The sequence below is a fragment of the Nonomuraea antimicrobica genome (genome assembly GCF_039536965.1).
Lineage (GTDB): Bacteria > Actinomycetota > Actinomycetes > Streptosporangiales > Streptosporangiaceae > Nonomuraea > Nonomuraea antimicrobica.
Window position 1 is genome coordinate 46701 of the sequence record NZ_BAAAZP010000008.1, and the last position, 56049, is coordinate 102749.

The window sequence follows — 56049 nt, forward strand, 5'->3', positions numbered from 1 at the left end:
GGCCCAGCTCTGAGAAGCAGTTGCCGAGGTTGGTCAGGGAGGCTGCGAGGTCGGGGCGGTAGCGCTCGGGGGAGGCGATGGCCAGTTCCCGGTAGGTGGTCACGGCTTCTTGGGTCGCCGGGAGGGCTTTGTCCGGGCGGCCCAGCGCCGCGAAGTGGATGCCGAGGTTGGTCAGGGAGCCTGCGAGGTCGGGGCGGTAGCGCTCGGGGGAGGCGATGGCCAGCTCCCGGTAGGTGGTCACGGCTTCTTCGGTCGCCGGGAGGGCCTTGTCCGGGCGGCCCAGCACCGCGAAGTGGACGCCGAGGTTGGTCAGGGAGGTGGCGAGGTCGGGGCGGTAGCGCTCGGGGGAGACGGCGGTCAGCTCCCGGCGGATGGTCACGGCTTCTTGGGTCGCCGGGAGGGCTTTGTCCGGGCGGCCCAGCTCTGAGAAGCAGTTGCCGAGGTTGGTCAGGGAGGCTGCGAGGACGGGGCGGTAGCGGTCGGGGGAGACGGCGGTCAGCTCCCGGTAGATGGTCACGGCTTCTTGGGTCACTGGGAGGGCTTTGTCCGGGCGGCCCAGCGCCGCGAAGTGGATGCCGAGGTTGGTCAGGGAGGTGGCGAGGTCGGGGCGGTAGCGCTCGGGGGAGGCGGCGGTCAGTTCCCGGCGGATGGTCACGGCTTCTTCGGTCGCCGGCAGGGCCTCGGCCGGGCGGCCCAGCTCCGCGAGGCGGTTGCCGAGGTTGGTCAGGGAGGCTGCGAGGTCGGGGCGGTAGCGCTCGGGGGAGGCGGCGGTCAGTTCCCGGCGGATGGTCACGGCTTCTTGGGTCACTGGGAGGGCTTTGTCCGGGCGGCCCAGCTCTGAGAAGCAGTTGCCGAGGTTGGTCAGGGAGGCTGCAAGATCGGGGCGGTAGCGATCGGGGGAGGCGGCGGTCAGCTCCCGGCAGATGGCGACGGCTTCTTGGATCAGCGGCAGGGCCTCGGCCGGACGCCCGAGGTCAGTGAGATGCAGGCTGAGATTGGCCAGCCAGCGTGCGCGCTCCCGGGCCTCGGCGTCGGCCGGGGTGCTGTCCAGGATGCGCCGGGCCAGGAGGGCATGTCCCTCGGCCAGCATCACCGAGGGATAGGGCAGCGCCTCATACAACGCCACCAGGGTCTCCCGGGAAGCCGGAACTGCCCCCACCTGGCCAGCCACGACCGGAAGCAACCGCTGCAACATCGCACCGGCCGCATCCAGCTCCTGCGCCGCCCGCGCCAGCAACACCAGAGCCCGCCGCGCCTGCCGCTCATTCAAATCCGCCAGACACGCCTCCAGCAACTCATCACAGCCGCTCAGCTGCCGAGTGACGTGCAGCTCGGCCAGCCGATCCGGTCGCAACCGCCCCAGCCACTCCCGCCCCTCCTCACCATCCTCAGGCGGATACAACTCCCGCAACCAATCCGCCACCTTCACCGACGGCACCCCATCAGGAACCCGCCCCACCACCTCAGCCGCCTGCGCACGATTCCGCGCCCCCAGCAACGTGCCCACCGCCACCGTCTGCTCAACAGCCGCCACACTTAGCTCGTAGGCCCCTTGCAAGAAGCCGCGCGCCCGCGCGGTCTGCACCCAGTAGCGGCGCTCATGCTCCAGTAGCTCCTCCAGCACATCCACCACCCCCACCGTGATTGGCCCGCCACCGGATCGCGCCGACCGCAACACCGCCACCAACGCCGCCGCGTGCAAATCCAATATCCGTTGACGCCCCTCGCCCAGCTCCACCTCCACCCGCTCCGGTACCGGCACCCCCAACTCCGCGGCGAAGAACGGCACCGCCGCCAGCACCAGATCCCGATCCGACCTCCCCACAGCCACCTGATCGGCCAACGCCATCCCCTCAGCCCCGGCAGCGGCCACCATCTGCCGCACCCGTGCCGACTCACCCCCCAGCTGCCGCCACCACTCCCCGGCACTGCGCGCCAGCAGCAACACCGCCACCCGCCGCCCCTCATCGGCAGCGACCTCGTTCAACAAAGCCGACAGCCCGGTCCGTGTCTCGGCGTAATCCACCACCACCAGCACCTGCCGCTGCTCCACCGCCCGCCACCGCGACAACGCATCGGCCTCGGCATCATCGCGAACCCCCAACACCCCCCAACCAGGGCCGAGCCGGTCGGCCAGTTCCTCCGCTAGCCGCGACTTGCCCACCCCGCCCGGTCCCGTCAGCAACCGCAACCGCCCCGCCTGTGGATCACGGCTCCAGGCCAGAAGCTCGTCCAGTTCCCGCTCCCGCCCCTCAAAAGGAACCACCCTGCGCGACGGATGCAGCAGCATCGCCGGACCCTGCCCATCAGGCAGCAACTCAGCCGCCGCCTCAAGCGCCTCCCGCGCCGCTGCCCTCTCCCTCCAGCGATCAAGAACGGAGGGGGCAAAAGCCGACACCATAGCGCCAACCACGGCCCCCAGCACGGTGGGCAGCGGCTTGCCATCCGTGACCGCCGCCACCGCGGCCGCCACCGCCACTGTCACCGCACCCGCCACCATCGCGCCGAACACCCGCAGCCGCCCGTTCACACCCTCTTGTGTAGAACGCGCCAAAGATCCACACGGTCCCCGTTACGCAATCGTTCAGTCCCGTCGTGACGATCGCCCACTTCGGTGCTCGCCGTACGGGCGGGGGCGATCGGCTGCCGCGGACCGGCTTCGCCGGCCCTTGCCACTGACCATGAGGGCTGAGGCCTCGGCGCTTGCTAACGGGCGTGCTAACAACACTCCTGGACGATCATGGACGCTGGTGGACACAGCCCCACCCCTGAGGTGGCCTTGAGCAGGGATGTCGCCTCGCCTGGACCGTCCTGGACGATCGTGTTCTCACTTGTAAACAGAAGGTCAGGGGTTCGATTCCCCTCGTCGGCTCGCTGCTAGAAGGCCCCTTCCGCGACTTGGAAGGGGCCTTTGATCTCCGTACGGCACCCGTGCTGCCCATCCTCGCCCAAGTCGTCGTCGGGAAGCCACGGTGGCAGAGGAACGCAGTCATGAGCATTGATCCAGACGTCGGCTTGTCCAGGAGAGGTTCAGAGCCCTCGGCGGTCCGGAACACGGAGCCCGACTCCTGCTGGTTCGGTCCGAAGCTCCCGCTTGTCGGACGAATTTCGGTGCGGTTCGCGACGTGGTTGCGCGAGGCATTCACCGTTTACGCAGCGCCGGAGGGATCTCGCGTCGTGGCTGCTCTCTTCATAAGGGCGTACCGAAGAAGCTGATATGCGCGCAAGTGGGGTGAGGGTTTCAGCCGTAACATGCATGTGAGCTGTACGTGGTAGTAGGGGTTGGGTAGTGTCCGGGGCGTGCGCCCAGATATTCGTCGGCTGACTGCCGCCGCGACGCTCGTCTCCCTGATAGCTGTGATGGGTTGCACAGCGGGCCTCAACAGGCCCACCTTGGAAGAGGCCACGAAACAGCTCATCGCGGACGGTGACAAACTCATTGCCTCTCGCGAAGTGGCCGCCTCTGGAAAACTGGCAGTGACAGAACGCGCGGAAAAGGATACGGAATCAGGTTGTATACCTGGTCAGGTGCAGCGATTCTTTCGAGCTCAGGGAGACCTCTCCGGGGCACCCGACGTGCACATGCCGTATAACTCTGCCGGTTTGATGCAGAGCGTGCTGGAGTTCGTTGGCTACGACTCAGTGGTGAATGATCGGGATCTTCGTGATGAGAATCTAGGTTTGTCCGTTGTGCGCAACTCAAAGACGGGGCTGACCTTTACGCTGACCGTTCGCAACGGCCAGACGCCTAATATCATGATCGTCGGAAAGACCGATTGCTACGCTCGCGGTGGCTGAGGTGTCGTGCTCGGTCAAGTCAACTGGGCAGCCTCCTTGCGTAGAAGAACCGCCTGGTTGCGTAGGCGGTCGGCGGTGGAGGTGCAACTCTCCTGGAGCAACTCGATCTCGCGTCGCAACTGCGCGGCCTGGATATTGAACCGACCCGCGGCAGGCCCCTTCCAGAACGTCTCAACTGCCTGAGGATTCGCCAGAGAGCCGGTGAAAACCTCCTCCAGGGCCTTGGCGTATCGAATGAGGGTTGCCGCGAGCATTTCTTTGTCGGTGGCCTGCCTGAGCAACTGACCCGGTTCGGGGATGGACGTGCTCATCCTCCCCGCCTCTCCAGCGCGTCGACCAGTGCGTTGTAGAGCCTTCCTCGGAATGCTTTGTCGATCATGTCTTGGTCCGTGTCCGTCAGCGGTTCTTGCTTGTGCCGCGCCAATGATTCGGTTACCCAGCGCACCTGCCTGTCCACGATCTTGTCGGCGACAGTCTGTGCAGTGTCGGGAGTTTTCCCGTCAAAGTAGTTCGTGATCATCTCCTTCAGGCCGTCTTTGGTGGCATCCTGGCCCTGGTCGCGGGCTGTGGCGGTGGTGGGGTGGTCGATGGGCCAGTATTTGTTGGAGAGCCAGTCGACGGGTATGAGCAGGGTGCCGGCGATCCAGTCGGCGTACTCGTCGTCGCTCCACTCCGCGTGCGCGGAACCGTCCAGGAGCAGGTTCGCGGCCCCGCTCGACAGGGCGCTGTGAGTCACGAATCCGGCGCGCATCTTTTCGTCGCTGTCGAATGGATGGAATCGACCTATGTCCATACTCGTGGTGTATTCCTGCCAGGCCTTCAGCAGCGAGTCGGCGGCTGTTTTGTCCTGCATCATGGCGCCGAAGAAGCGGGATGCCACGTCGGGGTCGAGGTTGTCCCAGGGGGGTGGTGGATACAGCGAGGTGAGTTTCGGTGATGACTCCTTTGCCTGCACGCGCGCAAGCTCGCCGAGGTACGGCGCCACATTCCTGGCCAGGACCTGGGCGACGGGTGAGCCCTTGAATTCGGGAAGGATCAAGGCGTTTTGCAGCCATTGGCCGCCGAGCCAGGGAGTGCCGTCGGCGCCTACGCCGCTGATGAGGTTGAACCAGGCCCGCTCGCGTACGTGATCAATGCCCGCACCTGGTCTCAGGGCCCTGTCCAGTACGTCGGCCAACCGCTGCTCGAAGTCGGGGAGTCTGGTTTGTCGGAATCGGCCGGGGTGCAGAAGAGAGCCGGCGGCGTCCGGGTGCTCGGCCAGTAGGGTTTGGAGCGCCTGGGGGTCGGCGTTGTAGGCGTTCACCAGTACGTCGAGGTTCCAGTTCGGGCTCGTCGGCGCGTCTGCGCTCAGCGGACGGCGCAGGACGCGGCGCGCCACCTGGTTGAGCAGCGTGCTCGACGGCTTGGACATCGCGACCAGTGCTGTCAGTACGCCGGGATCGGTCGCGTCCATGAACTTTGCGCGCCATTCCTCCCCGAGTCGTCCGGCACGCTCGGCGTTCGCGTACGCCTCGGCCAGCGGGCCCAGACTTTCCCGACCCTGCTGGAGGACTGCGGGCGGAAGACCCATGTCCATGGCCGCCGGGCCCTTGTCCTTCATCCAGTGCATGAACAGCGCGCGGAACCTGTCCGGCCCGAGTGCGGCCAGCAGGGCGGCCGCGTAGGCCGGATCGCTCAGCTTCCCCTTCGTCGCCGACACGGCGGCCGTCACGTCGCGCCAGCTCTTCACCGAGTTCTCGACGTCATGCCGCTTGAGAGCCGCGGCGATCGGCGCCGCATCGGCCTTTCCCCGCCGGGCGGCTTCCGCTTCGCTGTCGAATGTGAGGAACCCGCTCAACAGACCGTTTCCCGAGGCCGGGACCGTTTGCTGGAGCGTGTCCATCCGCCACTTGAGGTCCCGCTGTGTGTCATCGAAGAACGCCCATGACCGGTGCATGGCGGCCACTCCCAGCTGACCGGTCCATGACGCGCCCGCCTCGGCGAGCGCCGCCTCCAGCCCCGGCCGGGCCTGGGCGAGGATGTTCTTGCCGCTGGTCAGTTGGTGCATGAGTTGGCCTGCCCCGCCGGGGTCGATCCCGACGAACTCCCCCATGGACCCTCCCAGAGGGCTCGGCTACAGCGCAGGAGTTAAGCACATCATCCGATCCGGGTAAACGTCTCGCGCGCCTCTATAGGCAACAGGAATTGCGCTTGCTCGGTGACGGATGGCCATAAAGCGGCATTGCGATCAGGCGAACGTCGCACTTCGCGGTGGTTCGGGATGTCGCGCGCTTCCTGTCGCTGCCATTTCGAAGGATACGCACGGGCGCGCGAACGGGTGGCCGGGTCGGTCGATGGTCGGGTGCGGGGTCGTTCTGAGCTTCTGGCGGGAGGTCGGAGGTGAAGGGGGTGGTGAGTGTGGGGTTCGGGCAGTGGCGGCCATATCTGGCGGAACCTGACCGCGGACTGCACTCACGGTGCCTCACACGTTGGGCTGGAGGTAGTGGTGCTGCGCTGATTGCGGTGGTGTTTATGTCCGTTGACGACACTTTCGCGGGGATTGCTTAGTGTTTGTGGCGCTGATGGGTCAGGTGGCGGCGCTCCGGGTGGGTGGACATGGTGTGCGGCTTTTGCGGCGGCGCCTAGGGCCAAGCGGGGATGAATTCTTCCATCACGATTTGTGTGCCAAAAGTGGGTGGGAGTTTGGTGGGTCGGATGCCTATAGATTGACGGGGGATTAGGTGCTCTTGGGGTGGGGTGGCGCTTATTCCCGTATGTACGTTTTGGGGGGTGCGGGGGTGGGGTGCGGCGCTTTGTGGGTGGGTGTGTGAGTGTCCCGGGCAAGGGGCTTTCTGGGCCCCTGGTTGGGGTTCTGCTTCTGGGTGCCGTGGCGTCTCGGTTGGAGGTGGGCCGGGAGCTTGGCCGGGACGTCGAGTGGCGGCTGGGCCTGGGGTGATGTGGTCTGCGAGGGGTGCGTTGGCGGGGTGGATGGGGATGATGGGTGGTGGTGGTCGAGGCGGTGTCGTCCGGGCTGGCGGGTGCTCTGTTATTGATGGGATCTGTGGGCTTTGACGGGTTGTTTGGGTTTAAGGAGGTAACTGAGAATATCTGCATGGGTACGTCTGCTTCCGTCTAGGTGCCCGCTAGAAGAGTGGGTGCCGGATTCTGGCCGATTAATCCATGAACGGAAACGAGAGACCGTGAACACAAAGATTCGGCAGTCGCGGGCGCCCCGCCATGGGCGGCTCGCAGCTGTAGCGCTGGCCGGCGCGGTCGCCGGCACCATGCTCCTTCCGCTGGACCTGGGGGTGGCCTCCGCGAGCACGGGCTTCCCCGCCGTCGAGGCCGGGGGCCCGCCGTCCAAGCCGGCGCCCACCCGCCACGTCACGAAGACGAGGTACGTCCCGAGGGAGAAGCCGATCCTGCACGTTCCGCACCGCTGGCGTCCCCCGAGGCTCGACGTGATCGTCGACAACGACAACCGCTCGCACAACCGCCACCACCGCTTCCACCGGCACCACGACTGGTTCAGGCACGAGCGGCTCAGGCACGAGCCGTTCAGGCACGAGCACAGGCACGACCCGGTGAAGGAGGAGCCGGTCAAGGAAGAGCCGATGAAGGAAGAGCCGATCAGGGAAGAGCCGATCAGGAACGACGACCGCAAGTGGTGGTGGCCCGAGGAGCTCAGCTAATCTTCGTGAGGAGCGCTTGAGCGCCCTCAACGTGTGGGATGAGGGCCGACGGCCGCTGGTTTCGTACGTGTGCGAGGCCGGATCGCGGTCATACGGCTTCCGGGAGGCGTCATGCTGACGGGGTGGGCGAGGGTGATCTTCGTCCGGCCTGACGGCGAGGTGTCGAGCGGCATCCCCCATGTGAAGATCGTGCAGAAGGTCTGCGTCGAAGGTTCGTCACGATCGGGGACGGCCTCTGTAGTCCGCAGGAGGCGGTCGAAGGACGGCGCTGTTGAGCGGCAGCGTGGCCCGTCGACCGCACTCCTCCGTTTCACCCGTCGTCGAGTGAGGGAGATGGCGGCCCGTCCTGTGGTCTTTGGCGGAGTTCGTCGTCTCAGCCGGTTCTGTGTGAGGTGGCTGCCGAATTCGAAGTCTGCCGGCGTGCGTTGGCCGGTGGCTTCTCCTGGGTGCTTCGTTCGGGGCCGTCGACGGGTCCGTGTCACTGGGTCTTGTGGAGAGATGGGCGGGGCGCCGCTCTTCTCGATGGGGTTGGTCGTGCTGGTGTGACTGGTGCGGGGCGGATCTATCGGTACGTGGGGCCGGCCGAGGTGAAGGCGGCGGTTCGGCCGGAGGGCGAAGGTCGTGCCATTCGTTCGATGGCCGACTTCGAGGGGTGGGTGGTGGCGAGGTCGGCGGTGGAGCTGGCTGAGCCGTTCACGTTCGTGGTCGACCTGGAGGGTGTGCTGCGGCTGGCGCCACGCCGCAGCGAGCATGCCGCGTGTGCCGGCAGTGGGCCGGTGCTGGGTGCTGGTGAGATCGGGTTCCAGCGTGCGGACGGCGGGTGGGTGGTCGGGGAGATCAGCAACCACTCGACCGGATACTGCCCGGACACCAGCTCATGGACGGCGGTCGCTCGGGCTCTGGCCCGGGTCGGGCTGAGGTGTCCGTCCGGTTTCACCTACGAGGTGGTGTTCCGGCGCTGCCTCGCCTGCCAGGAGGTCAGCATCGTGCGAGAGGACGACTTCGTCTGCGTCTTCTGCGGGAACGACCTGCCTGCGAGATGGAACGTGGATCCGGTCGACCTGCCCGGTGACTCCCGTCAGCGGTAGCCGGTCGCGTCGGCGGGTTTGCCGGGGTCCTGGATCTCTACCAGGTAGCGAAAGGCGTCCGGTTGCGAGCCGTCCACGTCGGTGAAGCCGTACTCGCGGGCCAGTTGGCCACTCGACAACGACTGGCCTGTCCAGCGCATGACGTCCGGGTCCGTGGCCAGGGCGGTGACGGCGCGGCCGACGTAGCGGGGGCTCTCTGAGATGACGAAGTGCGGTTCGCGGGTGGTCGCGTCGCGCCAGTTCTCCTCCTTGACCTCGAAGAGGTCGAGCATCATCTCCGATCTGAGCCAGCCGGGCGTCAGCGTCACCGCCGCGCACCCGTACGGGCGCAGCTCGTGGGCCTGCGCGAAGCCGAGTCTGATCACGGCGCTCTTGGCCTGGTCGTAGAAGAAGGAGACGCGGTAGTTGTGGTCGTTGTAGTCCTTGGTGCCGTCGGTCATCTCCACCACCAGGCCGCCCGGCCGGGCGATGACGAGGGGGAGGGCGTAGTGGCTGGTGATGATGTGGGTGTCGATGGCCAGCCTGAGCAGGCGTAGCCCGGCGTCGAGGTCGTGCTCCCAGAGCGGGGTGTCCCATTTCGCCAGGAGTTCGCCGCCCCAGATGTCGTTGACGAGTACGTCCAGGTGGCCGTGGTCGCGTGCGATGCGGTCGACGAGGGACTTGACCTGATCGGGTGCCAGGTGGTCGACCTGGACGGGGATGCCCACGCCGCCGGCCTGGTTCACCAGGTCCGCGGTCTCCTCGATGGTCTCCGGCCTGTTGTACTCGGAGCGGTTCTGGCGGGTGGTGCGGCCGGTCACGTAGACCGTGGCGCCGGCCGCGCCGAGTTCGACCGCGATGCCGCGGCCGGCGCCACGGGTCGCTCCGGCCACCAACGCGACCTTGCCCTGCAAAGTGGTGCTCATGGTCCGAAGCTAGCCGTAATACCCGACAACGGCTGTCATCTTTTCGGATGATCTCCCTGCGGAGGAAGAACCGTCCCCATCGGACGGTGAACTGGCCGAAAGTACCGCTGCGAACCCTGCCTTCGGCTCATGTCAGGGCCGGAGCGGGTCACCACGATGGGGCCATGTCTCATCACCCTCATCGTGAAACGGACGCGAGCCCGCCCCGTCCCGCCGCCCGGCCTCGGATCGCCGCGCTCGACGTGCTGCGCGGGTTCGCCTTGTGCGGGATCCTGCTCGCCAACATCAAGCCGATCGCGAACGTGAACGCCGACGCGGTGCTCGCCACGGGCGGGGAGGACGGGCTGGCCTGGCTGGGGTTGTTCGTCGACCAGCGGTTCTTTCCGATCTTCTCGCTGCTGTTCGGGCTCGGGTTCTCGTTGTTGTTGGAAAAGGAGGAGGAGCGGGCGGCGCGGCCGAGGGTGGTGTTGGCGCGCCGCCTGCTGGTGCTGCTGGCCATCGGGCTCGTGCACATGTTCGTGTTCTGGCGGGGCGACATTCTGACGATCTACGCCGTCGTCGGGCTGGTGGTGCTGCTGCCGTCCACCTGGTTGCCGCGGTGGGCGGTGGCGGGGCTGGCCGGGGTGCTGCTGGCCGTGCCGCTGGTGCTGGGGAGCAACGGTGTCGTGCTGGTGCCCGGGTTGTTCCTGCTGGGGTCGGCGTTGACCCGGTACGGGGTGACCGCGCGGATGGAACGGGCGACGTGGGGGCCCGCGGTGCTGGGAACGGGGTTCGCGGCGCTGGCCGTCCCCGCGGTGTGGCTCCAGGTCAGGCTGGGCGAGGAAGCCGGCGGGGCGGTGTTCAGCACCGTGTTCGCCGTGGCGGGGCTGCTCGTCGCCGGCGCGTACGTGTGCGGGGTGCTCCTCCTGCTCAGGACGCCCCTCCGGCCGGTGCTGCAGACGGTCTTCGCGCCGCTCGGCCGGATGGCGCTGACCAACTACCTGGGCGCCACCGTGATCGTCCTGGTGATCAGCCGGATTCCGGGATGGCAGCCCGAGTCGTGGTCGTCGGTGACCGTGGTGCTGGTCGCGGCCGGGGTGCTGGGCGCGCAGCGGGTGGTGTCGGGGTGGTGGTTGCGGCGGTACCGGTTCGGGCCGATGGAGTGGCTCTGGCGGTGGGCCACCTGGTTGCGACGGCCTCCCCTCGCGCGCGGACGCGACTCTCTGGCCTCATAAGAGGCGTGGGTCGCAGCCTCCGAGCCCGCCGACGGCCGGTGATGCCGGTTCTCCTCGGTACGCGCGTCATTCCGCGTAAGTGGGGCGGGCCGGGAGGCGCCAGCCCTGGTCGTCGACACTGGGGCGGACGGTGTCTTTTATGTCTTTTCTGCCGATTCGAGTGGCGACGGTGAGCTTATCCTCTATGTCGTACGAGTTGCGTATTGTGGAGATCGACACCCCGGCCGCATCGGCGAGGGCCCGCAGCCGGTACGGCTCCGGCCGTACGAATTCGCGCGCATAAGTCGCGATAAGTCGTATTTGTCGCTGTATTTCGCTCCGCTGTGCCTTCAACTCCGCGAGCCGCGCCAGCACCGGATCCTCGGTGGGCGACGCCTCGGCGGCCATCGTCAGCTCCCCGACCGCGGCCTTACGCGCCTTCCGTGCGGCCTCCGCCCGGCCCGTGTACTCCTTGTCGCTCTCGTCGTCGTGCCTCACCGGCTCGGGGACGAGCACTCTCGCCAACTCCTCGATGATTTCCCTCATGTGGTGAATCGTGCGCAGAGGAGTGCGGAAAATGCAAAGAAGTGCGGGATCGACGGTATCGCTGGAGTGCGACGACGTGATACAGGCCGCTGTCCGCGTATAAGGAATCTCCACCCGAGAGGGACACGGCATTTTCCGCGAAGAAATCTTGTGCGATCCTCGATCGTCGTGAACCCGCGAATGCGAGCGGCCCTTCCGCAGCCCGACAGCCCGGAAAGGCCGCTCTCGCGGTGCTCTTCGAAATGCCGCGAAAGGAGACCGCTGGACATGAGATTACCCAGGCAGCGTCAGCAACCGGAAGAGCCGAGGGCCGCCTCCGACCAGGAGCCCGAACGTATCCCGCAGCGATGGGTGGTCATCCTGATCGCCGCGCTCGTGGGCGGGCTGGTGGTCGGGTCGCCGCTCGCGTCGGTGCCCGTCGGGGTCGCCACCGCCCTGGGCCTGGTCGGCCTGCTGGACAGGATCATGAGGTAGCGCCCTTCATCCCCGTACGGCGCACAGCAGACGGTTGTTTCCCCGCTGCCACAACGTCCCGATCTCCGAGAACCCGGCCTCGCGCAGCGCGCCGGCGTGCTGTGACAGGAGGCGTGACTCCGAGCCGTGGTGGTCTGCCCCGGCCGTGGTGCGTGCCGCGTCGAGCTCGGCGAAGGCCGGGTCCGCCGCGATCGCGTCCCACCAGGCCCGCCACTCTTCCGGCCGGTTCGCGCCGAATGTCCGCTCTGCCTGACGCTCGTGCACCGCGTGCTCCAGCCGCGAGAGGGTGGGTGTGGCGTCCTCGGTGTCCAGGTGGTCACCGTTCAGCAGCAGGCCGCCGGGCCGCAGAACGGTTGCCAGCTCCGCGTACATGCCCTTCAGGTCGGGCTCGGAGATCCAGTGCAGCGCGGTGGTGCTCACCGCCGCGTCGGCCGGTCGGTCGAGGCCGAGCAGGTGCGTCCACCCGCTCGTCCGCAGGTCCGCCGAGACGAACGTGAGCTGCGGGTACGCGGCCCGCCCCAGCCCGATCAGCAGCGGATCGGCGTCCACGGAGATCACCTCGGCCTGGGGCAGCCGCGCCAGCAGCCGGGCGGACAGCGAGCCGGGGCCGCAGCCCAGGTCGATCACCAGGGGGTCGGGCCGCCCCAGCGCCTCCACGGCGTCGATCAAGGCGGTGAAGCGCTCCTCCCGGTCGGGCAGGTAGCCCTCCTGCTGGCGGTCCCAGCGCGCGATCCAGTCGAGTGCGGCATCGTGGGCAAGCATGAACGTCTCTCCGTAACTGTCATTTATGATTTGGATAGTTACAACATAGGATACGAAGGTGTAACCGGTCAATTGGACTACAACAGTCACACCGATGCGGTGATCAGGGTCGCGGTGGCGCTCGTCAACGCGCTGACCCCGGGCGAACGGCGCGGGCGGGCCTTCCCCATGCCGCGAGCGCTCGGCGCCGCCGCCGTCGAGGGCCTGCGCGCCGTCTACTCGTCCCATGGTGAGATCACCGAGGCGGAGGGGGCGGAGCTGGCCGCGGTCGCCGGTCGGCTGCGTGCCGTCTTCGCCGCGGTCGCCGCCGCCGACCTCGACACCGCTGCCACGGAGGTCAACGCGCTGCTGCGGGAGACCGACGCCAGGCCCAGGCTCGAACGGCACGACGGCGAGCCCTGGCACCTGCACTTCCACGGCACCGGCGGCACCATGGCCGGCGACTGGGCGGCGAGCTGCGCGACGGGGCTGGCGATCGTGCTGGGCAGCGAATTCAACGACCGCCTCGGCGTCTGTACGGCCCCGCACTGCGACCGCGTCTACGTGGACGTCTCCCGCAACGGCACCCGCCGCTTCTGCTCCACGGCCTGCCAGAACCGGGTGAAGACGGCGGCCTTCAGGGCCAGGAGCCGACCGGAAACGGAGTCGGGGTGACGAACGGCGCCCAGGTCAGGAGGCGGATCGGCCTCCCGGCCAGGGCTCAGGTCAGGAGGCGGATCGGTGCCCCGGCGAGGAAGGCGTCGATGTCCTCGACCGCCTCACGGAAGTACGTCCCGTAGTTCTGCTCCGTCACGTAGCCCAGGTGCGGCGTGGCCAGCACGTTCGGCAGCGTACGGAACTCGTGCCCGCCGGGCAGCGGCTCCGCCTCGAACACGTCGAGCCCGGCCCCCGCGATGTTCCCCTCGCGCAGGGCCGACGCCAGCGCGTCCTGGTCGACGATGGCCGCCCGCGCCGTGTTGACGAGGTAGGCGGTGGGCTTCATCAGCGACAGCTCGCGTGTCCCGATGAGTCCCCGCGTCCGGTCGCCGAGCACGAGGTGGACGGACACGACGTCGGAGCAGGACAGCAGCGCGTCGAGATCGGGCGCCAGCCGCGCGCCGGCCGCCGCGGCACGCTCCTCGGTCAGGTTCTGGCTCCAGGCCGTCACGTCCATGTCGAACGCCCGCCCGACGGCCGCCACCCGCGCCCCGATCTTGCCGAGGCCGACCAGCCCGAGCGTACGCCCGTACAGGCCGGCGCCGACCGTGTGCTGCCACGGGCCGCCCGCGCGCATGGCGGTCGCCTCCGGCACCAGGTGGCGGGCCAGGCCGAGGATCAGGGCCCAGGTCAGCTCGACCGCCGGGGCCGGGCTGCTCGCCGTGCCGCAGACCGTGACGCCCTGCTCGCGTGCGGCGGTCAGGTCGATGGAGGCATTACGTGGGCCGGTGGTGATCAGCAGGCGCAGGTTGGGCAGCCGGGCGAACAGGTCGGCGGTGAACGGCGTGCGCTCCCGCATGACGACCACGATCTCGCAGTCGTGGATCGCCGCCACGAGGTCGTCGTGCCCGGTGAAGTGCTCGCGGTAGCTCCTGGCCCGCACCCGTGACCAGTCGGCGAGTCCGAGTGCCACGTCCTGGTAGTCGTCGAGTACGGCGCAGCGCAGCATGATCGGCAATCCTACGCCGCCCTCACGGAAACACCCCGGTCAGGCGGTCCCCCTGCTCCAGCTCCCCGGGAGGTGCCGGGGAGCTGGAGCCCGTTCATTCGGCGGCCAGTCGTTCCGCCTCTTCGTGCAGCGCCTGGATCAGGACCAGTTCCAGGTGGAGCCGGTCGAGCTCGGGCGCCGCGAGACCGTCCAGGACGCGCATGTCGGGCCTCCCTGACCGTAGGACGTCCCAGACGCCACAACGGTTCACTCGAAGCCGCGAATCGCGCTCCAGGACGGCTCAGGTCTCGCTCCTGAAACGTTCCCACGCGGACTGCCGGGTCATGCCGAGCGAGGCGCCGATGCGTTCCCAGCTCACGTCCCGGGTACGCAGGTGCGCCACCCAGTCGCGCAGGTTGTCGTCCACCTGCGCCTGTACGGCGGCGATCTTCGGGAGGTGGTCGAGTATCTGCTCTTCTGACATGCTCTCCCACATCGGCAGGCGTGGTTCGGTCGAGGCGGCGAGCCGTTCCCCTTCCAGGATTTCGTTGCACAGATTGATGCACTCGTCGCAGATGTGCACCCCTGGTCCGGCGATCACCTTGCTCACGTCCGAGCTCTTCTTGTGGCAGAACGAGCAGCGGACCTTGTCCTTCCAGTCAGGCATGGCCTGACGGTAGCTCGTCAGGCGACCCCTGACAAGCCTCGCGACCGGCCTGGTTCCATGTGCGCCCGCAGGATGTCCTGCCGCTCCTCCTCGATCTTGCGGCTGATCAGCAGGTACGCGTTCAGCACCTGGCGATACTTCTCGTCCGCCTGGTCGAGCTGGCCGCGCAGGGCGAAGGCGCGCTCGGCGTCGCCCTGCAACTCGACCTCGGCCACGAGGGCGCGAGCATCGTTCACGATCTCTTCCGCCCGTATCCGCGTACGGCGAAGCAGGACCGCACACTCGTACAGTTCCGTCAGCCGCGCCGACGAGACGATGAACTCGGCGGCATCCACGGCCGATCCGACGGCCGTCCCGCTGTGGAGCTCCGATCCCATTTCCCGCCACCTCCCGGTCAAGGTTGCCTAACTGTAGACGCGCGGGGCGCGCAGGGGGATCACTCGACGCGGACGGTGGTGCCGGAATGCACCCGGCGGACATGATTCTTCTCCCAGGTAGGAAATCAGCCTCACTGAAACGCGTTCGGTGCGGGCCGAATGGGCTATTTGGCGGCGCTGCCATGGCCTATTGGGGGAATGCCGCGTTCTCCCGTTCTTGGCAAAAGCAGCGGATGAAGACGCGCGATAGACCCGCACGGCGCCCCGCGCTCGTCACATACTGAGACGGACTGACGGCGTAACGTGACTCTGGAGTGGTGGCGATGCGGGGGACAGGCAACGATGACGACGCGGTCGACGTCAGCGTCGTCATCCCCGTGCACAACTGCCGGTCATACCTCGACCGGTGCCTCACGTCGGCGCTCGTCCAGCGGGTGAAGAAGGAGCTGGTCGTGGTCGACGACGGCTCCACCGACGGCAGCGGCGAGCTGCTCGACCTCTACGCCGCCTACCACCCCGGCAGCGTCAAGGTCGTGCACCTCGACGGCGGCAGGGGCGCGGGCCGTCCCCGCAACGTCGGCATCGAGCACGCCACCGGCCGGTACGTGTTCTTCTGCGACGCCGACGACCACCTCGGCCCCGAGGCGCTCGAACGCATGCTGGCAGTGGCCGACCGCAACGACTCCGACATCGTCCTCGGCAAGATCGTGGGGCACGGCAGGCGGGCCCCGGTGTCGATGTTCCAGCACAGCGCCGACCGGGTCGGCCTCGGTGACAGCACCGTCTACAACAGCCTGAGCTGCTTCAAGCTGTTCAGGCGAGAGCTGCTCGAACGCCACCGCATCAGGTTCGGCGAGGGCATGCTCGTGGGGGAGGACATCCTCTTCACCGTCCACGCCTACTGCCACGCCGGGCCGATCTCCGTGGTGGCCGACTACGACTGCTACCACCTCGTCGACAGGCCCGACGGCAGCAGCATCATGCAGCAGGCCGGCAGCCGCGACCCGCTGGCCTGGCTGGCCATGATCCGCGGGCCGATCGAGCTGATGGCCCGGCACGTCGAGCCCGGCCCGCTCCGCGACCACCTGCTGCGCAGGCACTTCAGGCTCGATGTGTTCGCCCAGCTCGGGACCGTGTTCCTGGAGAGCGACGACATCCGCCGCAAGGACATCGCGCGGGAGGTCGCGGCGCTGTGCGAGCGGTGGTACACCCCCGGCGTGCACGAGCGGCTCAACACCATCGATCGGCAGCGGGCGAGCGCGCTCGACGACATCGACCGCCTCGTGCGCCTGGCCCGCATCGAGAGCGCCACCATGCGGCGCAGGCTGACCGGGGTGCGCTGGGAGGGCGACCGGCTCGTGGTGACCGGCGCGGCCCGGCTCGACGGCATCACCCGGGACGACGGCCTGGCCGTGGTGCTGCGCGCGCGGCACGATCCCGCCAGGGAGCTGGTCGTGCCGGCCGAGCGCAAGGGCGGGGAGTTCACCGTACGGGTGGACGTGGCCGCGCTCGACCCCGGCGTCTGGGACCTGAGGGTGGCGGTCGAGATCGAGGGCGTGATCCGGCTCGGGCGGCTCGGGGCCGAACGCGACAGCGGCATCGCCCGCCCGCGGCCCCGGCTGGTCGGCGGCGTCGTGGTCCTGCCCTACTTCACCAGGGACAACAGCAACCTGAGCATCGACATGGGCGGTCACGTGGTGGCCGTGCCCGGCACCGCGCGGCTGGTGAGGACCCGGTGGGCGATGGGGCACCGGCTGCTCATCGACGGAGAGGTGACCGTGGTCGGCACCACCCCGGCGACCTCGGCCATCAGGCGGATCGTGTGGCGCGAGCGGCGCAGCGGCTGCGAACGCGGCGACCGGGTGGTCGCGCTGCCCGGGGGCGGCTTCGCGGCCAGGCCCGCGGTGGGCCGGCTGACGCCGGGCACCTGGGACGCCTACCTGGAGCTGGATCTGGGCGGGCCGCCCGCGCTGTTCAGGATCGAGGCCGACGCGACGGCCGTGGCGGCGCCGCGCAGGTGGTGGGGCACCGCCCTGTTCAGAACGGTCCGGCCGTACGCTACCTCGGGCAAGGGGCGGCTGAGCGCGGTCGTACGGCGGCTGACAGCCGAATCTGTGGTTAAGAGAATCTTGCGGTAATTGCCATCTATATGCAGGTGCAAGACGATGTCCTAAAGTAGGACCGTTTGTCCGTCCTTGCTGGCTGGAGGCATGCCGTGCACGTACCCGATGGCTTCTTCAACGCGGTGACTTCGATCTCGGCCGGAGTCGTGGCGGCCGCCGGAGTCGCGGTCTGCCTGCGCGGGGCGCGGCGCGAGCTCGACGACCGGACCGCGCCCATGGCCGGGCTCGTCGCGGCGTTCATCTTCGCCGTGCAGATGCTCAACTTCCCCGTCGCGGCGGGCACCAGCGGCCACCTGCTGGGAGGGGCGCTGGCCGCGATACTCGTGGGGCCGTACACAGGGGTGTTGTGCATGGCCGTGGTCCTGCTGGTGCAGGGCGTGTTCTTCGCCGACGGAGGGCTGACCGCGCTCGGCGTCAACGTCACGATCATGGGCATCGTCACCGTGCTGGTCGGCTGGGGGGTCTTCCGGTTGGTCACCAGGCTGGCCGGGGGGAAGGTCGCGGTGGCGGCGTTCCTGGCGGCGCTGATCTCGGTGCCGGCCTCCGCGCTCGCCTTCACCCTGCTGTTCTGGATCGGCGGGACCGCGCCGATCGAGGTCGGCGCGGTGGCGGCCGCGATGGGCGGCGTGCACCTGCTGATCGGCATCGGCGAGGGCCTGATCACGGCCGTGACCGTGGGCACGGTGCTGGCCGTGCGGCCCGACCTCGTGTACGGCGCCCGCGGCCTGTCCAAGCCGCTGATCCTGCGCGGCGCCGAGGGCGAGAGCACGACCGTGGGCGAGTCGCCCGCGCCGGTCGCGGCCCGCGGCGCGCTCAAGCCGTTCCTGCTCGGCGGGGTCGGCGTGACGCTGGTGCTGGCCGGGGTCGTGTCCTTCTTCGCCTCCTCCTCACCCGACGGGCTGGAGGCGGTGGCCGAGAACAAGGGCTTCATCGACCAGGCGGCCGACCACCTGTTCGGCGGCTGGGCGCTGGCCGACTACGGTGAGGTGGGCGGGATCCCGGTCGGCGTGGCGGGGGTCCTCGGCGTCGGGCTGGTGCTGCTCCTGGCCGGGGTCATCGGCTACGCCGCGCGGAGTCGTGACAAGACCAGTGGCAAGACCAGTGGCAAGACCACGGTGTGATTCGTGGGCGCCGGGCATCATCATCAGCTCTACCTGCCGGGCGGCTCGGTCGTGCACCGGCTGCCGCCGCAGTGCAAGCTGCTCGCGGTCTTCGCCTTCGCCCTGGTGGTGGTGGCCACGCCGCGCGAGCGGTTCTGGGCGTTCGCGGCCTACGCCGTGCTGCTCGGGGGCGTCGCGGTGGCGGCCAGGGTGCCGGTGACGTACGTGCTGCGGCGGATGGTCATCGAGGTGCCCTTCGTGCTGTTCGCGTTCCTCATCCCGGTGATCGGGCTGGGGGAGCGGACCACGGTGCTGGGGCTCTCGCTGAGCGTGCCGGGCCTGTGGGCCGCCTGGAACATCCTGGCCAAGGCCACGCTCGGGGTGGTCGCCTCCATCCTGCTGGCGGCCACCACGGAGCCGCGGGTGATCCTCGTCGGCGCGCAGCGGCTGCGGCTGCCGAGCCTGCTGGTGCAGATCGCCATGTTCATGCTCAGGTACCTGGACGTGATCGTGGGCGAGATGCGGCGGATGCGGGTGGCCAGGGAGTCGCGGGGGTTCGAGGCGCGGACCTTCCGGCAGGTGCCGGTGATCGCGCGCTCGGCAGGGGCGCTGTTCATCCGGTCGTACGAGCGGGGTGAGCGGGTGCACCTCGCCATGTTGAGCCGGGGGTACTCCGGCACCATGCCGATGCTGCATGATATTTCGGCTTCTGTACGCCAATGGGGCACTGCGTTGGCCCTGCCCGGCGTCGCCCTCGTGATCTGGGGACTAACGTGGTGAACTCTCTCGACGTCCAGCAGCTCGCGTACGCCTATCCGGACGGCACGCAGGCGCTGTTCGGCGTGGACCTGTCGATCGCCCGCGGCGAACGCGTGGCCCTGCTCGGCCCGAACGGCGCCGGCAAGACCACGCTCGTGATGCATCTCAACGGGATTCTCACCGCCGGGCACGGGAGTGTCACCGTGGCCGGCACCCCCGTGCGCAAGGACACGCTCAAGGAGATCAGGCAGCGCGTCGGCCTGGTCTTCCAGGACCCCGACGACCAGCTCTTCATGCCCACCGTCCGCGACGACGTGGCCTTCGGCCCGGCCAACGCGGGCCTGCGCGGCGAGGAGCTGGAGCGCGTGGTGAAGGACGCGCTGGAGCGGGTGGGCATGCTGGCGGCCGCCGACCGGCCGCCGCACCATCTGTCGTTCGGGCAGCGGCGCAGGGTGGCGGTGGCGACGGTGCTGGCGATGGCGCCGGAGATCCTGGTGCTCGACGAGCCCTCGTCCAACCTCGACCCGGCCGCGCGCAGGGAGCTGGCGGAGATCCTGCGCTCCCTGGACGTGACGGTGCTCATGGTCACCCACGACCTGCCGTACGCGCTGGAGCTGTGCGAGCGTTCGCTCATCCTCTCCGGTGGCGTGATCGCCGCGGACGGTCCCACGCGCGAGCTGCTGGCCGACGCCGACCTGCTGGCCCGGCACCGCCTGGAGCTCCCGTTCGGTTTCGCGATTCCCGCCATTTGATGGGGCATCGGCGGCGAGATGGGTAGAAACCCCGAGCATGGTTCTTGACGGGGCGTTTGGTGTGCGTTTAGACCAGCCTTGTCCTCCTGCATCCGGCTTTTCGTAGTTTGTGCATGCCCGGTATCCGGGGATGTCGAAGTACAGTGGCTCATCGAGGAGGGGCCAATGAAGCTGCGGCTTGCGCGACACGCCCTGGGTGACGCCGTGGTGGTGGCCGTCGAGGGAGAGCTTGACCTGTTCACCGCACCGTTCCTGCGCGACGAGGTGCGTGACGCCATCAAGCAGGACGGCGCCAGGCTCGTGCTCGATCTGCAGCAACTGTCGTTCATGGACTCCAGCGGGCTCTCGGTGCTGATCGAGGCCTGGCGGCTGGCCACGGGCGAGGGCGGCGGCGTGTCGCTGGCGGCGCCGCAGGCACCGGTGGCGCGCATCCTGCGCACGACCGGGCTCGACCGCCGGATCAAGGTGTACTCCGACGTCGACACCGCCGTGGGTGAGATTTAACCGCCCCCGAGTAGAACTTCATTCGGTCGGCGGGTTAGGGTCCAGCATATGGACGTGAACGGATCTGCAGCAATCATCTCCGGCGGTGCCAGCGGCCTCGGGGAGGCCACGGCCCGCGAGCTGGCCCGCGCCGGAGCCACGGTGGTCGTCGCCGACCTCAACGAGGAGCGCGGCAAGGCGGTCGCCGATGAGATCGGTGGCGTCTTCGCCAAGACCGACGTCACCGACGACGAGCAGGTGCAGGCCGCCGTGGACGCGGCCGTGGCCACCGGCAAGCCGCTGCGCGTGGTGGTCAACAGCGCCGGCATCGGCTGGGCCGAGCGCACGGTCAACCGTGAGGGCAACCCGCACAGCCCGGCCTCCTATCGCAAGGTCATCGAGGTCAACCTGATCGGCACGTTCAACCTCATGCGCCTCGCCGCCGCCGCCATCGCCAAGACGGAGCCGGCCGACGCCGACGGGCAGCGCGGCGTGGTGATCAACACGGCCTCGGTCGCGGCGCTGGAGGGGCAGACCGGGCAACTGGCGTACTCGGCCTCGAAGGGCGGCATCGTGGGCATGACCGTGCCGGCCGCGCGTGACCTCGCCGCGATCGGCGTACGCGTGAACACGATCTGCCCCGGCATCATCGACACCCCCATCTACGGTTTCTCGGCCAACGCCGAGGACTTCAAGGCCAAGCTCGTGGCGCCGGTGGTCTTCCCCAAGCGCATGGGGCGGCCCGACGAGTTCGCCCACCTGGTCAGGTCGCTGGTCGAGAACGACTACATGAACGCCGAGGTCATCCGCTTCGACGGCGGAATCCGCTTCCAGCCCAAGTGAGGTCTCGTGTCTGACGAAGTGCTCGTCGAAGAGTCCGGCAATGTTGCGATTCTCACCATCAACCGCCCCAAGTCGCGCAATGCGATCAACGGGGCGGTGGCGCGGGGCATCGCCGAGGCGCTGGACACCCTGGACGCCCGTCCCGACATTTCGGCTTTCGTGCTGACCGGCGCGGAAGGCACGTTCTCCGCGGGGATGGACCTGAAGGGCTTCCTGGCCGGCGACTTCCCGGTGGTGGAGGGGCGCGGCTTCGGCGGGCTGACCGAGCAGCCGCCGAAGAAGCCGCTGGTGGCCGCCGTGGAGGGGTACGCGCTGGCGGGCGGGTTCGAGCTGGCGCTGTCCTGCGACGTCATCGTGGCCTCCGCGGCGGCCAGGTTCGGGCTGCCCGAGCCCAAGCGCGGGCTGGTAGCCGGGGCGGGCGGGGTCATGCGGCTGCCGCGCCGCATCCCGTACCACGTGGCCATGGAGATCGCCCTGACCGGCGACCACTACCCGGCCTCCCGCCTGTACGAACTGGGCCTGGTCAACCGGATCACCGAGCCGGGCGCCGCGCTGGAGGGCGCGCTGGAGCTGGCCCGCAAGATCGCGGCCAACGCCCCGCTGGCGCTCGTCGCCACCAAGAGGGTGATCGTCGAGTCGCAGGACTGGTCGCTGGAGGAGATGTTCGACAAGCAGGGCGCGATCGTCAGCCCGGTCTTCGGCTCCAAGGACGCCATGGAGGGCGCGGCGGCCTTCGCCGAGAAGCGCGCGCCCCGGTGGAAGGGCGAGTGACCGCTCCCCTCCCGTCCCGGTCATGAGACGGGAGGGGCTCGTTCGACGCGCGCGCCGCACTTCCTGGTTACGGTAAAGAGAGAGGAGACGACGTACCGGGAGAGCGCATGAGCGACTATTCGGGTTCCAGGTTCGATTCGGCCAAGCACGGCGCCGGAGCCGTCCTGTCCGGTGCGCTCAGCGCGCTTCTCGTCATGGCGGCCATGCTCGCCGTGATGTGGTTCGTGGAAGGGGTCGACTTCTTCCTCGGCGGCTCGCTCGACCGGCAGTTCGGCATCGTGGGCTGGGAGCCCGACGGGCTGGTCGGGATCGTCTTCGCGCCCTTCCTGCATGTCGGCTTCGGGCACCTGGTGGCCAACTCCCTGCCGCTGCTGATCCTGGGTTTCCTGGCGGGGCTGCGTGACCTGCGCAAGTTCCTGTGGGCGAGTGTGCTGATCATCCTGATCGGCGGGCTGGGCACCTGGATGACCAGCCCGGAGGTGTACACGGTGGGGGCCAGCGGGCTGGTGTTCGGCTACTTCGGCTACATCCTGGCCCGTGGGCTGTTCGACCGGCGGCTGCTGGACATCGCGATCGGGATCGGCGTGGGGGTGGCGTACTGGGGGATCCTGGCCGGGCTGCTGCCGAACCAGGAGGGCATCTCCTGGCAGGGCCACCTGTTCGGGCTCATCGGCGGCGTGGTGGCCGCCTGGGTGCTGCGCCGCAAGCGCGCCCTGCCCCCGACCCGGGCCTCCTACCCCTTCTAGGCTCCACGAGGGCCTTCGGAGCGACGTTGCAGGTGGGAACGGGTGTGCTCGGCCGGTGAGGTGGACAGGAGACGGTCGATGTAGGCCAGGCCGACCGCCGAGAGCACGAACGCCAGGTGGATCAGCATCTGCCACATGATCTTGTCGTTCGGCGTCGACCCCGCCCTGATGAACGTCTGCAGCAGGTGCACCGACGAGATCCCGATGATGGCCGTGGCCAGCTTGACCTTCAGCACGTTCGCGTTGACGTGGGAGAGCCACTCCGGCTCGTCGGGGTGGTCGTTGAGGTCGATGCGTGAGACGAACGTCTCGTAGCCGCCGATGATCACCATGATCAGCAGGTTGGAGATCATCACCACGTCGATGAGCGCCAGCACCGTGAGCATGACCACGACCTCGGGGGCGGGCGCGCCGGCCGCCGGGGTCCCGTGCAGGAACACGGTGTCGATGAGGTGCCAGAGCTCCAGGACGAACTGGTAGACGTACACCGCCTGGGCCACGATGAGGCCGAGGTAGAGGGGGACCTGGAGCCAGCGGCTGGCGAACATGAGATGGCCGAGGCTCTTCGGCCGCGCGGTGCCCTGGCCGAAGGGGGATTTGTCGGGCAAGAACGTTTCCTAGTACTCGAGCCGGGGGAAGGCGAGTTGGCGAACCTGGGGGTCCCCGGAGCGCGCGATCATGAACGTGCGGTGGGAGGCCGGTCGGCCGATGCGCGTCAGAGGGCTCCTGGCCAAGCTCATGCCGGAAGCGCTGACGGCCGGCACCGACAGGTCGCCGGTGCCGGCCAGGTTCGCGCAGAGCGTCGAGGAGGACGCGCGGGCCCTCCTCGACGAACCGGCCCGCAGGACGGGCCGTGAGAAGGGCTAGAGGCGCTCGACCACGTGGTCGACGCACACCGTCAGCGCCTCGACGTCGGCCGGGTCGATGGCCGGGAACATCGCGATGCGCAACTGGTTGCGGCCCAGCTTGCGGTAGGGCTCGGTGTCGATGATGCCGTTGGCGCGCAGCACCTTGGCCACGGCCGCGGCGTCGACGTCGTCGTTGAAGTCGATCGTGCCGACCACCTGCGAGCGGAACTCGGGGGCGGCGAACGGCGTGGCGTACGCCGACTTCTCGGCCCAGGTGTAGAGCCGCGAGGCGGAGTCGGCCGTGCGGGCGGTGGTCCAGGCCAGGCCGCCGTTGCCGTTCATCCAGTCGAGCTGGTCGGCCAGCAGGAACAGGGTGGCCACCGCCGGGGTGTTGTAGGTCTGGTCTTTCGCGGAGTTGTCGATCGCGACCGGCAGGCTGAAGAACTCCGGCACGAACCGCCCGCTCGCGGCGATCTCCTCGACCCTGGCCAGGGCCCGCGGCGACATGATCGCGATCCACAGGCCGCCGTCGGAGGCGAAGCTCTTCTGCGGCGCGAAGTAGTAGACGTCGGTCTCGGCGAGGTCGACGGGCAGGCCGCCGGCGCCGGAGGTGGCGTCGACCAGCACCAGCGAGTCGTCGGAGCCCACGCGCCCGATCGGCATGGCCACGCCGGTCGAGGTCTCGTTGTGGGTCAGCGCGTAGGCGTCGACGCCGTCCTCGGTGACCGCGGCGGGGTGGGTGCCGACCTCCGACGTGATGACGCTCGGCTCGGCGAGCCACGGCGCCTTCTTGGTGACCGTGGCGAACTTCGAGGAGAACTCACCGAACGACAGGTGCTGGGACTTCTCGCGGACCAGCCCGAAGGCGGCGATGTCCCAGAACGCGGTGGTGCCGCCGTTGCCCAGCACCACCTGGTAGCCCTCCGGCAGCGAGAACAGGTCGGCCAGGCCGGAGCGCACGCGGCCGACCAGGTTCTTGACCGGCTTCTGGCGGTGCGAGGTGCCCATGAGGCTCGCGCCGGAGGCGGCGAGCGCGGCCAGTTGCTCGGTGCGAACCTTCGAGGGCCCACAGCCGAACCGGCCGTCGGTGGGCTTGATGTCAGCGGGAATCACGATGTCAGCCACGTAACGGAGCCTACCGACCGGCGTGGAATGGCTCGTACGCGGTCCGGATTCTGAGACCTGGAGATTCCCTCCCAGACCGGTTCAGATCACCCGGTCGTACGGGGAAAATCCGCCGGGCGGCGGGCCAGGACGGCGCAGGCGGGTCCGGGCAGCGAAACGGCTACCGCGGGCCGAGGAGAGGGCCGCGCGGTAGCCGTGGCAGGAGATCAGTACTTGCCGACGACCTCGTCGGCGCCCGTGAGCTCGCTGAGCGGGCGCGAGGCCGGGCCGATGTAGGTGGCGCTCGGGCGGACCAACCTGCCCGTGCGCTTCTGCTCCAGGATGTGCGCGGCCCAACCGGCCGTGCGCGCGCAGGTGAACATCGAGGTGAACATGTGGGAGGGCACCTCGGCGAAGTCGAGCACCACGGCGGCCCAGTACTCCACGTTCGTGGCCAGCACGCGGTCGGGCTTGCGCGCGTGCAGCTCCTCCAGGGCGGCCTGCTCCAGCGCCGCGGCGACCTCGTAGCGGGGTGCGTCGAGCTCCTTGGCGGTACGCCGCAGCACGCGGGCGCGGGGGTCCTCGGCGCGGTAGACGCGGTGGCCGAAGCCCATGAGACGGTTGCCCTTGTCGAGCTCGCTCTGGACGTACTTCTTGGCGTCGCCGAGCTGCTCCACACCCTCGATCATGTGCAGGACGCGGGCGGGGGCGCCGCCGTGCAGCGGACCCGACATGGCGCCGACGGCGCCGGAGAGCGCGGCGGCCACGTCGGCCCCGGTGGAGGCGATGACGCGGGCGGTGAACGTCGAGGCGTTCATGCCGTGCTCGGCCGCGGAGGTCCAGTAGGCGTCGATGGCCTTGACGTGCTTGGGATCAGGCTCACCGCGCCAGCGGATCATGAAGCGTTCGACGATGGTCTTGGCCTCGTCGACCCGGCTCTGCGGCACCATCGGCAGGCCGAGGCCCCGCGCGGACTGTGCGACGAAGGACAGGGCCATCACCGAGGCACGCGCGAGCTGGTCGCGGGCCTCCTCGTCACTGATGTCGAGCAGCGGCTTGAAGCCATAGGCCGGAGCCAGCATGGCCAGCGCACTCTGTACGTCTACGCGGATGTCACCGGAGTGGACAGGAATGGGGTAAGGCTCCGCCGGGGGCAGGCCCGGCTGGAACTTGTTGTCGACCAGCAGGCCCCAGACGTGCCCGAACGGGACACGGCCCACCAGCTCTTCGATGTCGACGCCCCGGTATCGAAGGGCGCCCCCTTCTTTGTCCGGTTCCGCGATCTCGGTCTCGAAAGCTACGACGCCTTCGAGCCCGGGTTTGAAGTCGGACATACTCGGCCGCCTCCCTTTCTTGCCATGTTTCGGCAACGCGATGCTGTGCCACTGTCGCGGCCGCTCCGGGATCGGCATGGATGCATGTCCGCCCTCCCCGAGCTCCTCCGCTATGTTGATGTCGAGATACCGGCGGGTCAATTTAACCCCCTAGCAGGTCACGGTCGGTCTCGGGACCCGCCGTTAGGACAAACCCGCTGGTGGGAGGGTTGTCTGGGATCCGCCACACGGGCGCGCAAGAATACCGTCTCGTGGATGCCACCCCGCGCCCGCCCACGTTGGCGGGGCTTCGCCGGACGTACGAGGGCGAGCCGTTGCTCGAATCAGACCTCGCGTCCGACCCGATCGCGCAGTTCACCGAATGGTTCCAGGACGCGCTCGACGCCGGCCTGCCGGAACCCAACGCCATGGTCCTGGCCACGGCCTCCGCCGGAGGGCGCCCGAGCGCCAGGACGGTCCTGCTCAAGGGCTACGACGAACGCGGATTCGTCTTCTACACCAACTACGAGTCGCGCAAGGGGCGCGACCTGGCCGAGAATCCCCGCGCGTCCCTGCTGTTCCCCTGGCACCCGCTACGCCGCCAGGTGCGCGTCGAGGGCACCGTGACGCGGCTGTCTCACGCGGAGTCGGCCGCGTACTTCGCGTCCCGTCCGTACGGGTCGCGCATCGGCGCCTGGGCCTCGCGCCAGTCGGCGGTGGTGAGGTCGAGAGAGGAGCTGGACGCCCGCTACGAGGAGCTGGCGGCGCGCTGGCCGGAGGATCCGCCGGTGCCCGACTTCTGGGGCGGTTACCGGGTGGCCCCCGTCGAGCTGGAGTTCTGGCAGGGGCAGCTCGACCGGATGCACGACCGCTTGCGCTACCGGCGTACGCGACCCGGCTGGGTCATAGAGAGACTTGCCCCTTAATGTTCCTAAAGTGGCATTCGGGGACCTGGTCAAACGTCATCTCATAGACACCCGGCCGCTGGGCGTCGTCGCGTACCGGCGGATCTGGCTCGGCCAGGCCGTGTCGCACATCGGCGTCGGCGTGACCGTCGTGGCCGTGGGACAGCAGGTCTTCGAGATCACCCAGTCGTCGCTGCACGTCGGGCTGCTCGGCCTGGCCAACCTGATCCCGCTGATCGTCTTCGGTCTGTGGGGCGGCGCCGTCGCCGACGCCGTCGACCGGCGCAAGCTGCTCATCGTGGGCTCGCTGATCGCCTGGGCGGCCACGCTGTTCATCCTCGTGCAGTCGCTGCTCGGCCTGGACAACGTCTACCTGATCTTCCTCGCGGTCGCGATCAACTCCACCGGCTTCGCCATCACCGGCCCGACCAGGGGCGCGATCATCCCCAGGATCCTGGAGCCGGAGCTGGTGCCCGCCGCCAACGCGCTCAACTCGCTGGTCTTCAGCCTCGGCGCGGTGGTGGGGCCGATGGTGGGCGCGGTCCTGCTCGGCCACGGCGGGTTCGCGGGCGCGTACGCGGTGGACGCCGTCCTGTTCGCCGGTAGCCTCTACGCGGCGCTCAGGCTGCCCTCACTGCCCCCACTGGGCGAGGTGAGCCGTCCGGGGGCGAGGGCTGTGGCGGAGGGGCTGAAATTCGTCGTCAGGAGCCCGGTGCTGCTGATGTCGTTCGTCGTGGACATCATCGCGATGGTGTTCGCCATGCCCAGGGCGCTCTTCCCCGAGATGACGGCCGAGCGCTTCGGCGGCTCGCTCGACGCGCTCGGCTGGATGACCGCGGCCATGGCCATCGGCTCCGTGGCCGGGGCGCTGTTCTCCGGCTGGGTCGGCAGGGTCAGGCGGCAGGGGGTCGCGCTGTCGGTCGTCATCGCCGTCTGGGGCCTGGCCGTGGCCGCCGCCGGGCTCTCGCACGAGCTGTGGCTCGTGGTGCTGTTCATGGCCATCGGCGGGGTGGCGGACGTCATCTCCTCGGTCTGGCGGCAGTCGATCCTCCAGCTGTACGCCCCCGACGAGATGCGCGGACGCCTGCAAGGGGCGTTCATGGTGGTCGTGGCCGGTGGGCCGCGCCTGGGCGAGCTGCGGGCCGGGGCGACCGCGACGGCGTTCGGGATGACGGGCGCCTGGGTGGGCGGCGGGCTCGCGTGCGCCGTCACCGTGCTGGTCGTCGGGCTCTCGGTGGCCGGATTCCGCAACTACCGGGCCCGGTAGGCGACCCTCGCCGCCTGGCGATCGGACAGAAAGCCCGGGTGGGCCGCTGATGAATGCGCCTTTTACCGCGCGGCTTACCGCGCTGCGTAAAAGAGAAGTGTTTGACGGCGTTGGTCGGATAGACATCCTCCCGTGCGATTCCCGCCTCTTGCCGTCCTCTGTTCAGAACGCGGACCGACGGCGGCGGGGCGAGGTCGAGCCGGGCGGGAAGGAACTCGGCCGCCCCGTTGTTGCCGACTTTTGCCATGGTCGGTCGTTCTCCCCATAGGGTTCTCTGTGATTCCCGGCGACTCCTGTGCCCGCAGCGGATGGGCTCAGTCCCCGCCACGACCGGCGTACCATTCAGTTGGGAGGAGTCTTGACCGCACACGGCCTGATCGACACCACGGAGATGTATCTCCGTACGATTTACGAGCTCGAAGAGGAGGGCATCGTCCCTCTTCGCGCCCGCATCGCGGAGCGCCTCCAGCAGAGCGGCCCCACCGTCAGCCAGACCGTCGCCCGCATGGAGCGTGACGGGCTGGTCCGCGTCGAAGGTGACCGGCACCTGTCGATGACCGAGCTCGGCCGCACGCTGGCCACCCGCGTCATGCGCAAGCACCGCCTGGCCGAATGCCTGCTCACGCAGGTGATCGGGCTGCCCTGGGAAGAGGTGCACATCGAGGCGTGCCGCTGGGAGCACGTGATGTCCGAGTCCGTCGAGTCACGCCTGGTGACGCTGCTCGACAATCCGACCGTCTGCCCCCACGGCAACCCGATCCCCGGGCTGGCCGAGCTGGGCGCCAGAGAGCCGGCCGAGAGCGCCGCCGACACGCTGACGACGATGAGCGACCTCGCGGGCACCCGTGACATACCCGTTGTCGTGCGGCGAATCAGCGAACAAGTGCAAAGTGATCCTGCTGTGATGCTTAAACTCAAGCAAGTTGGGATACAACCCGGACGCGAGGTGACGCTCGCGGCGAGCGACGACGGTGTACGGGTGACAGGTGACGGAGACGCGAAGGACACGCCCGCGGAGCTTCCGCGCGATGTCGCCGCGCACGTTTTTGTCTCCAAGCGCTGACGCGCGCGCGGCCACTTGGTTGAATCCCTCCTGGGAGGCCCTCCACTCTCCCCTGGCCAAGACTGTTGCAGGAGCGCCCGTGGTCCGCTTTGCATACACGCCACCTCGAGGAGTGGTCTCCGGATGACGCGATGGGGGGATCTGTCACAGGAAACGGCTGATCACCTTGCTGCCGGATCCGTGCTCGACCAGGCCGAGATGGCGGTGGTCGTCACCGACCGGTTCAGCAATCTGCTCTATTGGAACCCGTTCGCCGAGAGCCTCTTCGGCCGGCAGGGCAGGCCCGCCTCGCGCGACGGGTCGATCCTTTCGCTCGGGATCCTGGAGAAGGATCACCCGCAGGCGATCGAGCTGGCCAAGCACGTGCTCAAGGGCGGCGTGTGGGAGGGCACGTTCGACGTCAGGCGCGGCGACGGCACCATCGTCTACGTCCGCGCGCAGGCCGTGCCGCTGCGCCACCCGTCCGGGTCGGTGTCGGGGATCGTCGTCATGGCCCGCGAGGCGCTGCGCAGCAACGAGCGCGAGAACGACCGCTTCGGGCTGCTCGAGCGCATCGGCGAGCGGCTGGCGGGCTCGCTCTACGTCGAAGAGACGCTCAAGCGGGTCGCCGAGATGCTCGTCCCCCAGTTCGCCGACCACTGCTTCATCGAGCTGACCGAGGGCGACCGGCTCGTCCGCAGGGTCTCTCAGCACGTGCAGGGGTGGACGCCGCCGTCGGGAACATGGAAGCCGGTGGGCGCGGAGATCCGCTACCCTTCCGGCCACTACGCCGAAACCGCGTTGCGCCGCCAGGAGACGATCCTCGTCGAAGACTTCGCCGGCAACCGCTACCCGGCGCCCCACGAGGGCAGCGCGCGTCTGTGCGGTGAGGTCGGCATGACCTCCGCCATCGTGGCGCCGCTGCTGGTGCGCGGCGAGACGCTCGGCCTGATGTACCTCGGCCTGTCCAACCTCACCGACCGCCGCAGCCCTCACTACGACGCCTTCGACCGCGACTTCGTGGGCGCCATCGCCACCAGGGTCGCGCTCGCGATCGACAACGCGCTGCTGTTCGAGGAAGAGCGCCACACGGCGGAGTCGTTCCAGAAATACCTGCTGCCGCGCGCCCTGCCGCAGCTCGACGGGCTGCAGATCGCCGTGCGCTACTACCCGGCCGCCCCGCTGGCCTCCCACGGGCAGGGCATCCAGACCCAGGTCGGCGGCGACTGGTACGACGTCATCCCGCTGTCCGCCGGCCGCGTCGGCATCGTGATCGGCGACGTCGAGGGCAGGGGCGCCAAGGCCGCGGCCATCATGGGCCAGCTCCGGGCGGCGCTGCGTGCCTTCGCGCAGGACGACAAGTCCCCGGCCGACATCCTGGCCAGGCTCGACGAGTGGACCCGCATCATCGCCACCCCCGAGTACGACGACAACGGCGCCGAGATCAGCATCCCACCCATCGTGACCTGCCAATATCTGGTCTACGACGCCTGGTCCAGGCAGCTCTCCTTCGCCAACGCCGGGCACGCCCCGCCGCTGCTGCTGGTCGACGGCCAGTGTGTCGAGCTCGACATCGAGGAGGTCGGCCAGCCGCTCGGCGTGCGCGCCAAGGGCCTGCACGCCGACCTGGTCTACAAGGAGGAGACGCGGACGCTGCCGCCCGGCGCCGCGCTGCTGCTCTACACCGACGGCCTGATCGACCGCCGCCCGACCCGCGAGGGCCGGATGCCGAGCGACGACGAGACGCTCGGCGTGCTCTGCGAGGAGCTCGCCAAGGTCTCAGAAGCGGAGGTCGAGCGCATCGCCGACGCCGCCACGGTGGCGGTGCCCGGTGAGATCGACGACGACATGGCCATCCTCGTGGTCCGCTCCAGCGACGTCGACCTCGACGTCGAGGCCCGCACGTTCCCGGCCCAGCCGATCATGGTGGGCGAGGCGCGCCGCATGGCCGCGGAGGCGTTCGCGAGCTGGAACGTGCCCGAAGAGCGGGCCGAGCTGGCCTGCCTGCTGGTCTCCGAGGTCGTGACCAACGTGGTGCTGCACGCCGCCACCGCCGGGGTGCCGCGCAGGGAGCTGGTCGTGGAAGGGCCGCCGCTGCCGTTCGAGGAGTCCTGGGACATGCCGGGCTTCGAGGACGAAGTGGTCGGCGACAAGGAGTTCACGCTGCGGCTGCGCAGGGGCGAGGAGTCGGTCTGGGTCGAGGTGTTCGACCAGGACCTGCGCCTGCCCCGCATCCGCAGCGCCGGGGAGAACGACGAGGGCGGTCGCGGCCTTTACCTGGTCGACCAGCTTGCCCGGCGTTGGGGCTCGCGTCCCACCAGGGAAGGCAAAGCCGTCTGGTTCGAGATTCCCACCCGTGGCAGGTGAGTGATTCACTGGCGCCATGGAGCTGGCCTTCGAACGACGGGGCACGGGCGCGCCGCTGATCCTCATCCACGGCATCGGCCACCACTGGCAGGGGTGGCTGCCGGTGATCGACCGGCTGGCCGTGGCACGCACGGTGATCGCGATCGACCTGCCCGGCTTCGGGGCCTCTCCCGGGCTGCCCGAGGGCATCCCCTACACGGCCGAGTCGCTGGCCGACGCGGTCGAGTCGTTCTGCGCCCTGCTCGGCGTGCGCGAGCCGCACGTGGCGGGCAACTCACTGGGCGGCTACATCGCGCTGGAGCTGGCCTCGCGCGGTGTCGTACGGACGGCCACCGCACTGTCCCCCGCGGGCTTCTGGACGCGTTCTGAGTTGGTCTACTGCCAGGCGGTGTTGCGCGCCCTGCGCGCCTCGGCCCGTTCCATGTCGGTGGAGACGCTGGTCAAGACGGCGGAGAGCCGCTACCTGCGCGCGGTCTCCGCCGGGGTCCTGGTCGCCCATCCCTCCCGGCTCGACCCGGCCGCGCTGGTCGCCGCCACGCGGGCGCTGGGGGAGGCGGCCGGCTTCGACGAGACGCTGGAGTCGTTCGGCGGCCTGATGCCGCCCGCCCCGCCGAAGTCGCCCATCACGATCGCGTGGGGTGAGCACGACCGGCTGCTGCTGCGCCGCCAGGCCGTACGCGCGGCGCGCTGGTCGGGGCAGCGGGTCAAGCTCCTCAAGGGGTGCGGGCACCTGCCGATGAGCGACGACCCCGAGTTGGTCACCCGGGTCGTGCTCGGCGGTTAGACCTTGGTCTGGCCCCAGAGCAGCAACATGACGATGACGAACACGATCATCACGCCGGCGTAGCCGACCGGGCCGAGGCGGATGGCCCGGCGTACGCGGTTGAGTGCCCAGGCGACCAGCAGCGCCAGGAAGACCAGGAGGATCAGGCCGGCGTCCATGGTCTCCAGTATGCGGTCTGACCCGGCCCGCCGCGCGGTGACCGGTCAGAATCCGAATGACCGGCCGATGATCTCTTTCATGATCTCCGTGGTGCCGCCGTAGATCGTCTGTACGCGGCTGTCGAGCCACGCCTTGGCGACCGGGTACTCCATCATGTAGCCGTAGCCGCCGTGGAGCTGGAGGCAGCGGTCGACGACCCTGGTCTGCAGCTCGGTCGTCCACCACTTGGCCTTGGCGGCGTCCACGGCGGTGAGGCGGCCCGCGTTGAGCGCCAGGATGCACTTGTCGACGTAGTGGCGGGCGATCTCGGTCTCGGTGGCCAGCTCCGCCAGCACGAACCGGGTGTTCTGGAACGAGCCGATGCTCCGGCCGAACGCCTGGCGGGTCCGGCAGTACTCGATCGTCTGGGCCAGCACGGTCTCCGCCGCGGCCACCGCCGCCACGGCGATCGACAGGCGTTCCTGGGGCAGGTTGTTCATGAGCTGGACGAAGCCTTCGCCCTCGTTCGGGCCGAGGCGGTTGGCGACGGGCACGCGTACGCCGTCGAAGAACAGCTCGGCCGTGTCCTGGGCCTTCATGCCGACCTTCTCCAGGTTCCGTCCGCGCCCGAACCCCTCCATGCCCCGCTCCACCACGACCAGCGAGATGCCTCTGGCGCCCGCCTCGGGGTCGGTCTTGGCGACCACGACGACGAGATCGGCGTTGACGCCGTTCGTGATGAACGTCTTCTGCCCGCTGACGACGTAGTGGTCGCCCTCGCGGACGGCCGTCGTCCTGATCCCTTGCAGGTCGCTGCCGGCCCCGGGTTCGCTCATGGCGATGGCGGTGATCAGCTCGCCGCTCGCGAAGCCCGGCAGCCAGCGCTGCCGCTGCTCCTCGCCGGTGAGATCCACCAGGTACGGGGCCATGACGTCGTTGTGCAGCGAGAAGCCCAGCCCGGTGGCGCCGTTGGCGATGATCTCCTCGACGACGACCGCGTTGTAGCGGAAGTCCCTGATGCCCGCGCCGCAGTACTCCTCGGGCACCGAGAACCCGAACATGCCCAGTTCCCCGGCCTTCTTCCAGACCTCGCGCGGGACGATGCCGTCCTTCTCCCATTGCGGGTGGTGGGGCACGACCTCGCGGGCCATGAACTCGCGTACGGTCTCGCGGAAGAGCAGGTGTTCCGCGTCGAAGAGGTCACGCTGCATCGGTCGCCTCCAGCGGCAGAATTCTGTTCTGTTACTGCCAGGTATACCCGGTGCCGAACGCCGTGGACACGGGTTCATCACAAGTGCCGGGAGACGCGGCGTTCGACGGGTGTTGAGTGTTCTCCGACTCTAGGATCGACCTTCGTTCTGTTCGTGGGTGATCGGAGTCTCCGTGAGTCGGTGGCGCAGGGCGTTGATCGCCGCATCCGTGGGGTCCGTGGCGAGCTTAGGTTTCGTGGTGCTGCCGAACGTACCGGCGTCGGCCGCGCCCGCGGACCTGTCCATCGAGTACAAGTGCGTCGCGATCGAGAACGAAGGCAGCATCGTCCGGCACGGCCCCGTCTGGCTCACCACCAACCTCGCCTTCGCCACGGACCTCACGGTCGGTGACCCGCTCAACCTCACCTGGAAGCTGGGCTACGACACCGCGGAGCCCGGCCGCCTCCAGGCGCCCGGCTACTTCGCCACCGGTGGCCAGGTGCACGCCACCGGCTACGTCGAGCACCGCAAGGACGAGGTGAACGTCCTCATGCCCCGGGGCGTCTCCGACGCGCACGGCCCGCTGCGCCCCGACGACCCGCTCACGCCGCCCCAGACGCTGAGCGACCCCGCCCTGACCGACGAGGCGGGCGTCATCACGATCACGCCGGGGGACATCGAGCTCGACTTCACCCCGCCCGACGGCGTGGTGGTCGTCAACGACGGGGACGACGCCGACAACCCGAGCGACCTGCGGATCGTCTACAGCGACGACCAGTGGGAGTCGCGCGTCGGCCGCCCCGAGTCGGAGAACCACAAGCACAACGACCTGCACGAGGCCAGCCAGAAGGACGCCAGCGCCACCCTCACCTTCGTCGGCACCAACGTGCGCTACATGGGCCCGACCGACAAGGACTCCAGCCCGGTCGACGTCTTCATCGACGACAAGAAGGTCGCCACGGTGAATCCGTCGCGCGACGCCGATGACAACCCGGTCAACGACGACCTCGACGGCGGCAAGATCCTGTACGACTCGCCGACGCTGAAGTACGGCGAGCACACGATCAGGCTGGTCAAGGCCGCGGAAGAGGGCCTGATGTGGCTCGACTCGTTCGAGGTCTCGACCACGGCGGCCAAGACGCCGACCGGCTACCACGCCGCCAAGTGCAGCCCTGTCGGCGCGCCGACGTCGGTCGAGGTGACCGTACGGCCGAAGCCCGACCCCACCGACACCTCGACGGACGACCCCGACGACCCGGGCCAGGACGACCCCGGCGACTCCACGCCTCCCGCCGACGCCACCGTCGGCGGTGACCAGGTGATCGTGCTGCCGCAGTCGTCGACCTCGTCCTCGACCTCTTCCACGCCCAAGAGCACCGGACCGACCGCCACCAACTACTACAAGGCCCAGGTCGCCAACACACCCAGCGGCGGCGTGGAGACCGGGGTGGCCCCGGACGCGGCGGGCCATCCGTACGGGCTCATGGCCGGCGGCATGGCCGTCGTGCTCGGCAGCGCCGGCGGCGGACTGCTGCTGCGCCGCCGACAGGCCGGACACGCGGGAGGAACGCGCTGATGGCCGACCAGGAAACACCGCAGCCGGAGAACGCGCTGCCGTCCACGCCGGAGAACACGCCGATGGCCGGGCAGAAGCCGCCGACGCCAGAGAACCCGCCACCGTCCGGGCACAAGGCACCGACGCCGGAGAGCCCGCCATCGTCCGGGCAGAAGACGCCGATGCAGCGGGCGCTGCCCGGCCTGCTCATCGCCGGGTCGCTCGGCGGCGTCGGCCTGGTCATGGTGAGCCTGCTCTCGCTGGCGCCCAGGGTCGACGACGGCTCGCAGCCGCTCGTGGCGGCCCAGGACGCGCCGAGCAGGGTGGAGGTGGCGAACGCGGGCGCGTTCGTCCTCCCGCCGACGGTCGGCCCCGGCGGCAAGAACGTCCCTCTGACCCCGGCCCGCCTGGACGCGCCGCCGCCGCTGCCCGCCGTCCCGGTCGTCTCGCCGATCCCCTCGGCCAAGACCAAGACCGCCAAGGCCCACCCGACCCGCATCAAGATCCCCAAGATCAAGGTGAACGCCCCCGTCGGCTCGGTCGCGCTGGACGCCAAGGGCCGGCTCGGCACACCGCCGCTCGGCAAGCCGAACCAGACGGGCTGGTACAAGCTCTCGCCCGTGCCCGGCGAACTCGGCCCGTCGATCATCAACGGCCACGTGGCCACCCGCAACGGCCCCGCCGTCTTCGACCGCCTCAGGGAACTGGCGAAGGGCGACCAGATCTACGTCTACCGGTCGGACGGGAAGGTCACCCGCTTCACGGTGAGCGGGATCGAGCAGGCCGGCAAGACCTCGTTCCCGACCCAGCGGGTGTACGGCAACACCGACAACTCCCAGCTCAGGCTCATCACGTGCGGCGGCGTCTACAACAAGACGACGCATCACTACACAGACAACATCGTCGTGTACGCAACGTTGTCAAAGAAGAAGACATGAGGGAAAGTTGGTGCAGAATTGGCGGTTTACGGGAACTTGACGAGGACAGTTCGTAGGATCTCTACCTAACCGTGACCAACTGCTGGAATTCTGGCACGACTGTTGACACTGCTTTGAAACGGAGAAGCACCCGTGCTTACGTCCCGGGCGGGGCACCGCCTCGTGCACAAGACATCCGCGTTGGGACTGATGGGCGCGCTCGTCGCCTTCGTTTGCTCCATCTTCGCCGTGGCTACGCCCGCATCGGCAGCGGCAGCGGCGACGAAGCAGTTCAGCTACACGTGCACCGGCGGGCCGTTCACGTTCGGCAACGAGCCCATCAGCGTCGGGCTCAGCGCGCCTGACTCGGTGGCGGCGGGCGGGACGTTCGACCTGACTGTGAGCCTGCCTGCGCTGACGCTGGCGACCGCTCCCACCGCCAGCACCACCGTCCAGGCCAACTTGACGCTCACTGCGACCGGCGGCACGGCGGACGCCGGAGCGAAGACCGGCGCGACGGTGACGTCCGGCAGCACCAACGTGCCCGCCGGGAATGTCACGTACAGGATCACAGCTACCACGGGCACGACGACCAAGGTCAGTGTGGACCCAGGTACGCTGACCCTGGCCCTTGCGAGTGCCACGGGCACCACGACCTCCTGCACCACGACGTCGACCGAGGTCCTGGACGTCACGATCGGGACCGGCGGCGGCACCGGGGACGACATCGTCGCCTACGACTGCACGCTCCCCAGCGGCGGAACCGACACCAACTACCCCGCCGACGTGGACATCAAGGTCGTTCTGACGCCCCCTACCAGCGCCTCGGCCAACGCGGACGCCTCGATCACGTGGGCAGGCACCATCCAGACCACGGGTGACCCGCTGAGCGCTCCGACCGGCTTCCCCACCGGCGCCAAGCTCTTCGCCACGATCAAGGCGAGCGGTGCGGGCGCCCCGGCGACCGCGACCGGCGAGGCCACGCTCACCGGCGTCACGGCGGGCTCGGAGATCACGACGCTGCCCAGCGTCACCGTCAAGGTCAAGCCCACCACCACCGGCACCGTGACGCTGACCGCGGGCGACCTGACCTTCGGCACCTCGTCCACCTCGCCGGCGATCAGGTGCACCGCACCCACGACCGGTCTCAAGGCGTACACGTTCACGGTGACCAACGGGTCGACGAGCCCCTCTCCCACGCCCAGCGCGACCACCACCACCCCGCGTCCCACCACGACCCGCACCGCGACGGTGACCGTCACGCCGTCCTCGTCCACCAGCACCACCAGGAGTTCTGAGACTCCCAAGGCCGGGGCGGACACCGGGGCCGGGGGGATGATGGGGCCTGACGGGCGGGTGTTCATCCTGACCGGCACCGCGCTGGTGGCGGCGGCCGCCGTGGGTGGGCTGGTCATTCGACGCCGTTCCATCAAGGGCTGACGAGCTGTGTCGGGCTACTATCCGTACGGCGGCGCCCCAGCGCCCGCTCCGCCACCCGAGGACAAGGGCGGCGCCGCGCTCAGGACCGTCCTGGTCGTGGCCGCCATCGCCGGTGTGGTGACGGTCGTGGCCGGGCTGCTGATCGTGCTGAGGTCCCCCGACGAGTACGGCCTGCAGAGCAGCCGCGAGGCCCTGAACCTGCAGACGCAGCCCAAGCAGACCGCCCAGCCGGAGCAGGCGCTCTTCCAGGCTCCGGCCGACGTGCCGCCACCGCTGCCGCAGATCACCCCGGCGCCGCCCATGCTGCCCTCCACCCCGGTCAGGCTCGTGGTCAAGCGGCTCGGCATCAACGCGCCGATCAAGTCCGTGGGGCTGGCCAGGGACGGCACGATCGAGGTGCCCCCGTCCGACAACCACAACCTGGTCGGCTGGTACCGGAACATGTCCACCCCCGGTGAGGCCGGCCCCGCCGTGCTGCTCGGGCACAAGGACACCCGGACGCGCAGCGCCGTGTTCGCCCGCTTGCCCGAGCTGAAGAACGGCGACACCATCGAGGTCAAGCGCCAGGACAAGACCACCGCGGTGTTCACCGTCGGCGGCATCGAGCAGGCGAGCAAGAAGACGTTCCCGACCCAGCGGGTCTACGGGGCGCAGGAGAACGCCCAGCTTCACCTCATCACCTGCGGTGGCACCTACGATCGGTCCACCGGACACTACACCGACAACGTCATCGTCTACGCGACGATGACGAGCTCCTATCGAAGCTGAGCGCCGGAGGCGGGCATGGGCTGGATGACGAAGCGGAGACTGCGTACTGGCCCGACGGCCGTGCTTCCCGCGAAACCGGACCTCGACGAGTTGCTGCGCATCGTCCGACTGGCCGACCCCGGCGCCCGGCGCGAGGGCGACGACATCGTGGCGGCCGACGCACGCGTGTGCGCCCCCGTTGAGGCCGAGCCCGCCCTGACCGGCGGAGAGCTGGAGAAGGGATGGGCGGTGCGGGTGGCCGCCGAGGGGCCGCTGCCGGTCAACTTCTTCGATCGGTTCCTGGCCGAAGGGCTGGCGTTCCGGCTCAACGGGCTCGCGGTGTGCCGGGGTGAGGTGAGCGATCCGGCCGACGACGGTGAGGGCGGCCCCGCGGTCATCCTGCCGGTACGGCCCACGCCCGAGGAACTCGCGCCCCTGCTGGAGCAGGAGGAGGAAGGGGTGGCGTTCACGGCCGGCGAGATCCGGGCCGTGCTGGTGCCGGAGAAGGGGCAGCCCCCGGCCGTACAGGAGTTGTTGCCCTTCGCCACCGAGCTGACCGCGATCGAGTTGCGCGGCGACGAGCCCGTCAAGCTCGGCGCGCTCGCCCTGGAGCTGTCGGAGGCGCTGAACGGCATCGCCGTGGACCGGTGGCGGTTCCGGATCGACGCCGCCGAGGACCTCGTGTCGTCCGGGGCCCCGAAGGACGCTGCGGAGGCCCCGGAGGACGTGAGCACCGCGGACGACGCTGAGGACGACGTGGAGGACGTCGCTGAGGACGTCGCAGAGGACGGCGAAAGCGACGGCCAGAACGACGGTGAAAGCGACGGCGAGAAGGGGTCGAAGGGTCGCGAGGACGCCTGATCGCCCTGCCGCGAGCAGCGCCAGAACGTCGTTCTGTTGTACGCTGAACCTAGTAACCGAATAATGCTCGGTTTCCAGGAGGCACCGTGGCAGAGGCGTACATCGTCGGGGCGGTTCGCACCCCCGTCGGCAAGAAGAAGGGCGGCCTGTCCACCGTCCACCCCACTGACCTGGCCGCCCACACGCTGAAGGCGCTGATCGACCGCACCGGCGTCGACCCCGCCGCGGTCGAGGACGTCATCATGGGATGCGTCATGCAGTTCGGCCCCCAGAGCATGGACATCGCGAGAAACGCCTGGTTGTCCGCCGGGCTGCCCGAGACCACCGCCGGTGTCACGATCGACCGGCAGTGCGGCTCCTCGCAGCAGTCGATCCACTTCGCCGCCCAGGGCGTCATGTCCGGCACCCAGGACCTGGTCGTGGCGGCCGGGGTCGAGTCGATGAGCGTCGTGCCCATGGGCTCCTCGATCACGGCCGCGCTGGAGAAGGGCATGCCGTTCCCGTTCGGCGACAAATGGGTCGAGCGGTACGGCAACCAGGAGATCTCGCAGTTCCGCGGCGCTGAGCTGATGTGCGAGAAGTGGGGCTACACGAGAGACGTGCTGGAGCAGTACGCCTTCGAGTCCCACCAGCGCGCCGCCAAGGCCATCGCCAACGGCCACTTCAAGGACCAGATCGCGCCGCTCAACGGCGTCGAGGACGACGAGGGCCCCAGGGCCGACACCACGCTGGAGAAGATGGCCGGGCTGAAGACGCTGAAGGAGGGCGGGCAGATCACCGCGGCCACCGCCTCGCAGATCTCCGACGGCTCCGGCGCCGTGCTCATCGCCTCCGAGCAGGCCGTACGCGACCACGGGCTGACCCCGCGGGCCCGCATCCACCAGCTCGCGCTCCTGGGCGACGACCCGGTCTACATGCTGACCGCGCCGATCCCGGCCACGCAGCGGGCGCTGGGCAAGGCCGGCATGTCGATCGACGACATCGACGTGGTCGAGATCAACGAGGCGTTCGCCCCGGTGCCGCTGGCCTGGACGCACGAACTGGGCGCCGACCCGGCCCGGGTCAACCCCAACGGCGGCGCCATCGCGCTCGGCCACCCGCTCGGCGGGACCGGCGCGATCCTGATGACCAAGCTCCTGCACGAGCTGGAGCGCACCGGCGGCCGGTACGGGCTGCAGACGATGTGCGAGGGCGGCGGCCAGGCCAACGTCACCATCATCGAACGACTGTGAAAGGTGGAGCGCCGCCTCCAGGCGTATGGGGGAGGCGGCGCTCCGCTAACTACCATCCCGGTAGTTGCTCATCGGCCCTTCGGCGGGATGCGCCGGGGCGGCGCGATCGGCCGCTGCGGCATCTTGGGCATCGGCCGCACCACGGGCAGATGGGGCTGGCTCTTCTTGGACGATCGAACGCGCATAAGGGAAGCTCCTCTACGTAACTCACGACGCGGCGCAATAGGGCCGGTCGACAAGCTCAGGCTGCCGCGTCTCATGGATGGACAGTGCTGAGTGGCGGGCGCGAAGCCCCGCGAATTACAGGTAAAGGCGCATGTCCTTGAGGTTAGGGGGACGGCTGGAGCGCGCGCAACCGAATTAACGGCGCGCGAGGTCGACGGCGATCGCGCTGTCGGGAGCACGGAGCTTGCGCAGGGCCAGGATTCTGACGGCCGTCACCCCCGAACCGGCCAGGGCCGCGACGAGCACCGTGATCGACAGGGGGGCGGGGAAGGTGGTGAGCTGGGCCCAGGTGACCGCCCGCCCGTTCACCAGCACCGACACGAGGTCCGGATACGCCGCCAGCACCGCGGCCGGGACGAGCGCGGGGACCAGTCGCGGCCCGATCCGCCACCACGGCGAGCCCGACCGCCTGGCGGCCCAGCGCCGCGCCCGCACCGCGCCGAGGACGCCCAGACCGCCCGCGAGCAGCGCGATCGCGCCCAGCGCCGCCTCGATGAGCTGCCGGTCGTTCCCCGGGCCCGCCGGGGTCCTGCCCTCGCTCAGCGCGGCGAGGCCGAGCATGATGTCGTACGTCGGCTCGTACAGCGCCGCGCCGTTCGTCATCACCGCGAAGCCGTAGCCGGTCTTCGGGGAGACGGCCTCGACGGCGTTGTAGGTGAACAGGTTCCCCGAGTGCACGAGCCATCCGTCCTCCTCGACCCCCCATCCCATCCCGTACGGGCGCAGCGTCGTGGGCCGGTGCATGACCTCCAGGCTGTGCCGCGTCACCAGCGGCCGGCCGTCACCTGTCTGCGCGATCAGCCACCTGCCCATGTCGGCCGCGGTGGTGATGACCCCGCCCGCGCCGCTGCCGTCGAGGAACCCGGCGGGTTCCGGCCGGGGCAGCCAGACGCCGAAGATCGAGTTGTGCCCGTTCGCCGGGCGGACGGTCTGGTCGGAGACGGCGCTGGAGGTCATGCCGAGCGGCCCGAACACCCGCTCGCGCAGGTAGTCGCCGAACCGCTGCCCGCTCGCCACCTCGACCAGCCGGGCGGCCAGGTCGTAGTTGACGTTGCAGTACTCGTACCGGGTGCCGGGGTCGGCGGCGAGCCGGGAGTCCGCCAGGCTGGCGGCGTGGTCGGCCAGTGAGGTGGCGCGTTCGGTGGCGGCGATGTCCACCGTGCGGTCCGACAGGCCGGAGGTCTGGTTCAGCAGGTGCCGTACGGTGATCCGCGCCGCCCGCGGGTCGGCCATCGCGAAGCCGGGCAACTGAGTGGCCACGGGCCCGTCCAGCTCGATCGCGCCGCGCTCCACGAGCGTCATGACGGCCATGGCGGTGAACGACTTGCTCACCGAGGCCACCCGCATGGGGGTGTCCTCGGTGACCGGGCGGCCCTCGGCGTCGTGACCGTACCCGGCGGCGTGCACGACCTTCCCGTCGTGCGTCACGACCACGGAGACGCCCGGCGCGCCGGTGGCCTCCATCGCCTCGCGCAGGTAGGCGTCGACGGCGGCGGGTGTCAGCTCTGGAGCCGCCGAGGCGGCGATCGGCGAGGTGACGGTCAGGGTGGCGGCGGCCAGGAGGGCCAGCAGGGATCTCACCCGAGAAACCTAGGAAGCCCGAGCCCCTTCACGTATCGGCCGACTGTCCAGTAGGACCCCTGACGAAAGTCAAGTCTCCTCCAGACGGCTCGGCACGGTCTTCTGCACCTGCTGGTAGACCACCGACGTGCGGAAGCCGACGATCTCCTTGCGCTTGCTCAGCCGGTCGAGCAGGAACCCGTGCAGGCGGTCGAGGTCCTGGACGCCCACGTGCAGCAGGAAGTCGTCGCCTCCGGCCAGCACGAACACGCTCAGGACCTCCGGCATCTCCGCCGCCCACGCCTTGAACGCGTTGATCACCGCCCGGCTCAGGGGCCGTACCTGGACCGAGACCATCGCCTGGACGCCGCGGTTGAGCGCGGCGGGGTCGATGTCGGCGTGGTAGCCGCGGATCACGCCCCGGCGGGTGAGCGACCTGACCCGTTCGAGGCAGGTCGAGGGCGCGATGCCGAGCTGCCTGGCCAGCTCTCGGTTGGACTGACGTGCATCCGTTTGGAGGAGGTGCACGATCTCCGAATCAAGTTCATCCACACCGTCAGGTTCCCACGGCATTCCGGCCGAATGTTCGGCAGAGCCGGGTATGGCCGAATGATTGAAGTATTTTCTGGCGCTATGAGTGGACATATGGGAGCCGGGCAGGGTGCCGCGCTGCTCGTGGGTGCGGTGCTGGGGCCGGGGATGCTGGTGCTGCCGCACCTCGCCGCCGCAGCGGCGGGGCCCGCCTCCGTACTGGCCTGGGCGGGGATGCTCGCGCTGAGCGTCCCCGTCGCGCTGACCTTCGCCGTGCTCGGCGCGCGTTACCCCGGCGGCGGGGGAGTGGCCGCCTTCGTCGGCCTGGCGTTCGGCAGACACGCCGCCGCGGTCGCCGGATGGTGGTTCTACGGCGCCGTCCCCATCGGCACCGTCGCGGGGGCGCTCATCGGCGGCCAGTACGTCGAAGCCAGTCTGGGCGTGGACGCCACCCTGACCGCCTGCCTGATCCTGGCCGCCGCGTTCGCGGCCAACGTCGCCGGGCTGCGCACGTCGGGACGGCTGCAGCTCGGCCTGGTCATCCTGCTCGTCGCGCTGCTGGCCGGCGCGGTGATCATCGCCGCCCCGCACGCCGACGCGGCCAACTTCACCCCCTTCGCCCCGTACGGCGCCGCGGGCGTGGCCGGCGCGGCCGGTGTGCTGATGTTCGCGTTCGTCGGCTGGGAGGCGGCCAGCCACCTGTCGGCCGAGTTCGCCGACGGGAAGAGAGGGCTGCTCAGGGCCACCGTGGTGACCCTCGCCGTGATCAGCGTGTTGTACGCGGGGGTCTCCGTCACCTCCATCGGCGTGCTCGGTGCGGACATGACCGGCGTGCCGCTCACCGCGATGCTGGAGACCGGCATCGGCCCGGCGGCGCGGCCCGTCACGGGGGTGGCGGCGGTGCTGCTGACGTTCGGGGCGGTCAACACCTACCTCGCCGGGGCGGCTCGGCTCGGTGCGGCCCTGGCCAGGGACAACGCGCTCCCGGGCTGGTTCGCCAAGGGCGGCGGGCCGGGCGGGACGCCGTACCGGAGCCTCGGGCTGGTGCTCGCGCTCAGCGTGCCCGTGCTGGTGTGGCCCGTGCTCGTGCGGGGCGTGGATCTGGACCTGCTCATGCGGGCGACCTCGGCCTGCCTGGCGGCGGTCACGTCGGCGGGCGTGGTGGCGGCGGTGCGGTTGCTGCCCGCCGGGCGGCTGCGCACCACCGCCGCGATCGGGACCGGGATGTCGCTGCTCGGGCTGGCGTTCTGCGGGGTCTACCTCGTGGTGCCCGCCGTGCTGGCGCTGGTGGCGCTCGGCGTGTTGAGGGTCAACGCTCGGCGTTCCTACAAATTGGGTCGGTGAACGGCGACAAGGCGCCGTCAGGCGGGCAGTACTCATGGCACAGACGGCGCAGGCGTCGGGAGGTGCCATGACCGAGCAAACCAAGACCGAGCACACCAGGACCGAGTACGCGGAGTCCAGGGAGGTCGGCGAGCAGGCACGCGAGAAGGAATGGACGCGGCCCAGCTTCGCCAAGCAGCTCTTCCTCGGTGACTTCCGGCTGGATCTGGTGCATCCGGCGCCCACTGGGTCGGACACGGTGGCAGAAGAGGCGTCCAAGAGGGGAGAGGAGTTCGTCCGGTCGCTGCGGCGCTATCTCGACGCGCACGTCGACCCGGCCCTCGTGGAGCGCACCGCCCAGATCCCCGACGAGGTGGTCAAGGGGCTCGCGGGGCTCGGCGCGTTCGGCATCACGATCAAGCAGGAGTACGGCGGGCTCGGCCTGCCGTACCTGTACTACTGCCGCGCTCTCATGCTCGTCGGCTCGTACTGCCCGGCGCTGGCCACGCTGCTGTCGGCGCACCAGTCGATCGGGGTGCCGCAGCCGCTCAAGCTGTTCGGCACCGAGGAGCAGAAGCGGGAGTTCCTCCCGAGGTGCGCGGCAGGTGAGATCTCGGCGTTCCTCCTGACCGAGCCCGACGTCGGCTCCGACCCGGCGCGGCTGGCCACCACCGCCGTCCGCGACGGCGACGACTACGTGCTCGACGGCGTCAAGCTGTGGACGACCAACGGCGTCATCGCCGACCTGCTGGTGGTCATGGCCAGGACCGGCAAGAAGATCAGCGCGTTCGTGGTCGAGGGCGACACGCCGGGCATCAAGGTCAGCCGCCGCAACACCTTCATGGGCCTGCGCGGCATCGAGAACGGCGTCACCGAGTTCACCCAGGTCAGAGTGCCCGCCAGGAACCTCATCGGCAAGGAGGGCGAAGGGCTCAGAATCGCTCTCACCACGCTCAACACCGGCCGCCTGTCGCTTCCCGCCACGTGCGCGGGCAACGCCAAGTGGGCCGTCAAGATCGCCCGCGAGTGGGGCAACGAACGGGTGCAGTGGGGGCGCGAGGTCGGCCGGCACGAGGCCGTGGCCACGAAGATCGCCTTCATCGCCGCCACCGCGTACGCGCTCGAAGCCGTGAGCGAGCTGACCGGCCGCCTGGCCGACGACCAGCGCAACGACATCAGGATCGAGGCGGCGCTGGCCAAGCTGTACTCCTCGGAGCTGTCGTACGAGGTGCTCGACGAACTCGTCCAGATCCGGGGCGGGCGCGGCTACGAGACCGCCGAGTCGCTGGTGGCCAGGGGTGAGCGGGGCGTGCCCGCCGAGCAGATGCTGCGCGACTCCCGGATCAACCGCATCTTCGAGGGCTCCTCCGAGATCATGCGCCTGGCGATCACCAGGGAGGCGGTGGACGCGCACCTGTCGGCCGCCGGCGAGCTGATCAACCCCGAGGCCGACCGTCATGAGCGCGCGCAGGCCCTGCGCCGGGCCGGACGCTTCTACGCAAAGTGGCTGCCCACGCTGGTGGCCGGTACGGGCAACCTGCCCACCGCGTACGCCGAGTTCGGCCCGCTCGCCGCCCACCTGCGTTTCGCGGAGCGGACCAGCAGGAAGCTGGCCAGGTCCACCTTCTACGGGATGTCCCGCTGGCAGGGCAGGCTGGAGCACAAGCAGTCGTTCCTCGGCCGGATCGTGGACATCGGGGCCGAGCTGTACGCGATGACGGCCGTCTGCCTCAAGGCCGAGGAGGACTCCAGAGACCTGGGACGCCGGCCGTACGAGCTGGCCGACACCTTCTGCCACCAGGCCAGGCACCGCGTGGAGGCGATGTTCGCCCGCCTCTGGGACAACAGCGACAACCAGGACGTACGCCTGGCCGGCTACGTGCTCGAAGGCCGCTACACCTTCCTGGAGGAGGGCATCCTCGACCCCTCGATCGAGGGCCCGTGGATCGGCACGCCGGAGGGCGGAGAGAGCGTACGGAGGAAGATTCTCTGACCTGCGGTCTAGACCGCCATCGCCCACTATCCCACCCGAGTGTTGCCAAACCGAGACGGGCCGGTATAGACCGGCTGCTTAACTGCGGCTTACTCTGGCGCAAACGCGGGTGGGCTTCGGCGTTCCCGCTCCTCATCCCCCTGGGCGGGGTCCGTTGGCTGGTACGGACCAGCGTGACCCGTCCGACGAGAAGGCGGTATCTCCAGTGAACATCAAGCTTGTGGGCGGCGCCGCTCTCGGCCTTGCCACGGTGCTGGTCCTGTCCAGTTGCGGATCTGGCGGTTCCGGCGGCGGCGACACCCAGGCGTCGAGCGGTGGCCAGGTCACGCTGAAGATGGTCGCCGCCGACTACGGCGACGGCCCCGGCAAGCCGAACTCGGGCGAGACCTTCTGGAAGGGCGTCGTGGACCAGTTCCAGGCCGCCAACCCGAACATCAAGGTCGACGTCCAGGTCATCAACTGGAACGACATCGACAAGCAGGTCGCCACCATGGTCCAGAACGGCCAGGTGCCCGACATCCTGCAGACCGGCGACTACTCGGGCTTCGTCAAGGACGGCCTGCTGTACAAGGTGGACGAGGTCCTGTCGCCGAACGTCTCCGGCGACATGCTGCAGAAGTTCGCCGAGTTCGGGAAGGTCGACGGCGCCGCGTACGGCATCCCGTTCGTCTCCTCCGCCCGCGCCCTGTTCTACAACAAGGACCTGTTCGCCAAGGCGAACATCACCGAGCCGCCCAAGACCTGGGACGAGCTGAAGGCCGCCGCCGAGAAGCTGAAGGCGGCCGGGGTGACGCAGCCGTTCGGCCTGCCGCTCGGGCAGGAGGAGGCCCAGGGCGAGTCGTTCCTGTGGATGCTGGGCAACGGCGGCGGCTACAAGGACGCCTCCGGCAAGTGGGCGATCAACTCGCCGCAGAACGTCGAGACGTTCACGTACATGAAGGGCCTGGTCGACGCCGGTCTGACCACCCCGAACCCGGGCACCAAGGACCGCAAGACGGTCTGGGAGGACTTCGGTGCGGGCAAGGTCGGCATGGTCAACGGCGGCCCCATGTCCATCCCGATCTTCGACGCCGCCGGGCTGACGAACTACGGCGTCGCCCCCATTCCCGGCAAGTCCGGCCCGCTCGACACCACGCTCGGCGTCATGGACTGGATCATGGCGTTCAACAAGAACGGCCACGCCGCCGAGATCAAGAAGTTCTTCGATTTCTTCTACACCGGCGACGCCGCCCAGAAGATCTCCGACACCTACAAGCTGCTGCCCGTCACCAACGGCGGCATCCAGAAGCTCGCCGGCGACGAGAAGCTCAAGCCGTTCCTCGACGCGCTGCCCAACGCCAGCTTCTACCCCTTCCAGGACCCCAAGTGGGCCGAGGTGAACCCGGCGATCAAGCAGACCATCGGCGGGGCCGTCAAGGACGACCCGGCCGCGGTCCTCGGTGAGCTGCAGAAGACCGCCGAAGCGGCCGGCTGATCCAGCGGGACTCGGGTACGGCCGGCGACCGCCGCCGGCCGTACCGTCCTGGAAAGGTGTCTGATGAGAAGGTTGCGCGCCCTCGAACCCCTCGCGTGGGTCGGGCCCGCCATCGTGCTGATCGTGCTGGTCGTCCTCTGGCCCGTGGTCGAGATGATCAGGTCGTCGTTCCTCAAGATCAGCCGGTTCGGGGTGGTCCAGGACAACAACTTCCCCGACAACTACACGAAGCTGTTCGGGGAGCAGGACTTCGCCGACATCATGGTCCGCAGCGTGATCTGGGTGGTCGCGGTCGTCGCGCTCACCGTGCTGATCTCGCTCGCCCTCGCCCAGTTGCTCAACCAGCGCTTCCCCGGCCGCAAGATCGTCCGGTGGGCGCTGATCGCGCCCTGGGCCGCCTCGGTGCTGATGACGGCGATCATCTTCAAGTGGATGCTCGACCCCGAGGTCGGCGTGATCAACCAGATCAGGGTGAAGCTGGGGCTGATCGACGCCATGGGCGGCGCCGCCGCCGACCAGCTCGGTGACGCCTCCAGCGCGATGCCGTGGCTGGTGTTCGTGGCCGTCTTCGTCTCGGTGCCGTTCACCACGTACGCGCTGCTGGCCGGGCTCTCGACCATCCCCGGCGACGTCTACGAGGCGGCCAGGATGGACGGGGCCACCAGGTTCAGGACGTACTGGTCGATCACGCTGCCGCTGCTGCGTCCGGCGCTGACCGTGGCCGCGCTGATCAACGTGATGAACGTCTTCAACAACTTCCCGATCATCTGGGCGATGACCCACGGCCAGCCGGGCTACTCGACGGCCACCTCGACCATCTTCATGTTCATCCTCAAGGGCTCGGACATCGGCGAGTCGGCCGCGATGTCCGTCGTCAACTTCGGCATGGTGCTCGTGCTCACCGCGATCTTCCTCAAGGTGTCGCGCTGGAACAGGGAGGTGGCGTGATGGCCGTGGAGACCCTGCCCAAGGCCGGGCCGCGGCGCCGGCCCACCAGGGCCAAGGCACGCCCGTCGCGCGGTCTGCCCAGGCTCAGGACGACGATCGTGGCCGCCGCCGCGTACGTCGTCGGGTTCGTCTTCCTGTTTCCGTACATCGTCATGCTGCTGACCTCGCTGCGGGCGCAGGACTCACTGCGCGAGGTGTCGTTCTGGCCCGAGGAGTGGGTGTGGTCGAACCTCACCAACTTCTGGACCAGCGGCCTGGCCGGGAACCTGTGGGTGACGCTCAAGGTCGCGGGCGGCTCGACGATCCTGGTGCTGCTGGTGGCGCTGCCCGCCGCGTACTACTCGGCCAGGCACACGTTCAGGGGGCGCACGGCGTTCCTGGTTCTGGTGCTGATCACGCAGATGTTCCAGCCCACGGCCATGCTGGTGGGCATCTACCGGGAGTTCTTCCAGTTCGGGCTGGTGGACTCGATCTGGTCGCTGATCCTGGTCAACGGGGGCTTCAACCTGGCGTTCGCGGTGTGGATCCTGAACGCGTACTTCGCCTCGATCCCGCGTGAGCTGGAGGAGGCCGCCTTCCTCGACGGCAACGGCCGCTTCGGGGCGCTGTTCAGGATCACGCTGCCGCTGGCCATGCCGGGCGTCATCACCGCGCTGATCTTCACGTTCATCGCGGCCTGGAACGAGTTCGTCGTCGCGCTGACCCTGACCACGACCCCGGAGAACCAGCCGCTCACGGTCGCGCTGAACTCGTTCATCGGGCAGTACCAGGTGGACTGGCAGAACCTCTTCGCCGGATCGGTGATCGCCACGATCCCGGTGATCATCCTGTTCGCCCTGATCGAGCGGAAGGTGGTCGGCGGCCTGACCGCCGGTTCCATCAAGTAGCCCCGCGCAGCCCGCCCGGCCGTACGCGGCCGGGGCGGGTCACCGCTGCTTCGGCACCCGGGCCACGCAGAAGACGGTCTGGCCGAACGGCGGCCGGACGAACCGCTCGATGAAGCGGGTCAGCGGCACCACCGTGCGGTCGTAGATCTTGACCAGCCGCGGGTCGGGGTATCCGACGCCGCCCCTGCGTACGGCCGCCCACCACGCGATGCCGCCCAGGAAGTTGATCGGCTTGAGCACCTCGACGTCGAGCCCGGCCTTGGCGACCGTGGTGCCCAGCGTCTTGGGCGTGTAGCGCTGGACGTGGCCGACCTTGCGGTCGAAGTCTCCGTAGAGCTGCGGGTAGCCGGGCACCCAGATGATGATCCGCCCGCCGGGCTGGGTCACCCGCGCCAGCGAGCGCAGGGCCTCGGCGTCCTCCTCGATGTGCTCCAGGACGTTCATCATGACGACGGTGTCGACCTTGTCCTTGAGCGGGATGTCCGTCGGCAGCCCGAACTGCAGCACGCTGATGTCGTCGCGGTCGGCGAAGCGCTTGTCCAGTTGCTCGACGCAGTAGGGGTCGAAGTCGCTGACCACGAGGCGGTCGAGGCGCGGCAGGAACTGCTCGGCGAAGTGGCCCAGCCCTGAGCCGATCTCGAGCATCGAGCGGCCGACATGCGGGGCGACCATGTCGAACTCGTACTGCCGGTAGTTCTTGGCCTCGTCACCACCGAGGTGGTTCTCCAGGGCCTCGTCACCGGCCGCCGGTTGGACCACACGGTCATACCCAGAAGACATAATCCCGTTCCTTCGAGGGGCACATGGATTGCCCGAGTCTAATGCCCAGGCCAGTCACCAGGATGACACGATCAGCGAAACGCTCTTCCCCGCGTCGCCTGCTGTGCGGTGAAATCTGACTCGTCATGGACGATGACGAGGCGATCGCCCGCGCCCTGCGGGGCGACCTGGCGGCCTACGAGGCACTGGTCGCCCGCTACAGCGCGCTCGCCCACCGCACCGCCGCCCTGCTGGGCGCCGGTGACGAGGCCGAGGACGTGGTGCAGGAGGCGTTCGTCAAGGCGTTCCGGCACCTGGCGAGCTTCCGCAGGGAGTCGCCGTTCCGCCCGTGGCTGCTGCGTATCGTGGCCAACGAGACCCACAACCTGACCAGGTCGCGCGGGCGCAGGTCGGAGCTGGCGCTGCGGCTCGGCGCCGTCGCCGACCCGCGGGCGCCCGACGACCCCGAGAGCGCGGCCCTGGCCACCGACCGGCGCTCGCGCCTGTTGGCGGCGGTACGCGGGCTGCCCGAACGGGAACGTCAGGCCGTCGTGTGCCGGTACTTCTTACAACTGAGCGAGGCGGAGACCGCTCAGGTGCTCGACTGGCCCGTCGGCACCGTCAAGTCCAGCACCCACAGAGGGCTGGCCCGGCTGAGGGAGGAGGTGGGCAATGAACTCGCGTGACCCCGAGCCGGGCGCCACGGAGTCCCACGACGCCCTCGAAGCGGAACTCGCGGCGCTCGGAGATCTTCTCGACGTCCCCGGCCCGCCTCCCGCCGACGTGGCCGCCGCCGTCCGCGCCCGCCTCGAACAGCCGGATCCGGCGCACGGGCCGATCGCCGTCCCCGTACGGCCGCACATGCCCGCGCCGCACGGTCGGCGGGCAGGGCGGTGGGCAGGTCGGCGGCCAGGGCGGGCCGGTCGGCGGGCGAGGTGGGCGATCGTGGCGGCCGTGGTCGTCGTCGTGGTCACCCTCACCGCCGCCACCCCCCAAGGCCGCGCCGCCGTGGCGCAGATCCTCCGTTTCGCCGGGATCGAGCTGCGGATCGGCGACACCCCGCCCCCTCCCGTCGCCACCACCGCCCCCATGCCGGGCGAACGCACCGTGTCACCGGCCGACCTCCCGGGCCAGGTGCGGTTCCAGGTCAGGACGCCGGCCGCGCTCGGCCCCCCACAGCGGATCACGGTCGCCGACAACGGCAGGGTGGTGTCGATGTTCTGGCCCGACGGCACCAGGCTCGACCAGTTCGACGGCGCACTCGCCGGGTACTTCTTCAAGAAGCTCGGCCCGCCCTTCCCCGACCACGCCGTGGTGAACGGCCGCGACGCCTGGTGGATCCCCGGCGCGCACCCGCTCGGCTACCTCGAGCGCGAGGACGGCACCGAGGTGCCGCTGCGCCAGGCGGGCCCCACGCTCATCTGGCAGCAGGGCGCGCTCAACCACCGCCTCGAAGGCGTGCGCGACAAGGCCGAGGCGGTCCGCATCGCCACGTCACTCCGTTGACGCCTCGTCGGACCGGGCCGGGGACCGGCCCTCGGACAGGGACTTCACCAGCCAGTCGTCCACGCCCTTGAGCAGTTCCTTGCGCACCGACTCCGGGGCCGCGGACGACCGTACGGACTGGCGGGCCAGCTCCGCCACCTCCGCGTCGTCGAACCCGTAGACGTCTCTGGCCAGCTCGTACTGGCGCAGCAACCGGGTGCCGAACAACAGCGGGTCGTCGGAGCCCAGCGCGATCGGCACCCCCGCGTCGAACAACCTGCGCACCGGCACGTCGGCGGCCCGCTCCGACACCCCGAGGCCCACGTTCGAGGTGGGGCAGACCTCGCAGCAGATCTGCCGGTCGGCCAGCCGCCGCATCAGCCACTCGTCCTCGGCCGCGCGCACCCCGTGCCCGACCCGGTCGGCCCCGAGGTCGTCCACGCACTGCGCGATGCTGCGCGGGCCCATCAGCTCGCCCCCGTGCGGCACGGACAGCAGCCCGCCGCGCTTGGCGATCCTGAACGCCCGCTCGAAGTCCCTGGCCGCGCCGCGTCGCTCGTCGTTGGACAGGCCGAAGCCGACCACGCCCCTGTCGGCGTACTGGGTGGCCAGGCGGGCCAGCGTGTTCGCGTCGAGCGGATGGCGGGTCCTGTTGGCCGCCACGATCACCGCCATCCCGATGCCCGCGTGCGCCGCCGCCTGCTCGACCGTGTCCAGCATCAGCTCCAGCGTGGCCGTCAGGCCGCCGAAGCGCTGCGCGTAGCCCGACGGGTCGACCTGGATCTCCAGCCACCGCGACCCGGCCGCCACCTCGTCCTCGGCGGTCTCGCGCATCAGCCGGTAGACGTGCTCGGGCCGGGTCAGGACGGACCTCGCGATGTCGTACAGCCGCTGGAACCTGAACCAGCCCCGCTCGTCGGTGGCCCGCAGCTTGGGCGGCCAGTCCTGCTCCAGCGCGTCGGGCAGGTGCAGCCCTTGCTCCCTGGCCAGCTCGATCAGCGTGGCGTGCCGCATCGAGCCGGTGAAGTGCAGGTGAAGATGGGCCTTGGGAAGCGCGTGCAGGGGCCGTGGCATTCGCATATCTTGCCACTCAACCCCCGGTGCGGTTCGCGCGCAGGTCAACGGGGCGCGTACGGGGAACGACGACGCATGGTCCCAGAAGGGCATGACATGGGAGAGGGTCGGCGGGCGACGCTCGCGGCACTGGCGCTCGCCGTCACGTCCCTGATCATCTACGCGCTCTTCTCGTCGGGTTTCGGACGCCCGCAACGCGCCGCCGCGCCGACGCCCGAACCCGTACCGGTCCGAACCGCGCCACTCCGCACCGCACCGGTCCAAGCCGCACCGGTGCCCGCCCGCCCGGCGAACCCCGCCGACGGCAGGCCGGGCCGGGTGGCGACGCTCGGGGTCGTCTCCGGCGACTTCTGGCTCACCTACCTGCCAGAACGACTGGCCCGCCGCGCGGGCGGCGCGGGCCCGGCCCGGTTCGGCTCGGCGGGCAGGTTCGTCGAGGCCCAGGTCGAGCACGGCACGGTGGCCGCCGACTGGGACGCCTACCGCAGGCGGATCGCGGCCCTGGACGCTCGCGCCACCACCGTGCGCGGCAGACCCGCCGTGGTCGGCAGGCACCCGGAGGGCGGCCGGGTGATCGCCTGGCTCGAACGCCCCGGGGTCGGCGCCTGGATCCGGGTCAGCGACTCGCTCCGCCGCGAACTCGTCGTTATTGCCGCCTCCGTCAGGGCTCCTGTAGGAGACTAGGAGCCTTTTCCCTGGTTTACCACTCGAGTCATGGGGGGTCGTTGTGCGGTGGCTGGCGGCGGTGCTCCTCGTGTCCGCGCTCACGATGCCCGCGCTCACGGGGTGCGGCGCCGTCGCCGACGAACCGCCGGAGCCCCGGCCCACCCTGCCTCCGCCCAGACCCGCCGTCACCGGCGAAGACACGATCTCGCTGGCGTGCGACGAGACCGAGGTGCGCATTCCCGGCTCGCCCTCGGGGCTCGCCCCGGCGGGCACGTTCGCCCGCCTCGACTCGCTCAGCAGCCCGCTGGAGGTCAGCGGCCGGATCTGGAGCGACCAGGACGAACGGATGTACGTCGGGGTGGTGTGCGGGGTCAGGACGGCCGAACAGTTCGCCACGCTGGTGGCCAAGTCGTCTCTGGCGGCCTACCGGGGCAAACCGGCGCTGCACTGGACCACGCGTACGGGGGTGCGCAGCTTCATGTGGCTGGAGCGGCCGGGCACCGCCGTGTACATCGGCGCGACACCCGGCCTCACCAGCGAGATCAGGCCGATCGCCACCGACATCACGGCTGACGCCTCGGTCGACGTCACCGGGCGCTGACCACGATGCGAGAGGCGATCGGTCAGCAGGTGATCGGTCAGCAGGCGATCGGTCAGCGGGCCTCGGAGAGCAGCTTGCCCAGCCGGCTGACGCCCTCGGCCAGGTCGTCGTCGCCCAGCGCGTACGAGAGCCGGAAGTAGCCCGGCGTGCCGAAAGCCTCGCCGGGCACCACGGCCACCTCGGCCTCCTCCAGGATCAGCTCCGCCAGCTCGGCGGACGACTGAGGACGCCTGCCCCGCAGCTCCTTGCCGACCAGCTCCTTGACCGATGGGTACGCGTAGAACGCCCCCTTCGGCTCGGGGCAGAACACGCCCGGGATCTCGTTGAGCATCCGGACCATCGTCTGCCTGCGCCGGTCGAAGGCCGTACGCATCTCCTCCACCGCCGACAGGTCGCCGGACACCGCCGCCAGCGCCGCGATCTGGGCCACGTTGGAGACGTTGGAGGTGGCGTGCGACTGGAGGTTGGTCGCGGCCTTGACCACGTCGGGCGGCCCGATCAGCCAGCCCACCCGCCAGCCGGTCATCGCGTAGGTCTTGGCCACGCCGTTGACGATCACGACCCGGTCGCCCAGCTCGGGGACGGCCGTGCCGATGGCGGTGAACTCGGCGCCGCCGTACACGAGGTGCTCGTAGATCTCGTCGGTGACCACCCACAGCCCGTGCTCGGCCGCCCAGCGGCCGATCGCGATCGTCTCCTCGCGCGAGTAGACGGCGCCCGTCGGGTTGGACGGCGAGACGAACAGCAGCACCTTCGTCCGCTCGGTGCGCGCGGCCTCGAGCTGCTCGACGCTCGCCAGGTAGCCGGTGGACTCGTCGGTGACGACGTCGACCTGCACGCCGCCCGCCAGCTTGATCGCCTCGGGGTAGGTCGTCCAGTAGGGCGCGACGACCAGCACCTCGTCGCCCGGGTCGAGCAGCGTCGCGAACGCCTCGTAGACGGCCTGCTTGCCGCCGTTGGTGATCAGCACCTGCGACGCCTCGGCCGCGTAGCCGGAGTCGCGCCGCGTCTTGTCGGCGACGGCCTTCCTCAGCTCGGGCAGCCCGCCGGCGGGTGTGTACTTGTGGAAGCGCGGGTCGCGGGCCGCCTCGATCGCCGCCTCGACGATGTAGCCGGGCGTCGGGAAGTCGGGCTCGCCCGCGCCGAAGCCGATGACGGGGCGCCCTGCCGCCTTCATCGCCTTGGCCTTGGCGTCGACGGCGAGGGTGGCGGACTCGGAAATCGCGGAGATTCTCGCGGAGATGCGCGGTCGGGTGGACATGGGTCCATGCTCCCATGTGCTCGTGACCTGGGTGATCGGGTATCGGTTCGACGTACCGGGCGATGACCCGTATGCTTTCGCGTGGTCCTTCCGCATGTCTACGCGCGGTTCGGTCCCAGGCAGTGAGACGATCAGGGTAGTCTGGTCTACGACATAGGGCACTGGCGCAATTGGTAGCGCACCGGTCTCCAAAACCGGCGGTTGGGGGTTCGAGTCCCTCGTGCCCTGCGAGTGCGGTCCGCGCAATAGCTGGGCGTGTAAGCGCGCCGCAAAACTGCGTTGGATACGACGGATCAGGTGAGGACTGTGGCGATCGACACGCGCGGCGAGACCGCAGACAAGCCTAGCGGCGAGAAGAAGACACGTACTTCTCCTGCCCTCTTCTATCGGCAGGTCGTCAACGAGCTGCGTAAGGTCATCTGGCCGACACGCAAAGACCTCGTCACCTATACCACGGTCGTTCTGATCTTCGTTCTGATCATGGTTGCGATCGTGTACGGGCTCGACAGCGCCCTGGGATGGGTGGTCCTCCGCGTCTTCGGCGGATCCTGACCGAGACGCCACCGGTGGACGCCTGACGGAGTCGCCATTCGATACCACGAAAGAGGAAGAGTCACCGTGTCCGAGTCTTCAGTTCCGGCGGACGAGTCCCGCGACAAGTGGGGCGACGAGCTGGAAGAAGCCACCGAGGAGTCCGTCGAGGCGGCTCTGGAGGAGGCCGAGGTCGAGGAGAGCGACGAGGCCCCCGAAGTCGAGGGTGCCGCCGTCGAGGACGGTTCGGTTCTTCCCGACGTCGACCCCGTCGAGGAGTTCAAGAGCTCGCTGCGCGGCCTCCCCGGCGAGTGGTACGTCATCCACTCCTACGCCGGT

56 protein-coding genes and 1 tRNA gene (1 of these 57 cut by a window edge) are annotated in these 56049 nt (G+C 69.3%); 37 read left to right on the forward strand and 20 right to left on the reverse strand.

The window, feature by feature from the left end; genetic code table 11:
- Positions 1 to 2530: tetratricopeptide repeat protein (locus tag ABD844_RS02445; RefSeq protein ID WP_344872448.1), on the reverse strand; the 2530-nt coding region annotated here is incomplete at its 3' end.
- Between the two features lie 770 nt (positions 2531 to 3300).
- Here ABD844_RS02445 and ABD844_RS02450 point away from each other — a divergent pair.
- A complete protein-coding gene (locus tag ABD844_RS02450) occupies positions 3301 to 3798 on the forward strand; it encodes a hypothetical protein (protein ID WP_344872450.1) in 498 nt (165 codons plus the stop codon).
- Between the two features lie 14 nt (positions 3799 to 3812).
- Here the strand turns inward: ABD844_RS02450 and ABD844_RS02455 are convergent, their stop codons facing one another.
- From ABD844_RS02455 to ABD844_RS53015, 3 genes are all read right to left on the reverse strand, one after another.
- Positions 3813 to 4109 carry a hypothetical protein gene (locus tag ABD844_RS02455; protein ID WP_344872452.1) on the reverse strand — a complete coding sequence of 99 codons (297 nt, stop codon included), beginning with the start codon at positions 4107 to 4109 and terminating at the stop codon, positions 3813 to 3815.
- Positions 4106 to 5890, reverse strand: a complete 1785-nt coding sequence (locus tag ABD844_RS02460) for a hypothetical protein (protein WP_344872454.1) — start codon at positions 5888 to 5890, stop codon at positions 4106 to 4108. The genes ABD844_RS02455 and ABD844_RS02460 overlap by 4 nt, the downstream gene beginning before the upstream one ends.
- Before the next feature lie 933 nt (positions 5891 to 6823).
- Positions 6824 to 7441, reverse strand: a complete 618-nt coding sequence (locus ABD844_RS53015) for a pentapeptide repeat-containing protein (RefSeq protein WP_425568496.1) — start codon at positions 7439 to 7441, stop codon at positions 6824 to 6826.
- 663 nt (positions 7442 to 8104) lie between these two features.
- Between ABD844_RS53015 and ABD844_RS02470 the strand changes: the two genes are divergently transcribed.
- The gene (locus ABD844_RS02470; protein WP_344872457.1) at positions 8105 to 8557 is read left to right on the forward strand and encodes a hypothetical protein; all 453 of its coding nucleotides are present in this window, start codon (positions 8105 to 8107) and stop codon (positions 8555 to 8557) included.
- Here ABD844_RS02470 and ABD844_RS02475 read toward each other — a convergent pair.
- The gene (locus ABD844_RS02475) at positions 8548 to 9462 is read right to left on the reverse strand and encodes an SDR family oxidoreductase (RefSeq protein WP_344872458.1); all 915 of its coding nucleotides are present in this window, start codon (positions 9460 to 9462) and stop codon (positions 8548 to 8550) included. The two genes, ABD844_RS02470 and ABD844_RS02475, sit on opposite strands and share 10 nt — an antisense overlap.
- Positions 9463 to 9626: 164 nt before the next feature.
- Between ABD844_RS02475 and ABD844_RS02480 the strand changes: the two genes are divergently transcribed.
- Positions 9627 to 10676 (forward strand): DUF418 domain-containing protein, encoded by a 1050-nt coding sequence (locus ABD844_RS02480; RefSeq protein WP_344872460.1) that lies wholly within the window; start codon positions 9627 to 9629, stop codon positions 10674 to 10676.
- A gap of 66 nt (positions 10677 to 10742) precedes the next feature.
- Here ABD844_RS02480 and ABD844_RS02485 read toward each other — a convergent pair whose 3' ends face one another.
- A complete protein-coding gene (locus ABD844_RS02485) occupies positions 10743 to 11201 on the reverse strand; it encodes a hypothetical protein (RefSeq protein ID WP_344872463.1) in 459 nt (152 codons plus the stop codon).
- Between the two features lie 267 nt (positions 11202 to 11468).
- Between ABD844_RS02485 and ABD844_RS02490 the strand changes: the two genes are divergently transcribed.
- Positions 11469 to 11675, forward strand: coding sequence for a hypothetical protein (locus tag ABD844_RS02490; protein WP_344872465.1), 207 nt, complete (start codon positions 11469 to 11471; stop codon positions 11673 to 11675).
- Positions 11676 to 11681: 6 nt separating this feature from the next.
- Here the strand turns inward: ABD844_RS02490 and ABD844_RS02495 are convergent, their stop codons facing one another.
- Positions 11682 to 12437, reverse strand: coding sequence for a class I SAM-dependent methyltransferase (locus tag ABD844_RS02495; RefSeq protein ID WP_344872467.1), 756 nt, complete (start codon positions 12435 to 12437; stop codon positions 11682 to 11684).
- Between the two features lie 72 nt (positions 12438 to 12509).
- Here ABD844_RS02495 and ABD844_RS02500 point away from each other — a divergent pair, with 72 nt between their 5' ends.
- Positions 12510 to 13091 (forward strand): CGNR zinc finger domain-containing protein, encoded by a 582-nt coding sequence (locus ABD844_RS02500; RefSeq protein WP_344872469.1) that lies wholly within the window; start codon positions 12510 to 12512, stop codon positions 13089 to 13091.
- A gap of 46 nt (positions 13092 to 13137) precedes the next feature.
- Here ABD844_RS02500 and ABD844_RS02505 read toward each other — a convergent pair whose 3' ends face one another.
- The 3 genes from ABD844_RS02505 to ABD844_RS02515 all read right to left on the reverse strand — a co-directional run bounded on the left by ABD844_RS02505 (position 13138) and on the right by ABD844_RS02515 (position 15105).
- Positions 13138 to 14082, reverse strand: coding sequence for a D-2-hydroxyacid dehydrogenase family protein (locus ABD844_RS02505; protein WP_344872471.1), 945 nt, complete (start codon positions 14080 to 14082; stop codon positions 13138 to 13140).
- 280 nt (positions 14083 to 14362) lie between these two features.
- The gene (locus tag ABD844_RS02510) at positions 14363 to 14728 is read right to left on the reverse strand and encodes a ClpX C4-type zinc finger protein (protein ID WP_344872473.1); all 366 of its coding nucleotides are present in this window, start codon (positions 14726 to 14728) and stop codon (positions 14363 to 14365) included.
- A 17-nt stretch (positions 14729 to 14745) separates the two neighbouring features.
- Positions 14746 to 15105, reverse strand: a complete 360-nt coding sequence (locus tag ABD844_RS02515) for a hypothetical protein (protein ID WP_344872475.1) — start codon at positions 15103 to 15105, stop codon at positions 14746 to 14748.
- A gap of 323 nt (positions 15106 to 15428) precedes the next feature.
- On the opposite strand from ABD844_RS02515, the gene ABD844_RS02520 reads away from it, so the two are divergent.
- The 8 genes from ABD844_RS02520 (at position 15429) to ABD844_RS02555 (ending at position 22682) form a co-directional block, all read left to right on the forward strand.
- Entirely contained in the window at positions 15429 to 17243 is a 1815-nt protein-coding gene (locus ABD844_RS02520) for a glycosyltransferase family 2 protein (protein WP_344872477.1), read from the forward strand.
- 77 nt (positions 17244 to 17320) lie between these two features.
- The gene (locus tag ABD844_RS02525; protein ID WP_344872478.1) at positions 17321 to 18349 is read left to right on the forward strand and encodes an energy-coupling factor ABC transporter permease; all 1029 of its coding nucleotides are present in this window, start codon (positions 17321 to 17323) and stop codon (positions 18347 to 18349) included.
- A 3-nt stretch (positions 18350 to 18352) separates the two neighbouring features.
- Positions 18353 to 19108: a cobalt ECF transporter T component CbiQ gene (gene cbiQ, locus ABD844_RS02530; protein ID WP_344872480.1), complete on the forward strand. Its 756-nt coding sequence runs from the start codon at positions 18353 to 18355 to the stop codon at positions 19106 to 19108.
- Entirely contained in the window at positions 19102 to 19839 is a 738-nt protein-coding gene (locus ABD844_RS02535) for an energy-coupling factor ABC transporter ATP-binding protein (RefSeq protein ID WP_425568497.1), read from the forward strand. Before cbiQ ends, ABD844_RS02535 begins: the two co-directional genes overlap by 7 nt.
- Before the next feature lie 165 nt (positions 19840 to 20004).
- Positions 20005 to 20343: an STAS domain-containing protein gene (locus ABD844_RS02540; protein WP_043624827.1), complete on the forward strand. Its 339-nt coding sequence runs from the start codon at positions 20005 to 20007 to the stop codon at positions 20341 to 20343.
- A gap of 48 nt (positions 20344 to 20391) precedes the next feature.
- Positions 20392 to 21165: an SDR family NAD(P)-dependent oxidoreductase gene (locus tag ABD844_RS02545; protein WP_344872486.1), complete on the forward strand. Its 774-nt coding sequence runs from the start codon at positions 20392 to 20394 to the stop codon at positions 21163 to 21165.
- Between the two features lie 6 nt (positions 21166 to 21171).
- On the forward strand, positions 21172 to 21936 hold the full coding sequence (locus ABD844_RS02550) for a crotonase/enoyl-CoA hydratase family protein (RefSeq protein ID WP_344872488.1): 765 nt from the start codon (positions 21172 to 21174) through the stop codon (positions 21934 to 21936).
- Between the two features lie 107 nt (positions 21937 to 22043).
- Positions 22044 to 22682: a rhomboid family intramembrane serine protease gene (locus tag ABD844_RS02555; protein ID WP_344872490.1), complete on the forward strand. Its 639-nt coding sequence runs from the start codon at positions 22044 to 22046 to the stop codon at positions 22680 to 22682.
- On the opposite strand, the gene ABD844_RS02560 is transcribed toward ABD844_RS02555, so the two are convergent.
- A complete protein-coding gene (locus tag ABD844_RS02560; protein WP_344872492.1) occupies positions 22679 to 23290 on the reverse strand; it encodes a TIGR00645 family protein in 612 nt (203 codons plus the stop codon). The two genes, ABD844_RS02555 and ABD844_RS02560, sit on opposite strands and share 4 nt — an antisense overlap.
- 70 nt (positions 23291 to 23360) lie before the next feature.
- Between ABD844_RS02560 and ABD844_RS02565 the strand changes: the two genes are divergently transcribed.
- Positions 23361 to 23549: a hypothetical protein gene (locus ABD844_RS02565; protein ID WP_344872494.1), complete on the forward strand. Its 189-nt coding sequence runs from the start codon at positions 23361 to 23363 to the stop codon at positions 23547 to 23549.
- On the opposite strand, the gene serC is transcribed toward ABD844_RS02565, so the two are convergent.
- Positions 23546 to 24655 (reverse strand): phosphoserine transaminase, encoded by a 1110-nt coding sequence (gene serC, locus ABD844_RS02570; protein ID WP_344872496.1) that lies wholly within the window; start codon positions 24653 to 24655, stop codon positions 23546 to 23548. The genes ABD844_RS02565 and serC overlap by 4 nt on opposite strands.
- Before the next feature lie 206 nt (positions 24656 to 24861).
- Entirely contained in the window at positions 24862 to 25968 is a 1107-nt protein-coding gene (locus ABD844_RS02575) for a citrate synthase 2 (RefSeq protein ID WP_344872498.1), read from the reverse strand.
- 251 nt (positions 25969 to 26219) lie between these two features.
- Between ABD844_RS02575 and pdxH the strand changes: the two genes are divergently transcribed.
- From pdxH to ABD844_RS02600, 5 genes are all read left to right on the forward strand, one after another.
- Positions 26220 to 26873 carry a pyridoxamine 5'-phosphate oxidase gene (pdxH, locus tag ABD844_RS02580; protein WP_344872500.1) on the forward strand — a complete coding sequence of 218 codons (654 nt, stop codon included), beginning with the start codon at positions 26220 to 26222 and terminating at the stop codon, positions 26871 to 26873.
- 10 nt (positions 26874 to 26883) lie between these two features.
- Positions 26884 to 28119 carry an MFS transporter gene (locus tag ABD844_RS02585; protein ID WP_344872502.1) on the forward strand — a complete coding sequence of 412 codons (1236 nt, stop codon included), beginning with the start codon at positions 26884 to 26886 and terminating at the stop codon, positions 28117 to 28119.
- A 358-nt stretch (positions 28120 to 28477) separates the two neighbouring features.
- Positions 28478 to 29182 (forward strand): iron-dependent transcriptional repressor DtxR, encoded by a 705-nt coding sequence (locus ABD844_RS02590; protein WP_344872504.1) that lies wholly within the window; start codon positions 28478 to 28480, stop codon positions 29180 to 29182.
- A 123-nt stretch (positions 29183 to 29305) separates the two neighbouring features.
- The gene (locus tag ABD844_RS02595) at positions 29306 to 31528 is read left to right on the forward strand and encodes an ATP-binding SpoIIE family protein phosphatase (RefSeq protein WP_344872506.1); all 2223 of its coding nucleotides are present in this window, start codon (positions 29306 to 29308) and stop codon (positions 31526 to 31528) included.
- A 16-nt stretch (positions 31529 to 31544) separates the two neighbouring features.
- The gene (locus tag ABD844_RS02600; protein ID WP_344872508.1) at positions 31545 to 32312 is read left to right on the forward strand and encodes an alpha/beta fold hydrolase; all 768 of its coding nucleotides are present in this window, start codon (positions 31545 to 31547) and stop codon (positions 32310 to 32312) included.
- On the opposite strand, the gene ABD844_RS02605 is transcribed toward ABD844_RS02600, so the two are convergent.
- Positions 32309 to 32470: a hypothetical protein gene (locus ABD844_RS02605; RefSeq protein ID WP_344872509.1), complete on the reverse strand. Its 162-nt coding sequence runs from the start codon at positions 32468 to 32470 to the stop codon at positions 32309 to 32311. The genes ABD844_RS02600 and ABD844_RS02605 overlap by 4 nt on opposite strands.
- Positions 32471 to 32515: 45 nt before the next feature.
- Positions 32516 to 33661 (reverse strand): acyl-CoA dehydrogenase family protein, encoded by a 1146-nt coding sequence (locus ABD844_RS02610; RefSeq protein ID WP_344872511.1) that lies wholly within the window; start codon positions 33659 to 33661, stop codon positions 32516 to 32518.
- Between the two features lie 217 nt (positions 33662 to 33878).
- Between ABD844_RS02610 and ABD844_RS02615 the strand changes: the two genes are divergently transcribed.
- The 6 genes from ABD844_RS02615 (at position 33879) to ABD844_RS02640 (ending at position 40392) form a co-directional block, all read left to right on the forward strand.
- The gene (locus ABD844_RS02615; RefSeq protein ID WP_344872513.1) at positions 33879 to 35216 is read left to right on the forward strand and encodes a hypothetical protein; all 1338 of its coding nucleotides are present in this window, start codon (positions 33879 to 33881) and stop codon (positions 35214 to 35216) included.
- Positions 35216 to 36133: a class F sortase gene (locus tag ABD844_RS02620; protein WP_344872515.1), complete on the forward strand. Its 918-nt coding sequence runs from the start codon at positions 35216 to 35218 to the stop codon at positions 36131 to 36133. The genes ABD844_RS02615 and ABD844_RS02620 overlap by 1 nt, the downstream gene beginning before the upstream one ends.
- Positions 36134 to 36361: 228 nt before the next feature.
- A complete protein-coding gene (locus ABD844_RS02625; protein WP_344872517.1) occupies positions 36362 to 37552 on the forward strand; it encodes a hypothetical protein in 1191 nt (396 codons plus the stop codon).
- A gap of 6 nt (positions 37553 to 37558) precedes the next feature.
- Complete coding sequence (locus ABD844_RS02630; protein WP_344872519.1) at positions 37559 to 38320, forward strand: class F sortase; 762 nt, start codon at positions 37559 to 37561, stop codon at positions 38318 to 38320.
- Between the two features lie 24 nt (positions 38321 to 38344).
- Positions 38345 to 39160, forward strand: coding sequence for a hypothetical protein (locus tag ABD844_RS02635; RefSeq protein ID WP_344872521.1), 816 nt, complete (start codon positions 38345 to 38347; stop codon positions 39158 to 39160).
- 86 nt (positions 39161 to 39246) lie between these two features.
- Complete coding sequence (locus tag ABD844_RS02640) at positions 39247 to 40392, forward strand: acetyl-CoA C-acetyltransferase (RefSeq protein WP_344872523.1); 1146 nt, start codon at positions 39247 to 39249, stop codon at positions 40390 to 40392.
- A gap of 360 nt (positions 40393 to 40752) precedes the next feature.
- Here the strand turns inward: ABD844_RS02640 and ABD844_RS02645 are convergent, their stop codons facing one another.
- Together ABD844_RS02645 and ABD844_RS02650 are read right to left on the reverse strand one after the other, a co-directional pair.
- Entirely contained in the window at positions 40753 to 42198 is a 1446-nt protein-coding gene (locus tag ABD844_RS02645; RefSeq protein WP_344872525.1) for a serine hydrolase domain-containing protein, read from the reverse strand.
- A 69-nt stretch (positions 42199 to 42267) separates the two neighbouring features.
- Positions 42268 to 42729, reverse strand: coding sequence for an Lrp/AsnC family transcriptional regulator (locus tag ABD844_RS02650; protein WP_344872527.1), 462 nt, complete (start codon positions 42727 to 42729; stop codon positions 42268 to 42270).
- Between the two features lie 93 nt (positions 42730 to 42822).
- Here ABD844_RS02650 and ABD844_RS02655 point away from each other — a divergent pair, with 93 nt between their 5' ends.
- The 5 genes from ABD844_RS02655 (at position 42823) to ABD844_RS02675 (ending at position 49333) form a co-directional block, all read left to right on the forward strand.
- Entirely contained in the window at positions 42823 to 44052 is a 1230-nt protein-coding gene (locus tag ABD844_RS02655; RefSeq protein ID WP_344872529.1) for an APC family permease, read from the forward strand.
- 67 nt (positions 44053 to 44119) lie between these two features.
- The gene (locus tag ABD844_RS02660; RefSeq protein WP_344872531.1) at positions 44120 to 46024 is read left to right on the forward strand and encodes an acyl-CoA dehydrogenase family protein; all 1905 of its coding nucleotides are present in this window, start codon (positions 44120 to 44122) and stop codon (positions 46022 to 46024) included.
- A 205-nt stretch (positions 46025 to 46229) separates the two neighbouring features.
- Positions 46230 to 47498 (forward strand): extracellular solute-binding protein, encoded by a 1269-nt coding sequence (locus tag ABD844_RS02665; protein ID WP_344872533.1) that lies wholly within the window; start codon positions 46230 to 46232, stop codon positions 47496 to 47498.
- Positions 47499 to 47561: 63 nt separating this feature from the next.
- Positions 47562 to 48446 carry a carbohydrate ABC transporter permease gene (locus tag ABD844_RS02670; RefSeq protein WP_344872535.1) on the forward strand — a complete coding sequence of 295 codons (885 nt, stop codon included), beginning with the start codon at positions 47562 to 47564 and terminating at the stop codon, positions 48444 to 48446.
- On the forward strand, positions 48446 to 49333 hold the full coding sequence (locus ABD844_RS02675; RefSeq protein WP_344872537.1) for a carbohydrate ABC transporter permease: 888 nt from the start codon (positions 48446 to 48448) through the stop codon (positions 49331 to 49333). Before ABD844_RS02670 ends, ABD844_RS02675 begins: the two co-directional genes overlap by 1 nt.
- A gap of 39 nt (positions 49334 to 49372) precedes the next feature.
- On the opposite strand, the gene ABD844_RS02680 is transcribed toward ABD844_RS02675, so the two are convergent.
- Positions 49373 to 50113 (reverse strand): class I SAM-dependent methyltransferase, encoded by a 741-nt coding sequence (locus tag ABD844_RS02680; RefSeq protein ID WP_344872539.1) that lies wholly within the window; start codon positions 50111 to 50113, stop codon positions 49373 to 49375.
- Positions 50114 to 50238: 125 nt separating this feature from the next.
- On the opposite strand from ABD844_RS02680, the gene ABD844_RS02685 reads away from it, so the two are divergent.
- Positions 50239 to 50778 (forward strand): RNA polymerase sigma factor, encoded by a 540-nt coding sequence (locus ABD844_RS02685; RefSeq protein ID WP_344872541.1) that lies wholly within the window; start codon positions 50239 to 50241, stop codon positions 50776 to 50778.
- Positions 50765 to 51598, forward strand: a complete 834-nt coding sequence (locus ABD844_RS02690) for a hypothetical protein (protein ID WP_344872543.1) — start codon at positions 50765 to 50767, stop codon at positions 51596 to 51598. Before ABD844_RS02685 ends, ABD844_RS02690 begins: the two co-directional genes overlap by 14 nt.
- Here the strand turns inward: ABD844_RS02690 and ABD844_RS02695 are convergent.
- Complete coding sequence (locus tag ABD844_RS02695; RefSeq protein WP_344872545.1) at positions 51587 to 52651, reverse strand: adenosine deaminase; 1065 nt, start codon at positions 52649 to 52651, stop codon at positions 51587 to 51589. The genes ABD844_RS02690 and ABD844_RS02695 overlap by 12 nt on opposite strands.
- Before the next feature lie 96 nt (positions 52652 to 52747).
- On the opposite strand from ABD844_RS02695, the gene ABD844_RS02700 reads away from it, so the two are divergent.
- The gene (locus ABD844_RS02700; protein ID WP_344872547.1) at positions 52748 to 53335 is read left to right on the forward strand and encodes a hypothetical protein; all 588 of its coding nucleotides are present in this window, start codon (positions 52748 to 52750) and stop codon (positions 53333 to 53335) included.
- 43 nt (positions 53336 to 53378) lie between these two features.
- Complete coding sequence (locus ABD844_RS02705; protein ID WP_344872549.1) at positions 53379 to 53918, forward strand: hypothetical protein; 540 nt, start codon at positions 53379 to 53381, stop codon at positions 53916 to 53918.
- Positions 53919 to 53970: 52 nt separating this feature from the next.
- On the opposite strand, the gene ABD844_RS02710 is transcribed toward ABD844_RS02705, so the two are convergent.
- Positions 53971 to 55179: a pyridoxal phosphate-dependent aminotransferase gene (locus ABD844_RS02710; RefSeq protein WP_344872551.1), complete on the reverse strand. Its 1209-nt coding sequence runs from the start codon at positions 55177 to 55179 to the stop codon at positions 53971 to 53973.
- Between the two features lie 155 nt (positions 55180 to 55334).
- On the opposite strand from ABD844_RS02710, the gene ABD844_RS02715 reads away from it, so the two are divergent.
- The 3 genes from ABD844_RS02715 to nusG all read left to right on the forward strand — a co-directional run.
- Positions 55335 to 55407 (forward strand) — tRNA-Trp (locus ABD844_RS02715).
- A gap of 78 nt (positions 55408 to 55485) precedes the next feature.
- Complete coding sequence (gene secE, locus ABD844_RS02720) at positions 55486 to 55731, forward strand: preprotein translocase subunit SecE (RefSeq protein WP_344872553.1); 246 nt, start codon at positions 55486 to 55488, stop codon at positions 55729 to 55731.
- A 66-nt stretch (positions 55732 to 55797) separates the two neighbouring features.
- Positions 55798 to 56049, forward strand: partial view of a transcription termination/antitermination protein NusG gene (gene nusG, locus ABD844_RS02725; RefSeq protein ID WP_344872554.1) — the beginning only. Its footprint extends 513 nt past the window's final position; 252 of the gene's 765 nt are visible here — the first part of the coding sequence; it begins with the start codon at positions 55798 to 55800; the stop codon falls past the right edge of the window.

What these genes read in the sequence shown, in the direction of transcription:
- ABD844_RS02455 (WP_344872452.1), bottom strand. Translation starts at nt 4,109, where the DNA reads ATGAGCACGTCCATCCCCGAACCGGGTCAGTTGCTCAGGCAGGCCACC.
- ABD844_RS02460 (WP_344872454.1), bottom strand. Translation starts at nt 5,890, where the DNA reads ATGGGGGAGTTCGTCGGGATCGACCCCGGCGGGGCAGGCCAACTCATG.
- ABD844_RS02470 (WP_344872457.1), top strand. Translation starts at nt 8,105, where the DNA reads ATGGCCGACTTCGAGGGGTGGGTGGTGGCGAGGTCGGCGGTGGAGCTG.
- ABD844_RS02475 (WP_344872458.1), bottom strand. Translation starts at nt 9,462, where the DNA reads ATGAGCACCACTTTGCAGGGCAAGGTCGCGTTGGTGGCCGGAGCGACC.
- ABD844_RS02480 (WP_344872460.1), top strand. Translation starts at nt 9,627, where the DNA reads ATGTCTCATCACCCTCATCGTGAAACGGACGCGAGCCCGCCCCGTCCC.
- ABD844_RS02485 (WP_344872463.1), bottom strand. Translation starts at nt 11,201, where the DNA reads ATGAGGGAAATCATCGAGGAGTTGGCGAGAGTGCTCGTCCCCGAGCCG.
- ABD844_RS02490 (WP_344872465.1), top strand. Translation starts at nt 11,469, where the DNA reads ATGAGATTACCCAGGCAGCGTCAGCAACCGGAAGAGCCGAGGGCCGCC.
- ABD844_RS02495 (WP_344872467.1), bottom strand. Translation starts at nt 12,437, where the DNA reads ATGCTTGCCCACGATGCCGCACTCGACTGGATCGCGCGCTGGGACCGC.
- ABD844_RS02505 (WP_344872471.1), bottom strand. Translation starts at nt 14,082, where the DNA reads ATGCTGCGCTGCGCCGTACTCGACGACTACCAGGACGTGGCACTCGGA.
- ABD844_RS02510 (WP_344872473.1), bottom strand. Translation starts at nt 14,728, where the DNA reads ATGCCTGACTGGAAGGACAAGGTCCGCTGCTCGTTCTGCCACAAGAAG.
- ABD844_RS02515 (WP_344872475.1), bottom strand. Translation starts at nt 15,105, where the DNA reads ATGGGATCGGAGCTCCACAGCGGGACGGCCGTCGGATCGGCCGTGGAT.
- ABD844_RS02520 (WP_344872477.1), top strand. Translation starts at nt 15,429, where the DNA reads ATGCGGGGGACAGGCAACGATGACGACGCGGTCGACGTCAGCGTCGTC.
- ABD844_RS02540 (WP_043624827.1), top strand. Translation starts at nt 20,005, where the DNA reads ATGAAGCTGCGGCTTGCGCGACACGCCCTGGGTGACGCCGTGGTGGTG.
- ABD844_RS02545 (WP_344872486.1), top strand. Translation starts at nt 20,392, where the DNA reads ATGGACGTGAACGGATCTGCAGCAATCATCTCCGGCGGTGCCAGCGGC.
- ABD844_RS02555 (WP_344872490.1), top strand. Translation starts at nt 22,044, where the DNA reads ATGAGCGACTATTCGGGTTCCAGGTTCGATTCGGCCAAGCACGGCGCC.
- ABD844_RS02565 (WP_344872494.1), top strand. Translation starts at nt 23,361, where the DNA reads ATGAACGTGCGGTGGGAGGCCGGTCGGCCGATGCGCGTCAGAGGGCTC.
- ABD844_RS02575 (WP_344872498.1), bottom strand. Translation starts at nt 25,968, where the DNA reads ATGTCCGACTTCAAACCCGGGCTCGAAGGCGTCGTAGCTTTCGAGACC.
- ABD844_RS02595 (WP_344872506.1), top strand. Translation starts at nt 29,306, where the DNA reads ATGACGCGATGGGGGGATCTGTCACAGGAAACGGCTGATCACCTTGCT.
- ABD844_RS02600 (WP_344872508.1), top strand. Translation starts at nt 31,545, where the DNA reads ATGGAGCTGGCCTTCGAACGACGGGGCACGGGCGCGCCGCTGATCCTC.
- ABD844_RS02605 (WP_344872509.1), bottom strand. Translation starts at nt 32,470, where the DNA reads ATGGACGCCGGCCTGATCCTCCTGGTCTTCCTGGCGCTGCTGGTCGCC.
- ABD844_RS02610 (WP_344872511.1), bottom strand. Translation starts at nt 33,661, where the DNA reads ATGCAGCGTGACCTCTTCGACGCGGAACACCTGCTCTTCCGCGAGACC.
- ABD844_RS02620 (WP_344872515.1), top strand. Translation starts at nt 35,216, where the DNA reads ATGGCCGACCAGGAAACACCGCAGCCGGAGAACGCGCTGCCGTCCACG.
- ABD844_RS02635 (WP_344872521.1), top strand. Translation starts at nt 38,345, where the DNA reads ATGACGAAGCGGAGACTGCGTACTGGCCCGACGGCCGTGCTTCCCGCG.
- ABD844_RS02655 (WP_344872529.1), top strand. Translation starts at nt 42,823, where the DNA reads ATGGGAGCCGGGCAGGGTGCCGCGCTGCTCGTGGGTGCGGTGCTGGGG.
- ABD844_RS02660 (WP_344872531.1), top strand. Translation starts at nt 44,120, where the DNA reads ATGACCGAGCAAACCAAGACCGAGCACACCAGGACCGAGTACGCGGAG.
- ABD844_RS02670 (WP_344872535.1), top strand. Translation starts at nt 47,562, where the DNA reads ATGAGAAGGTTGCGCGCCCTCGAACCCCTCGCGTGGGTCGGGCCCGCC.
- ABD844_RS02675 (WP_344872537.1), top strand. Translation starts at nt 48,446, where the DNA reads ATGGCCGTGGAGACCCTGCCCAAGGCCGGGCCGCGGCGCCGGCCCACC.
- ABD844_RS02680 (WP_344872539.1), bottom strand. Translation starts at nt 50,113, where the DNA reads ATGTCTTCTGGGTATGACCGTGTGGTCCAACCGGCGGCCGGTGACGAG.
- ABD844_RS02685 (WP_344872541.1), top strand. Translation starts at nt 50,239, where the DNA reads ATGGACGATGACGAGGCGATCGCCCGCGCCCTGCGGGGCGACCTGGCG.
- ABD844_RS02690 (WP_344872543.1), top strand. Translation starts at nt 50,765, where the DNA reads ATGAACTCGCGTGACCCCGAGCCGGGCGCCACGGAGTCCCACGACGCC.
- ABD844_RS02695 (WP_344872545.1), bottom strand. Translation starts at nt 52,651, where the DNA reads ATGCCACGGCCCCTGCACGCGCTTCCCAAGGCCCATCTTCACCTGCAC.
- ABD844_RS02700 (WP_344872547.1), top strand. Translation starts at nt 52,748, where the DNA reads ATGGGAGAGGGTCGGCGGGCGACGCTCGCGGCACTGGCGCTCGCCGTC.
- ABD844_RS02710 (WP_344872551.1), bottom strand. Translation starts at nt 55,179, where the DNA reads ATGTCCACCCGACCGCGCATCTCCGCGAGAATCTCCGCGATTTCCGAG.